This window comes from Telluria sp. GW821-FHT07G12 (genome assembly GCF_059418525.1).
The window spans coordinates 426,340-484,010 of record NZ_JBWKQA010000002.1; the positions used below are offsets into that span (position 1 = coordinate 426,340).

The window sequence follows — 57,671 nt, forward strand, 5'->3', positions numbered from 1 at the left end:
CGTTCGACCGGGCGCAGGGTCTCGAAGGTGGCGCTGACGTCGTCGGCCAGCTCGTCGTAGTCGAGCCGGTGGGTCAGGTCCAGCAGCGAGCGGCCGAGGTCGGAGGCGATCACGCTGAAGATGTCGGTCGCGCGCGGCGTGAAGCGCTTGATGCGCAATCCGCTGTCGACGAACACGGTGGCGATGTCGGTCGAGGCGATCAGGTTGTTCAGGTCGTCGTTGGCCTTGCCGGTTTCCTCGACCTTCACCTTGAGCTCGTAGTTGACGGTGATGAGTTCTTCGTTCACCGACTGCAGCTCTTCCTTGCTGGTCTCGAGTTCTTCCGTTGCCGAGCGCAGCTCTTCGTTGATCGCCTGCAGCTCCTCGTTCGAGGCGCGCAGCTCCTCGGTCGAGATCTCGGAATGCTCGATGGTCTCCTGCAGCTGCTCCTTGGTGCGCTGCAGCTCGGTCTCGAGCTGGGTCAGGACCAGGTCGTCGCGCGGGGCGCCGGCCGGCACCGGCGCGGTATCGGGCGGTATTTCCTCGAACACGACCAGGGTGAAGCTTTCCGCACTGCCTTCGTCGCTGAAGGGCGAGACCTTCATGCCGACGATCGCACTGCGTCCCTGGACCTCGACCAGGATGTGGCGGCACTCGACCGCCTCGTTGCCCTGCTGGACCTGGTACAGCGCGCTGCGCAGCTCCAGCCGCAGTTCCGGCAGGATCAGGGACAGCACGTTGCGCGAGGGCTCGCCGTCGCCCAGCGACAGGAACTGGCCGGCGCGCTTGGAGGTGTGGACCACGTTCCCTTCGCGGTCCAGCACCACCGAAGGCGGCGCGGCCTGGGCCAGCGCGCGCTGGTGGACTTCGGCATACGAGAATTGGCGGCGCGCCGGCGGCCGCTGCATGGATTCCGGCAAGCGGGCGATATGGCCCGAAAGCTGGGTGCTGGAACTCATCGCGCGGGCGGTCGGGCGGGCGCGGTAAATGCGGTTCTTCTTGTCGATCGGGACGAAGAAATCGGCCACGGCCTCCGCCGATTCAGAGCCGCCCAGGAACAGGTAGCCGCCCGGCTTCAGCGCGAAATGGAACATCTCCAGCACGCGCGCCTGGACTTCACGGTTCAGGTAGATCAGCAGATTGCGGCAGGAAACCATGTCGAGCCGCGAGAAGGGCGGGTCGCGCAGCACGTTGTGCGAGGCGAACAGGATGCGGTCGCGGATCGGCTTGCGGATGCAGTAGCGGTCGTCGTCCTTGGTGAAGTGGCGCCGCAGCCGGCTGGGGGCGATGTCGGTGATGATCGAGGCCGGATAGGCGCCGCTGCGGGCCTGGGCGATGGCGTCGTTGTCGATGTCGGAAGCGAAGACCTGGTAAGGCGGCGGGTGCGCCATCTCCGACGCGTGATCGTCCAGCAGCATCGCCAGCGAATACGCTTCCTCGCCGGTGGAGCAGGCGGCGACCCAGACCCTGACCTCGTCGGTTGCTGACTTGTCCTTGAAGAGTTCAGGAATGATCTCGCGTTCGATAGCCTCGAAGGCTTCGCGATCGCGGAAGAAGTTGGTCACGCCGATCAGCATGTCGTCGAGCAGCGCGTGGCATTCGCGCGGGTCGCTTTCGAGCAGGCTGCAGTAGTCCGGCAAGGTGTGCACGGAACGCACCTGCATGCGCCGCTCGATACGGCGCAGCACGGTGGCGCGCTTGTACTGTTTGAAGTCGTGGCCGGTGCGGTTCAGCAAGAGAAAGACCACACGCTGCAGCGCTTCCTCCGCCAGCTCGACCGTGTTCTGCTGCGGCAGCAGGGCAATCGGGCCGTCGCCGTCCCCGGACGGGGGCAGCTCGATGATGCGCGCGTTTTGCCACAGTTCGATCAGCTTCTGCGGCATGTCGGCCACCGGCAGGACGAAGTCGACGATCCCGGTGCCGATGGCCGCCTGCGGCATGCCGTCGTGTTCCGCGTCGGCCGGCAATTGTACGATCGTGACGCCGCCCTGTTCCTTGATGCGCGTGAGCCCGACCGCGCCGTCCGAGCCGGTGCCCGACATCACGATCGCCACCGCGCGCTCGCGGTGCACCTCGGCCAGGGTACGGAAGAACAGGTCGATGGCGATGTGGGCGCCGCGCGGACGCTCCAGCGGCATCAGGCCGAGCGTGCCGTCGACCATCGTCAGGTGCCGGTTGGGCGGAATCACGTACACGTGGTCGGCTTCGATGTCGACCGTCTGCACCACCTGGGTAACCGGCATGCGGGTAGCGCGCTGCAGGATCTGGTCAGCCGAGCTCTCGTGCGTCGGCGACAGGTGGAGAATCACCACGAAGGCCATGCCTGTGTTCTGCGGCATGTGTTCGAAGAAGCGCAGCAGCGCCGGCACGCCCCCCGCTGACGCACCGATTCCCACCACTGGAAACTTGAGCGTGCTCGGCACGACGTCGGGGTTGGAGGGAATGCTTGGCGAACTGTCGGTATCGTACATGGAAGGCTTCTAGCTGATTGAAGGCCCAGTGTAGTGCATTTACGCGGCGACTCGCCCAAAAACGATGAAAACTTTATATCGCAGCGGACGTCATGCAGGATACCGAAGAGCTGGACTCAGCGGCGGTTGGTCTTCATCGCTTTCTCGACTTCGCGCTTGGCGTCGCGGTCGCGCTCGGTGTCGCGCTTGTCGTGCTGCTTCTTGCCCTTGGCCAGGCCGACTTCGCATTTCACGCGGCCGCCCTTGAAGTGCAGGTTCAGCGGCACTAGCGTGTAGCCGGAACGCTCGACCTTGCCGACCAGTTTTTCGATTTCGGCCTTGTGCAGCAGCAGCTTGCGGGTACGCAGGGCTTCCGGATGGCTCCAGGCGGACGTGGCGGTGAGGGCGCTGATGTGGGCGCCGAACAGGTAGAGCTCGCCGTTGCGGACGACCACGTAGGCTTCCTTGATCTGGACACGGCCTTCGCGGATCGCCTTGATCTCCCAGCCCTGCAGGACCAGGCCGGCCTCGTAGCGGTCCTCGATGAAGTAGTCGAAAAAGGCTTTCTTATTATCAATAATACTCATGAAATAGCTAAAATGCGCGTGTCGGTTAAACTACTGTTAATCCAACATCATAACAAACGGCTGACAAATGGCAGTAGTGCACAAATCAGTTTTCTTGGGCTATAGCGCCGAGCAAATGTTCGACCTCGTTGCGAAGGTCGAGGATTATCCCAAGTTTCTCCCCTGGTGCAGCGGCGTGAAGATCATCGAGCGGACCGACGAAAACCTGACGGCTTCCCTGCAGATCAACTTCCATGGCGTGAAGCAGAGCTTTACCACCGCCAACCACAACCAGCGCCCGACCCAGATGAAGATGCATCTGGTGGACGGTCCCTTCAAGATGCTGGAAGCGGTCTGGTCCTTCAAGTCCCTGCGCGCCGACGCCTGCAAGATCGACTTCGACATGCAGTACGAGTTCTCCAGCGTCCTCCTGGAGCAGATCGTCGGGCCGGTGTTCGGCATGATCGCCAACACCATGGTCGATTCCTTCTGCAAGCGTGCCGAGCAGGTCTATGGCGTCTGACATGGACGAGCTGCAGGTATACGTGGCGTACGCCACGCCGCAGGACGAATTCATCCGGCCGATGCGCGTGGCGCCCGGCACCACCATCGGCCAGGCCATCGAAGGCAGCGGCGTGCTGGCGCGCTTCCCGGACATCAACCTGGTGACCCAGCCGGTCGGCATCTACGGCAAGAAGAAGACGCTCGACACCGTGCTGCGCGAACGCGACCGCGTCGAGATCTATCGCCCGCTGGTGGCCGATCCCAAGGATTCGCGGCGCAAGCGGGCGGCGAAGAAAGCCGCGTAGGGTGGGCACACCGTGCCCACGCCGGAGCTAGCGGTCTACAGACAGCACACGTGGGCACGGGGTGCCCACCCTACATCATCTGCAGTTGGCTAAAAGCCGCTGCGCCCGCTGCTGTTCACGTCCGCGATCCTCGTCGGACATGATCTCCTGCTCGCCTTTCTTGTTGGTCCACTCCAGCTTGCGCACCGTCTCCAGCTGCTTTTGCGCGCCGCGCGCCCAGGTGCACTGGGCGGCGCGTTCCTGCCGGCTCTTCGCGTCGGCTTCGCGCTCATCCTTTTCCCGCTTGGCGGACCGTTCGCGGTAGTCGGCTTCGCGTTTCTGCCAGTCCGGTGCTGCCGCCTGGGCCTGGCTGGCCGGTGCCGGTGCCGGTGCCGGTGCCGGTGCGTCGAGTGGCGCCAGTCCGCGCGGCGCTTTCAGGATCTTCGCGGCCGGCGTGCCCGGCGGCGGCGGACGATCCGAAAAGACGCGCGAGCCTTTCTCGTCGATCCAGCTGTACTGGGCATGGGCGAGGAGGGAAGTCAGGGCCAGGGCGCCGGCGCACAGCGGGCGCAGCCATCGAGCGTTCATGGTATTTCCTTGCGTTATCACTGCCCGATTTCGCCACGATTCCCTGTCCCTGTCAATTTTTGGAGAGGCTGAAGAAGTTTTATTCGAGTTTCTGTATAATTCGCTTTTGCGCCTATAGGAAATAAAACTATGCGTCTTCTTCAGAAAGCACTCACGTTCGATGACGTGCTGCTCGTCCCGGCCTACTCCAACATCCTCCCGGCCAACACGTCCCTGCGCACCAAGCTGACCCGGAATATCTCGCTGAACATTCCGCTGCTGTCCGCCGCGATGGACACCGTGACCGAAGCCCGTCTCGCGATCGCGATGGCACAGGAGGGTGGCATCGGCATCATCCACAAGAACCTGCGTCCCGCCGACCAGGCTCGCGAAGTGGCGCGCGTCAAGCGTTTCGAAGCCGGTGTGCTGCGCGACCCGATCACGGTGCCGCCGACGATGAAGATCCGCGACGTGATCGCGCTCCAGCACCAGCACGGCTTCAGCGGCTTCCCGGTGGTGGAAGGTTCGCAGGTGGTCGGCATCATCACCAACCGCGACCTGCGCTTCGAGGAAGACCTGGAAGCGGAAGTGCGCACCAAGATGACCCCGCGCGAAAAGCTGGTGTACGTCAATGAAGCAGCCGATACCGACGAGGCCAAGCGCCTGATGAACAAGCACCGCCTCGAGCGCGTGCTGGTGGTGAACAGCGCCTTCGAGCTGCGCGGCCTGATCACCGTGAAGGACATCCTGAAGTCGCACGAGCACCCGAACGCATCGAAGGACGCGCAGGGCAAGCTGATCGTGGGCGCGGCAGTGGGCGTGGGGGACAAGGACAAGGAACGCGTTGAACTGCTGGTGAAGGCCGGCGTGGACGTGCTGGTGGTCGACACCGCCCATGGCCACTCGCAGGGCATCCTGGACCGCGTGAAGTGGATCAAGGACACCTATCCGCAGGTCGACGTCATCGGCGGCAACATCGCCACCGCGGCGGCTGCGCGTGCGCTGGTCGAAGCCGGCGCCGATGCGGTCAAGGTCGGCATCGGCCCGGGCTCGATCTGCACCACCCGTATCGTCGCCGGCGTCGGCGTGCCGCAGATCACCGCGATCTCGAACGTGGCCGAAGCGCTGGAAGGCACGGGCGTGCCCTGCATCGCCGACGGCGGCATCCGCTACTCGGGCGACATCTCGAAAGCGCTGGCAGCCGGCGCCCACACCGTCATGATGGGCTCGATGTTCGCCGGTACCGAAGAAGCGCCGGGCGAAGTCATCCTATACCAGGGCCGCAGCTACAAGGGCTACCGCGGCATGGGCTCGCTGGGCGCGATGGCCGAAGGCTCGGCCGACCGCTACTTCCAGGAAGCCTCGAGCAAGGCCGACAAGTTCGTCCCGGAAGGCATCGAAGGCCGCGTCGCCTACAAGGGCAGCGTGCTGGCCATCATCTACCAGCTGGTCGGCGGCGTGCGCCAGTCGATGGGCTATTGCGGTTGCGGCACCATCGAAGAACTGCGCTCGAAAGCCGAATTCGTCGAGATCACCTCGGCCGGCATGCGTGAATCGCACGTGCACGACGTGCAGATCACGAAAGAAGCGCCGAACTACCGCTCCGAGTAAAAGATCCCCAAGACGCGGCTTCCGGGCCGCGTTTTTGTATTCGCCATAAGAAGACCCTATGCACTCCAAAATCCTCATTCTCGACTTCGGTTCCCAGGTTACCCAGCTGATCGCCCGCCGCGTCCGCGACGCCGGTGTGTTTTCGGAGGTTTTTCCCTACGATATCGGAGATGACTTCGTCCGCAACTATGGTGCCTCCGGCGTGATCCTGTCGGGCAGCCACAACTCGACCCTCGAAGGCGACTCGCCGCGCGCGCCGCAAGCCGTGTTCGAACTCGGCGTGCCGGTGCTGGGCATCTGCTACGGCATGCAGACCATGGCGGCCCAGCTGGGCGGCAAGGTCGAAAACGGCAAGGTCCGCGAATTCGGCTACGCCGAAGTGCGCGCCCGCGGCCATACCAAGCTCCTGAACGGCATCAACGACTTCGTCACCGACGAAGGCCACGGCATGCTGAAGGTCTGGATGAGTCACGGCGACAAGGTCCTGGAAATGCCGGAAGGTTTCAAGCTGATGGGCTCCACCGACAGCTGCCCGGTCGCTGCCATGGCCGACGAAGAGCGCCGCTTCTACGCGCTGCAGTTCCACCCGGAAGTCACCCACACCAGCCAGGGCGAAGCCATCATCGGCCGCTTCGTGCACGAGATTTGCGGCTGCAAGAGCGACTGGAACATGCCGGACTATATCGGCGAAGCCGTCGAGAAGATCCGCGCCCAGGTCGGCAGCGATGAAGTCATCCTCGGCCTGTCCGGCGGCGTCGACTCCAGCGTGGCCGCAGCCCTGATCCACCGCGCCATCGGCGACCAGCTGACCTGCGTCTTCGTCGACCACGGCCTGCTGCGTAAGGACGAGGGCAAGATGGTGATGGACATGTTTTCGAAAAACCTGGGCGTCAAGGTGCTGCGCATCGATGCCTCGGACCAGTTCATGGGCCACCTGGCCGGCGTGACCGATCCCGAGCAGAAGCGCAAGATCATCGGCCGCGAGTTCGTCGAAGTGTTCCAGGTCGAGGCCGGAAAACTGACCAACGCCAAGTGGCTGGCGCAGGGCACCATCTATCCGGACGTGATCGAGTCCGCAGGGAAGGGCAAGAAGGGCCAGACCATCAAGAGCCACCACAACGTGGGCGGCTTGCCGGAGACGCTGAACCTCAAGCTGCTGGAGCCGCTGCGCGAACTGTTCAAGGACGAGGTTCGCAAGCTGGGCGTGGCGCTGGGCCTGCCGCACGATATGGTCTATCGTCACCCATTCCCGGGTCCGGGCCTGGGCGTGCGTATCCTGGGCGAAGTGAAGCGCGAGTATGCGGATCTGCTGCGTGAAGCGGATGCGATCTTCATCGAAGAGCTGCGCAATACGCCGTTCGCTTCGCCGATGGTGCCGGGCATCGATGCCGGCAAGGCGCCGATCAACTGGTACGAGGCGACTTCGCAGGCGTTTGCCGTGTTCCTGCCGGTGAAATCGGTAGGCGTGATGGGTGATGGGCGTACGTATGAATACGTGGTGGCGCTGCGTGCGGTGCAGACCTTGGACTTCATGACGGCGCAGTGGGCGCATCTGCCGCATGATTTGCTGGGTCGGGTGTCGAACCGGATCATCAATGAGGTTCGTGGTCTGAATCGCGTGGTGTACGATATTTCGGGTAAGCCGCCGGCGACGATCGAGTGGGAGTGAGATTTCTTTTTGGAAACTCTGCTTTGATGGCATGAGGATGCTCGCTTCGGCGAGCATTTTTTCGAGCCCAAACGATACGCCGATCGCCTTCTTGAGTCCGTTCAAAATTGGTACTCGATCCGTCCGACGTTGGCCCGTCGTCGTGGAAGCTTGCAGGATACGTTAGCATCGGTATGTTAGATGCCCGCCCGGCCTGGGCAGGTGAGGGCAGCCAGGCCTCGGCCGGTGTCCAGGGCGTTGGCGGCGTACAGCGTGTCGATCTCGGCTAACCGTCTCGACGCGATCTGCCTGGCGCGGAGCCGCGTCTCACTTATCGGGCCGCCTGCCTCCGCTAGTGCGGCGCAGCCGTATCGCCCAGCACCATTTCCAGCCAGTCCAACTCCTGCTCGATCTGGATGAAGGCGTCGTCGCCGATCTCGTCCCTGGCGCGCAAGTCCTCGATCGCCCGGCGCGCGCCGTCCAGCGCCCTGGCATACAGCGCGCGTTGCTGGGCGGCGGCCTGGCCGTAGGCGGAATCGTCGTTCTTGCGCAGACTGAGCAGGGACTTGAAGCGGTCGCGCACCACCTCCGCGTCCGGCGTGTCATCGAATTCCAGGGCCGTCATCCCGGCCTGGTAGGCGCCGCGCCGGGCCATGCCGATTTCCTTCCCCACCGGGTCGCCGTCATGCAGTTCCAGCTGCCGCAGGAGGGGTTTCAGGGTCAGGCCTTGCAGCAGCAGGGTGCCGAGGGTGACGCTGAAGGCGGCGAACACCACCAGGCCGCGCTGCGGAAAATCGCCCGGCAGGGCCATCGCCGCCGCCAGAGTGACGATCCCGCGCATGCCGGCCCAGGAAATGACGAAGCCGGTGCCGGCGGTCGGACGCATCATCGGACGCGCCGGGTGGAAGCCGTGGCGCCGGTGATGCCAGCGCAGCACGCTGTTGTAGGACATGTGCCAGGCCATGCGCACCACGATCGCAGTGGCCAGCACCGCGCCGCTGACTTGGGCGTACAGGCGCAGCGTGGGCGCGTCCAGGTGGGCCACGATGGGTCGGATCTGCAGGCCGATGAAGACGAAGGCCAGGATGTTCAGGGCGAATACGGCGGCCGCCCACACGGCATTCGTGGCAAGGCGCAGGCGCGCCGGCTGCGGCTTGCGCTTGGCGCGCTTGAGCGTGACGGCGAAGCAGACCGTGGTCAGCACGGCGGACAAGCCGGCGCCTTCCGCGGCGATCCACACGCCGAACGTAAACACGAACTGCAGGATGATCGCGGTCGGGATGTGGCGCACGCGCTCTGTCACGAGCAGGGTGGCGCGCCCAAGCAGAAAGCCGGCCAGCAGGCTGCCGGCGACGCCCAACAGGAAGGCCGGGCCCAGCGCTCTCCAGCTGAATCCCCCGGTCGCCACTGCGCCCAGCGCGAGCCGGTAGATCAGCAGGGCGCTCGCGTCGTTGAGCAGGCTTTCGCCCTCCAGGATCACGATGATGCGGTGCGGGGGGCGCAGCTGCCGCAGCACCGCGGTGGCGGCCACCGCATCCGGTGGCGCGACGATCGCGCCCAGCGCAACGGCGGCGGCCCAGGGCAGGCCGGGCGCCAGGGCATGGGCGATCGCCGCCACCGCGGCGGTGGTGAGGCCGACGGCGCAGACCACCAGTCCCGCGATCGGCGCCCAGTTGTCGCGCAGGTCGCGCACCGACATGTCGTAGCCCGAATCGACGAGCACGGGAGCGACGAACAGCGCCAGCGCCAGCTCGGGCGGCAGGTTGAAGGACGGCGCGATCGGCAGCAGGGCCAGCACCGCACCGCCGAGCGCCAGGAAGACCGGGGGCGGCGCGCGCAGCCGGCGTGCGACAGCCGCCAGCACCGCCGCCGCCGCGAACAGGACCAGCAATTGTTCCAATGCCTTCACAAGCGCGCTCCCCGATGCAAGACGGGCATGCATGGTAAGGCAGGGGGGAACTGCTCGTCGGTACGGCGGCGCACACCGTCCATGGCTGCGGCGTCGCGGGCCGCTCAGGTGCGCCGGACCTCGGCGTCCGGCCTATGATTGTACCCATGCGGGCGCAGATGCGCGGCCGCAGATTGCCAGCGCCATTCCTCGCCAAACCGATCATCATCTGGCCGGCTGGCATATGGCTGATCGACCATTTGAGAGGCGCGGCAAGGGCGTGCTATTCGGCCGGCAGCGGAGTATGAGAGTCAGCCCGGCCGGAAACGATCCAGCAACCACCTGCCGGCAATGCCCGGCAGGCGATCACTGAGGTAGGCGGCCTGGAAGGGCATCATGCCTGCGGACGGGCCTTCCAGCTCGATACGCACCAGCGATCCGTTCTTCAGGTCGTTCTCGATCGACCACATAGGCATGTGCCCCCATCCCAGGCCCGCCCGCAGGAACGCGTGCTTCGCGCCGAGGTCGGCAATTCGCCAAATATTCGTTCCTTGCACACCGTAATCGACGCCATCGGTCAGGCTCGAACGGTCGGTGAGCACAAGCTGGGTTTCTTCCAGCAGTTCCCAAAACGCGATCGGGCCGCCCCGGCCGGCGAGCGGCGATCCCGGCGCCGCGACCGTCACCATTTCTTCGGCAAACAAGCGCTCGGCCGCCAGCCCGGGCGGCAGGAAGGGTAGGGTGCCGGTAATGCCCAGGCTGCAGCGTCCGTTCAGCACCAGTTCGGCGACACGGCCCAGCGCCTCGACGTGCAGCTTGAGCGGTGTCGCGGGAAAGCGCTGTTTGAAGCTGCCGAGCGCATCCGTCAGGCAGCGCTGCGGGAACATGACGTCGACGACGATCGACAACTCCGGTTCCAGGCCGGCGGAGAAGCTGTGCGCTTTGGCTTTCAGCGCGTCGGCGCCCAGTACCACGCGGCGCGCATCTGACAGCAGGTTGTGTCCGTGCGTCGTCAACTGCGGGTAGCGGCCGACCCGCTCGAACAGGGACACGCCAAGCTGCGCTTCCAGGTTGGCGATAGTCTGGCTCACGACCGACTGAGCGCGGCCGATGGCGCGGCCGGCCGCCGAGAAACTGCCCTTGTCGGACGCCGCGACGAACGTGCGTAAATGATCGAGAGAAACGCCGTCAAGCATGTATCTACCTTTTCGATGGCTGGTATCCAATAATATAGGCTTCTCAGAGAGATGGACAGCACCTAGGCTATGTCGCAAAGGAGCTATCCATGTCAAAACAGATTTTTGTGATCGGCGCTTCCGGCTTCGTCGGAAGCACACTGGCCAAGCACTTCCTGGCGGAAGGGCATACGGTAGTGGGTCTTGCGCGCACGGACGAGGTGGCAAGCACTCTGGAATCGCTGGGAGTGCAGCCGGTGCGCGGCGACCTCGACACTGCAATGGCGCCGGTCCTGGCGGCCGCCCGCGCTTCGGACGTGACCGTGTATGCCGCCCAGGTGGCCTTCGAAAGTGAAACTGCCATCGTCCAGGCCTTGTGCGACGGGCTGGCTGGCAGCGGCAAGACCCTGATCTTCCTTTCCGGCAGCGGCGTCTTCATGCAGCGCACCGGCGGCGCATGGAGCGCCGACAGCTTTGCCGAAGACGATCCGTTCGTGCCGGAACCGCTGGCGCTGTCCCGCGTCGACGCGGAGCGGATCGTCCGCGCCGCGGCCGACACTGGGTTGCGTGGCATGGTGATCCGGCCGCCCATGATCTGGGGGCTGGCCGACAAGGGGTCTGTGGCCCAGATCTATCGCTCAGTCGCGCTCACGGGTTCCGCCTGCTATATCGGCTCTGGCCTGGCAGCCTATTCGAACGTCCATGGCGCCGACCTGGCGCGCCTGTTCTCGCTCGCCATCGAAGACGGGAAGGCCGGTGCGCTTTACCACGCCGCTGCCGGTGAAATTCCCTATCGCTGGATTGCCGAAGCGGTGGCGCGCGACATGGGCGTCGCGGCGCGTAGCCTGACCATGGAGGAAGCGAATGCCGTCTTCGGACCTTTCGGGGCGCTGATCCTCTCGGCCTGCAGCCGCTCGCGCGATCCACGCACCCGCTCCGAGCTCGGCTGGCAGCCCACCCGGCTCGACCTGTTTTCCCAGATCGGCGAACCACGCCTGCGCGCGCTCGCCGTACCCCAACCACACGGAGGAACACAACCATGAACACGCATGAGAACAAGGTCGCCATCGTCACCGGCGGCAAACAAGGCATCGGCCGCGGCATCGCCAATCTGCTCGCACGGCGCGGGGCGAAGGTCGTCATCGTCAACCGCAGCAAGGCGGATGGCGCCGCCGAGGAAATCGGCAACGGCGCTTTCTCGATCGCCGCGGACGTCACCGACGACGCGGATTGGGCCAGGGTCGCGAGCGAAGTGGAAGCGCGCTTCGGCCGTGCCGACATCCTCGTCCACGCCGCCGGCATCTATCCGATGTCGACCCTCGACGCCATGAGCTCGGACGAATGGCACCGTGTGATGTCGGTGAACCTCGACGCGCACGTGGTCGGCGCGCGGCACATCGTGCCGCTGATGCGCAAGGCCGGCGGCGGCGCGATCGTGACGATCGGCTCCGACGCGGTGGGGATGGTGACGCCGCCCGGCATGGGCTTCTCTCACTACATGGCCTCGAAGATGGGGGCCATCGGCCTGGTGCGCGCGCTGGCCAGCGAACTGGCCTCGGACAACATCATCGTCAACGCCGTCCATCCTGGAATTACGGACACCGAAGGTGCGAGCGGAATGCCGAACGAGCAAAAGGCGCAGATCTACATGCAGCAGGCGATCAAGCGTCTCGGCACGCCGGCCGACATCGCCGGCCCGGTCGCTTTCCTGACCAGCGACGATGCGCGCTTCGTGACGGGACAGACGCTGGTGGTCGACGGCGGCTGGCTGCGCATCTGAGGGAGGCGAGGCCATGCGACTCTTTTACCACGCCGGCACCTGTGCCCTCGCGCCCCACATCATCCTCGAAGAAGGCGGCTTTACCGGCTTCCAGCTGGAGCAGGTCGACCAGGATCACCGCTGGTCCGGCGGCGACTTTTACGAGGTCAACCCGAAAGGCTACATTCCGGCGCTCGAACTCGACGATGGGCAGATCCTGACCGAAGGCGCGGCCATCTTGCAGCATCTCGGCGACGTCGCGCCGACGCGTGGGCTCATCGGCGCCTCCGGCTCGATCTGGCGTGCACGTCAGGTCGAACTGCTGACCTTCACGGCCACCGAGCTGCACAAGGCTTTCCCGCCGCTGTGGCGGCCGGACACGCCTGCTGCGCAACGCGAGGAAGGATGGGCTCAGCTGCGGCGCCGCCTCGGCTACGTCGAGCGCGGGCTCGAAGGGCGGGAGTATCTGGTCCAAGACCGCTTCTCGGTGGCCGACGCCTACCTGTTCACCGTCGTGCGCTGGGTCTCGCGCATCGATCTGTCGCTGGAAGAATGGCCGCGGCTCGCAGCCTACATGGCGCGCGTCGGCGCACGTCCCCTGGTCGCCCGGGCCGTCAGCCGGGAGGAGGGCTGAGCCATGGCCGGGGGGACCTTGTCGCCGCGCCTGCGCGCCGTGGACTGGCTGCTGCGCGGGCTGCTCGCCCTCGCATTCCTGGCGGCCGGCGGCATGAAGCTCGCGGGAGCGGCGCAATTCGTCGCCATGTTCGACCAGATCGGCATCGGCCAGTGGTTCCGCTTGTTCACGGGAGCATTGGAAACCGGCGGTGCGCTGCTGGTGCTCGTGCCGCGCGCCAGCTTCTGGGGAGCGGGTCTGCTCGGCTGCGTGATGGCCGGCGCCATCTTTACCCATTTCTTCGTCATCGGCGGGAATTCCCTGCCTGCCTTCATTCTGCTTGGCATGGCCGCCGCAGTGCTGTGGCTGAGCCGGACCCGCATTTCCATTTCAACAGGAGTATGACCATGACCACCGTATCGCTCACGCCCCCGGAAAACGGCGCTCCCGTCGAGGGCCTCGACGGCTTCACCCATCGCTACAGCACCGGCAATGGTGCGCGCATCCACTACGTCGTCGGCGGTGTAGGCCCCGCGGTACTGCTGCTGCACGGCTTCGCCTACACCTGGGAAGACTGGCGCCGCATCCTGGCGCCGCTGGCCGCCGCCGGCTTCACCGTCATCGCCCCCGACCTGCGCGGCATGGGGTATTCGGAAAAGACGAAAGACGGCTACTCCAAGGCCAACGTGGCCGAGGACAATCGCGCAATCGTCCAAGAACTCGGTCTCGACCAAGTCAATGTGGTCGGCGGCGACATCGGTGCGATGGTGGCCTACGCCTATGCCTCGCGCCATCCGGACGAGGTGCGGCGCTTGGTGTTTGGCGAAGCATTCATTCCCGGCTTCGGGCTCGAAGACCACACCAACACCTCGACCGGCGGCTTCTGGCATTTCGGCTTCCACGGCGCGGTCGACATCGCCACCATGCTGGTCGAGGGCAAGGAAGAACAATATCTGATGCCCTTCTACAAAATGATGTCCACCCACGGCGACGTCGAAAAACGGATGCGCGAGCGCTTCATCCCCTTCTTCACGGCGCCGGGCGGTATTCGCGGCGGCTTCGAGCACTACGGCACGCTTGTCGAGGACGTGAAGGAGAACCGCGCGCAGTTCACCGGCAAGCTGCCGATGCCGGTGCTGGTGCTGGCGGGCGACAAGGACGGCGCTCTGGACGGCATTGTCGACAGCGTGCGGCGCGTCAGCGACCGGATCGAGAGCGACGCCGTTCCCGGCGCCGGCCACACCTTCGCCGAGGACAACCCCGAGTGGGTAGTCGAACGGCTGTCCCGTTTCTTCAAATAGGAGGCCGACTCATGCCGCATTTCGATATTCTTGTCATGACGATGATGGCGCCGCGTCCGGGCCAGGAAGCGCCGGCCATCTCCGCCGTCGGAGACCTGCTGAGCTGGGCTTGCGTGCAGCCCGGCTTCGTCTGGGTCGACGTGCTCGCCGACCCGAACAAACCCGGCGGGTTCTGGCTTGCGGAGCGCTGGGCATCGCGCGAACTGCGCGATGCCGCGCGGCTCGACCCGGCCGGCGCGAAGTTGCTCGGGAAACTGGAAGCCTTGCTGGACCGGGACGACGTGGCTGCTTACGTCCCTATCGACCTGTATCCGCATCACGCAGCGCCGGACGCCCAAAAGCTTGGCGCGGTGGTGCGCTCCGCCAGCGGTGCGCAATTGACGCCTATGCCGCCGGACGGCGCTCCGGCAGTCATCATCGGCCGCTTCCATTTGAAACCGGGCACCTATGACCGCTTTCTGGCGGCCGAGCGCCGCCACAACGATTCGCTGAACGGGACCGGCGTCATCGCGCTTGAAATCGCGCGTCATTCCGACAATCCGAATCGCGTCTGCCACTACGAGGTCTGGCGCACGCCGGAGAGCCATACGGCCTACGCGGACAGCTTCGAGCGGCAGCGCTTCGTAGCCGACGCAGCGCCGCTGCTGGTCGAGCCCGAGCCGTCGGAGGAACTAAGCCTGCTCGCGCGTTTTGTGCCGATGAACGCACGGGATCCGGCGCCGGCGGGACTGCTCGTGCCGCCAGTCGACCGCGCGACGCTGTCGCCGGAGGCGCGCAAGGCCATCGAGTCAGCGCCGCCGGTCGCCTTCTTCGACACCATCGGTCATGCCCAGGTCGCGCTCCGGCCGCTGATCGATCTGATGCTGGCGCTGATGGCGAAGAACATCGCTCTCGCGCAGCGGCACCGCATGCTCGCCGCGCTGCTCGTGCTGGTGACCTGCGAAGTCACCTACGAATGGAACCGGCAGCTCGAACCGGCGCTCGCCGCAGGCATCACCCAGGAGGAAATCGACGCCATCGTCACGGGCTGGCGCGGATCCCTTCTGTTCAAGGGCAGCGACAGGCTGGTTCTGCGTGCGACCGCGGAAATCCTGGCGCTCGGCCGCATCCTGCCGCGCACCTTCGCCAAGTTGGTGAGCGATCTCGGCGCCCCATCCGCCGTCGAACTCCTGCTCAACGTAGGCCACTTCCGTTCGATGGGACAGCTGATCCTGTCGGTCCAGCTGCCGGCGGAACCGAGTCCGGAGGAGGCGGATGACCGGCGCTGACGGCGCGGCTTTACGGTGCGGCGGGGCTGATGGCAAAGACCTGTACCTGGGCCGTGGCCTTTGGGGTCGGCCAGATCTTCGACTGCAGCCCGGTGGCTACCGCCACCTTCTGGCCGGCGCCGGCGTCATAGGTAATAACGCCGCCGCTGACAGCGCCGCCGAGCGCGCGCTTCCACAGCAGCTTGCCGGTGGCGCTGTCCAGCACGTAGAAGTTGCCACCCATGTCGCCGAAGAACACCACCTGGCCGGCCGTCGGGGTGACGCCGCCGATGATCGGATTCGCAGCCTTGAAGCGCCAGCGTTGCTTGCCCGAGACAGCGTCGACCGAGTTCAGCCAGCCTGCCCATTTGCTCTTCGGGTCGGGCTTGCCGAATCCGTCGCGGGACGAACCGGACCAGGGCTGGGACTTCGATACCGACTTGATCTTGTCGTCGTCGTCCACCCGGACCGTGGAGCACCAGTCGACCTGGCCGCTGATCACTGCGTCGTGCGCGGCATCGTAGGCCGGCCCGTTCCATTCCGAGCCGCCCTGGGTGCCGGGACAGAAGCGCGTGCCCTTGGGCGAGAGCGCGGCGGCGGTGTTGAACTGGGTCGTCATCGGCATCCGGTACAGGCGCTTGCCGCTGGTGCGCTCGAAAGCGTACAGGAAGCCATCCTTGGGCGTCAGCGCCATGATCTCCGTGCCGTTGCGCGACTTGAACAGGGCCGGCGCGGAGGACACGTCGTAATCGTGGAAGTCTTCGGGAACGATGGAGAAATGGCGCTTGTAGGCGCCGGTCCGGGCGTCCAGTACCACTACCGAGCCGGCGTACAGGTTGGCGCCCTTGCGCAAGCCCTTGGCGAAGTCCGGCGCAGGGTTGCCGCCCGGGACGTAGAGCTCGCCGCTGCCGGGATCGATGGTATAGCTGGTCCAGGTGGCGCCGCCGGTGATCTCGACACCGCGCGCGTTCTGCCAGGTGGCGGCCGGCGGCGGGCCGTTGCCCTGCGGTCCGCGGGCCGGGTCGTCGTCCGATTTCGGCACCAGGTAATACTCCCACACGATCTTGCCGGTCGCGCCGTCGAGAGCGTACATCCGGCCCTTGACGCCGCGGTTGTCGCCACCGGCGTTGCCGATGAAGACCAGACCATTCCAGGCGACCGGCGCGGCCGGTACGGTTTCACCCTTCTCAGGGTCGGCGATCCGGGTCTGCCACAGGCGGCTGCCGCTCTTCTCGTCGTAGGCGTAGACATTGCCGTCCGAACCGCCGCGAAACACGCGGCCTGCCTCGATCGCCACGCCACGCTGCACCCGCAGCGGGCTGCTCTTGAATTCCTCGTGGACGCGCCAGTTGTGCTTGCAGGTGTCAGGATCGATGGAAAAGGTATCGTGTTCGGTGGTAGCGAACAGGGCGCCGTCGACCTGCACCAGGCCGGACTGGAAGCCGGTGTCCTCGCCGGTGTCGTAGGTGCAGACGAGCTGCATGGTGGCGGCGGTGGCCGGGGTGATCTGGGTCAGCGGCGCGTAGCGGTCCGAGGAAACGGTCCGGTTATAGCTGGGCCAGTCGGCAGGGCCGGCCGCCAGCAGTACAGCAGGGCTGGCGGCCAGCGCCGCCAGGCCGAAGAACTTGGAAATCCTGCGCATGACCACCTCGCTTGATGACGTAGTTGCAACGAGTGTAGCAAACGCGGCTGGCTTGCACTGTTCAAGCAGTGGAATTCACTGTCCCATTTTTATACGGCGTATCAGCGCTGCCCAGCGATGTTGAAGCCGCCGTCGGCAAGAACGCTCTGCCCCGTCACGAAGCGCGCGCCATCGCTGGCTAGCCAGACCGCGACGTCACCGACGTCCGATGGCGCGCCGATGCGTTTCAGCGGGGTGTATGCCGCCACCGCATCCAGCATCTCCTGCGGCATGCCATCGGTCATGGGCGTCGCGATCAAGCCCGGGCTGACGTTGTTGATGCGTATGCCTTCGGCGCCTACTTCCACAGCCAGCGCGCGCACCATGGCGTCCAGCGCCGCCTTGCTTGCCGCGTAGATCGAGAGGCCGGCGGTACCGCCGGTCGCTGCGATCGACGAGGTATTGACGATCGCGCCGCCGTTGCCGAGGGCGCGCATGGCCTGGATCTGGTACTTCACCAGCATCCAGACACCCTTGGTATTGGTAGCGAAAACGGTGTCGAACTCCGCCGACGTCAGCGATTCGATCGGCCCGTACGACGTGATTCCTGCGTTGTTGAACGCGGCATCGAGCCTGCCGAAGCGGTCCACGGCGGCCTTGACAAGGGCGGCGACGTCTTCCTCCCGGCTCACGTCGGTCGGCACGGCGAGGGCGCGGCCGTTATTGGCCTGGATCTCGGCCTGGACGGCCTCCAATACGGCGCGGCGGCGTCCCGCCAGCACGACCGCTGCGCCATGGCGCGCGAACGCGAGCGCGGCTGCGCGGCCGATGCCCGAGCCAGCGCCCGTCACCAGGGCGACCTTGCCCGACAAGTTGAACGATGGATCGAATGTTTGCATGAAGCTGTCCTTTCAAATGGGAACTTCATGGTAGGTGTGAGGCGCCGGTTCAACAATCACCTATAATTCGCATGGCTTGATGAATGGGATTCAACAAACATGCGCGGGAACGAATATGGTGAATTACTGGCTTTTGTCGAAGTCGCGCGGCTGCGCAGCTTCCGCCAGGCATCCGCCAAAATGCGGCTGACGCCGTCTGCCCTCAGCCATACGGTCCGCGCGCTGGAACGGCGCTTGCAGGTGAAACTCCTGAACCGGACCACGCGCAGCGTCTCGCTTACCGAAGCCGGCAGCCTGCTGCTCGAGCGCATCTCACCCGCCTTCTCGGAGGTATCGTCAGCGGTGCTGGCGGTGCAGGCCCTGCAGGGCAGGCCGGCCGGGACAGTGCGCCTGAATGTGCCGAGCGTGGGCGCCTACATGGTCCTGACGCCGCTGCTCGCCGGCTTCGGCTCCCGCTATCCCGACATCCGGCTCGAGGTTACCATCGAAGACGGCCTGGTCGACATCGTCGACGGCGGTTTCGACGTTGGCATCCGGCCGGGCGAGCGCCTGCATCGCGACATGGTGGCGCTGCGCCTGACGCCGGCGTTGAAAACGGCCGTGGTGTGCGCGCCGGACTACCTGGCGTCGCGCTCGGCGCCGTGCACGCCGCAGGATCTCGAAACGCATGCCTGCCTGATGTATCGCTGGCGCGGTAGCCGGCAAGTCTACCCTTGGCCCTTGCGGCGCGGCAGCGAGGCGGTCGACATCGAGATCGATGGCGCCGTCTCCAGTAACGATATCGGCTTTCTGCTGTCTGCCTGCCTTGCCGGCGCCGGCATCGCCTGCGTGGCGAAGAGCCTGGTCGAGCCCTACCTTGCCAGCGGCGCGCTGCTCAGTCTGCTGGAAGACTGGTGCGGGACCACCCCCGGCCTCTTTCTCTACTTCCATGGCCGGCCGACGTCGGCTGCGGTGCGCGCCTTCATCGACTTTGTGCGCGAGCACGCCGACGCTTAGCGGTCCATCCACCGGGATACGACCCCTCCAAGAGCATCTGGAGCCCAGTGCAGCCTCCATTTAAGGTGGTCAACGCGGCGAACTGCAGGCGTGGACAGCGCAGTCAGTCCGCTTGGTTGAATTCAACTGCCGTCAGTTTTAGTTCTTCCGCTAGTCTGTCCATGAAGCGTAAGCTGACTTCAAACTCTTCGTCCGTATAGGCGTCGAGAAATGCGGCGGTCCTGCTGGCGTGGGCGTCGTAGATGCTGTCCACCCGCGCGATGGCGTCCGGCTCAGCCCTAAGGATCCAGCGACGTCGGTCGGCCTGGTCCTGCTCGCGGCTCAGGAAACCGATGTCAACCAGTTTGTCGATGATTACACTGAGCGACGCCGGAGTAAGACCCGTTTCTCTCGCCAAGGCGACGGCCGTGAGCGGACCAAGGTGACGTACCAGTTGAAAACATTCCAACTGGGTTGCATTGAAACCGAGGCGGCGGGCAGCCGCTTCCTGAAACAGCACCGTGCGTGCGCCGAAGCGTTGTGCGACGACGGCATAGCGAGCGAATCGTTCCTTTGACATTTTGTTCCTGAATGATTAATCTATCTAACAGTTAGTTTATCTAACTATTGGTTGCGAGCTGCGCCTTTGTAAGAGACAGGGGCCAGCTCCAACGACAGGGCAACAGTGTCGCACATTCACGAAGGAGTGTTTCTTATGAGCTTGCAGGGAAAAACCGCTATTGTCACTGGTGCCGCTACCGGTATCGGCGCCGCCATCGCCACCGCGCTTTCCGCTGCGGGGGCAACGGTTATCGGCGCAGACATCGCATGGAAGGAAGGCAGTCCGACCCCAGGCATCGACCAAGTCCACTGCGACGTTGCCGATCCCGTCAGTGTGCAGTCCTGTTTCGACCGCATCGCTGCGCAGCATGGTCGTATCGACATCCTCATCAACAATGCTGCATTGGCGGCTGCGATCGAGCCCAAGCCGTTCGAGCAAATTTTGCCCGAGGAGTGGACGCGGGTGCTGACGACGAATACGCTCAGCCAGTTCTTGTGCTGCAAGGCCGCCGTGCCCCACATGCGCGGAAAAAAATGGGGCCGCATCGTCAATCTGACATCAGGCACCGTTTTCGTCGGCACGCCATGGATGCTGCATTACACTGCAAGCAAAGGTGCGATCGTCGCGATGACCCGTTCCTTGGCCAAGGAAGTGGGTGCTGACGGCATTACCGTCAACGCCATTGCGCCCGGCCTCACGATGACCGAAGGGGTTCGTAATAACCGGGCCTACTCCAACGAGATGCTGGCAAGTGTGATTGCTTCACGCGCGATTCCACGCGAAGAACGGTCTGAAGACCTGGTCGGCAGCTGCCTGTTCCTCGCCAGCGACGCCTCCGACTTTGTCACAGGTCAGATCCTCGTCGTCGATGGCGGCGCCACGTTCCATTGAACGGAGCACTCATGGGTATGCAACTCAACCACACCATCGTCTGGTGCTCGGACCGCAGCAGGTCCGCGCGCTTTATGACGGATATGTTAGGCCTTCCGGCGGCAGTCCACTTCGGTCACTTCAACGTCGTGGCGCTTGACAACGGCGTCGCTCTCGATTTCGCCGACTCGACTGGACCCATCCAGAAACAGCACTACGCCTTCCTGGTCGGCGAAGACGATTTCGATGCGATCTTCGCACGTATCCAGCAGAAAAATGTTCCGTACTGGGCCGACCCTATGCGTACTCGCCCGAATGCAATCAATCGGGACGACGGCGGGCGAGGCGTCTACTTCGCCGATCCGGATGACCACTTGTTAGAGTTAATCACCCGTCCTTATGGTGGCGGATAAACGGGTAACTTTCTCGGAACGTCTGACGTCAGCTTTCGACGATCTGTATGCAGACTCGGCTTGAAATGGTATCGCTCATGGTATTGCTGAGAGAGAGCTTGCGACTTCCTCTGTGATTCATTAGCTTAGCTATTGATGATCGAGTGGGAATAAGACCTCTGTAGTAAGTCCGATCCGTGATCCCTGCAAACCCGCTTCGGCGGGTTTGTCGTTTTCCGCGCGCCCTCGGACTACGTAGTATGCCGCCTGTCCCTCCAACAAATTTTTGTTTAGACTCTCGCCAATATTTCATGAAGAACAGCGAAACGGGATCATAAGAATGCGGAGGATCACGGGATGGACCCGGGTGCGCACCTGGTGCGGCGCGCTGCTGGCGATCGCGCTGAGCGCCGCGGCTTGCGCCCAGGGTCAGCGCCCGACCCTGGCGGATTACAACCACGCCGCCTGGACCGCGAGCGACGGCGCGCCGGTGCATGTCGAGCGCATCGCCCAGACGACCGATGGATGGCTGTGGCTGGGCACACCGAACGGACTGTACCGCTTCGATGGGGTGCGTTTCCATCCCTTCGTCGCGGCCAACGGCGAGCGCCTGCTGAGCCACCGGATCTGGGAGTTGTCGGCCCAGCCCAACGGCGACCTGTACATCGGTTACGAGGCGCCCGGCCTGAGCGTGCTCCATCCGGACGGCCGGCTCGAGCATCTTGCGCCGGCAACCAAGGATGGCCCTGTCAGCAAGACCAACGATGTGCTGCGCGACAGCGAAGGCGCGCTCTGGGTCGGCACGTCCTATGGCCTGCGGCATTTGCGCCAGGGCCGCTGGACCAGGATCGGCGCGGCGCAAGGCTGCCCCGATGCGCCGCTGACGATCGCGTTCGACCGCAGCGAAGAGTTATGGGCGACCAATGGCCGCCGGCTGTTCCGCTACGACCGGGCCGGCGGCCGCTGCATCGCCGTCAGCGTGGCGGCGCCGAACGCCGATCCTTCCGAAAAGATGGTCGGCTTCAGGACCTCGCCGGATGGGCGTTTCTGGGTCGCGTCGGACAGCCACCTCGCGCTCGTATCGACGCCCGGTCCCGACGCTGTAGTACGGCCGGGCCACCTCGGCGGTGGCTCGGGCAGCAGTGCCATCTTCGACCGTGCCGGCAACCTGTGGGCGGTGCGCTGCCCGTCCGGCGTCTGCCTCGCCGCCTACGCCGGTATGGACCCGGCCAACTACATCGACGTGGCGGAAGCGACCACCAGCCGGCTCGACCAGCCCGGCCAACTGGGTTCGCTGGCCCCGCAGGTCATCGTCGGCGACCGCGAAGGAGACATCTGGCTCGGCACGCCGACCGGCATCGAGCGCTTCCGCCGCAACATCCTGCGGCCCGTACGGCTGCCGGCCATCAAAGGCGATTTTCACGTCGCGCCCGAGGCCGACGGCAGCGTGTTGCTGGTCGCGCCCCAGGAAATGCGGGCCTGGCGCTACGATCCGGGTTCAAACCGTCTCGCGGATGTGCCGGGCAAGTATCGGGGCGCCACGCTGGCGCCGGACGGCGCGATCGTGCTCCTCAGGGAGGACGGCATCAGCATACGTCGTGCCGGTGTCGAGACCAACATCGGCTTGCCGGGGCCGCTGCCGGTTCGCGCCTGGGCGCGCAGCGACGGTGAACGCGTCTGGCTCGGCGGTTTCAACGTGCCGGTCCAGCTCTGGGACGGCCACGCATGGAAGCCGCTTGACGGTCCGCCCGGGGCCGACTACGTGTTCAGCGCACCCGGCAAGCAAGGCCAGATGTGGCGCGGGCTCGCGGATGGACGCCTGGTGCTGTTCGAGGGAGGAAGAGTCAAGACCATTCACGACCAGGCCGCGCTGGGCGGGATCGGCGAGGTGACCAGCGTGTCGACGGCGCCCGAACTGGTCGTCGGCGGCGAGGCGGGTGTGGCCGTGTTGCACGAAGGGCGATTCCGGCGCCTGCGCGCGCCGCGCGAGGATGTGCTGCGCCGTGTCACCGGCTTCTTCGTCGCCGCCGACGGCACCCGCTGGCTGAACGGCGGCACCGGCCTGCTGCGTGTCGAGGAGGGCGACTGGCGCCGGGCCGTGGACGGCGGCGCGCCGCTGCGCTATACCTTGCTGGACGCGCGCGACGGCTACACGGGCACCGCCGCCGGCGTGGCCTCCTTGCGGATGGTGAGCGGCCGCCTGTGGGTGACGACCACCGACGGCATCGTCGAGGCCGACCCGTCGCGGCGCGAGCGCAATCCGCTGGCGCCGCAACCGGCGCTGCTGGCGGTGACCGGGGACGACGTATCCTACCCCTTGACGCAGACGCCGCTGGTCAAGGCCGGCACCACGCGCCTGCGCTTCGACTTCACCGCGCCCGCGCTGAGCCAGCCCGAACGCATCATGTTCAGCTACCGGCTCGATGGCGTGGATGCCACCTGGCAGACCGGCGCCGAACGCAGCGCCACCTATACGGAACTGGCGCCCGGCGACTACCGCTTCCGGGTGCGCGCCATGAACGAGGATGGCGTGTGGAGCGAAGGCGAACGAACACTCGATGTTCACGTGGCGCCGACCCTGGTGCAGACCGTCTGGTTCAAGCTGGTCTGCGTGCTGGCCGGCTTGCTGCTGGTCTGGCTCGGCTACCGCTTGCGCCTGCGCTTCCTGATGCGGAGCCTGACCGAGCGCCTGAGCGCGCAGATGGAAGAGCGGGAGCGCATCGCGCGCGACCTGCACGATACGGTGCTGCAGACTTTCCAGGGTTTCGTGATGAAGGTGACGGCGATGCTGCCCGAGTCCGAATCCGCGCTGGGGGACAAGCTGAGGCTCAGCGTGCGCGACGCCAGGATCGCCATCGAGGAAGGTCGCGACAAGGTCACGGCCCTGCGCGCCGGCACGCGGCCCGATGCATCCTTGCCCGACTACCTGCGCATGGCGGGGGAACAGGAAGCCGCGCCGGGCCAGCACTTCACGCTACGCTGCGAGGGACGGGCGCGGACCTTGCATCCGATCGTCGAGCAGGAATTGTGTGCGATCGGCCGTGAAGCCTTGCGCAACGCCTTCCATCATGCGCAGGCAAGGCAGCACGAAGCGATCGTCGAGTACGGCGCGTCGGCCCTGGTGCTGACCGTGCGGGACGACGGCCGCGGCATCGATGCCGGCGCCCGCGAAAAGACCGGCCACTGGGGCCTGTGCGGCATCGAAGAGCGCGCCCGACTGATTCATGCGGACGCCCGCCTGCACACGACGCCCGGTGTCGGCACCGCGTGGCGGATCGAAATCAAGGCGGCGCTGGCGTATGCGGATGCCGGGCCGCGCTTCCGCTGGCCCTGGCGGCGCTAAGCTTCAGACGCGCTGAGGGTCAGGAGCGCTGGACGTCGGATCCGGCCCGCGGCTCCTGCTGGGCCGGCGCCGGCCGCGCGGCCGCCTGGCCCACGCCCTGGCGCAGTATCGACAATGGCTGGGACCCGGTGCGCGACATCGGCAGGCGCCGCGTGCCGAGCGCGAAGTCGCTGGGCCGGTTCAAGCCGGTCGCCACCACCGTCACCCGCATGGCCTCGCCCAGCGACTCGTCATACACCGCGCCGAACTTGATGATGGCGTCGTCGCCGGTCTGGGCGCAGATGGCATTCATCACCTCCTTGGTCTCGCGCAGTTTCAGCGTTTCCTCGGAGGCCGCGATGTTGACCAGCACCCCGCGCGCGGCGCGCAGGTTGGGGCCGTCGAGCAGCGGGCAGGCGATCGCTTCTTCGGCGGCCTTGACGGCGCGGTCCTCGCCGCTGTGCTGGGCGGTGCCCATCATCGCCATGCCGGTCTGGCGCATCACGGTGCGGACGTCCTCGAAGTCGACGTTGACCATCCCGGGCACGGCGATGATGTCGGCGATCCCGGTGACCGCCTTGCTCAAGACGTCGTCGGCGGCGGCGAAGGCCTGCTTTTGCGTGATGTCGGCGCCCAGCACTTCCTCGAGGCGGCTGTTGAGGACGATGACCAGCGAGTCGACGCAGCGCGCCAGTGTCGCGATGCCTTCCTCGGCTACGCGCATGCGCCGCGGGCCTTCGAATTCGAAGGGCTTCGATACCACCGCGACGGTCAGGATGCCCAGCTCGCGCGCCACTTCGGCGACCACGGGCGTGGCGCCAGTGCCGGTGCCGCCGCCCATGCCGGCAGTGAGGAAGACCATGTCGGCGCCCTTGAGCGCATCGGCGATGACAGTACGGTCGCGCATGGCGCTTTCACGCCCGGCCATCGGGTCGCTGCCGGCGCCAAGGCCGCTCTCGCCGAGCTGTATGCGTTTTTCGGTGCCGGTGGTCGACAGCGCCTGCGCGTCCGTATTGGCGCAGATGAATTCGAAGTCGGCCAGTCCGGAGGACGCCATGTGGGAGACGGCGTTGCCGCCGGCACCGCCTACGCCGACGATCTTGATGACCGTCTTGTGTTGGGGATTGTTTGATTCGGACAAGGGAGACTCCATTCGAAAAGATGCTGCCTGTTGCTGAGCCCATAAGACTACTTGCTGCAGCGCGCACGCGAAAGTTCACAAAAGTTACATTCGCAAGCATTTGTAATAACAGGTGCGTTCACGCGAAAAGAGTGGATTCGGAACGCCGTGTGTTCCGGACAGCGGAATGATTGCCGGCTTACAATGTCCGATGAATTCATTACAAGGAGATCGCCGCGTGAATGCAGTGGAAAAAGCCAGCGCTTTCGTGGGAAAGACTTTTGCGTTCTGGGTCCTGCTGATGGCCGGCTTCGGATTTTTCGCGCCGCAGCTGTTTGTCGGCTATAAGTCCTGGATCACGCCGCTGCTGGGCATCGTCATGTTCGGCATGGGACTGACCTTGTCGGCGGCGGATTTCCGCGAGGTGCTGCGGCGGCCGCGGGACGTCGCCATCGGCGTGGTGGGGCATTACCTCATCATGCCCGGCATCGCCTGGCTTCTGGCGATCGCGCTGCGCCTGCCGCCGGACATCGCGGTCGGCGTGATACTGGTCGGCTGCTGCCCGAGCGGCACCGCGTCCAACGTCATGACTTTCCTGGCCAAGGGCGACGTCGCGCTCGGGGTTTCGATCGGCGCGGTGTCCACCCTGATCGCGCCGCTGGCCACGCCGGCCCTGGTGTCGCTGCTGGCCGGCACCTGGATGGACATCAACGCGGAATCCCTCTTCACGGACATCGTGAAGGTCCTGATCGTGCCCATCGTGCTGGGCATCGTCGTCAAGACCCTGTTCCGCCGGCAGGCGGCAGCCAGCGTCAAGGCCTTGCCGCTGGTATCGACGATCGCGATCGTGTTGATCATCGCGATCATCGTCGGCCTGAACCAGCCGAAGATCCTGGCCAACGGCCTGCTGATCCTGGCGGCGGTCGTCCTGCACAATCTGCTCGGCTTCGCGCTGGGCTATCTGTTTGCCAGGATCTTCGGCATGAGCCTCGCCAAGCGCAAGGCGGTGATGCTGGAAACCGGCATGCAGAATTCCGGCCTTGGCGCCGCGCTGGCGGCTGCCCATTTCAGTCCCCTGGCGGCCGTGCCGAGCGCGCTGTTCAGCGTATGGCACAACCTGTCGGGATCGGCGCTTGCCACCTGGTTTGCGGGGAGGGTGGAGCGCGAGCCGGATTGATTTCTCGAGGTTGCCGGTAAACTTTTTGTAACATATACTGATTGCGCTAACATTCCATAGTGAAAGGGAGTTTGATGGCGCATCGATCTCGTTACGCAGCATTGTTCCTGACGGCCGCTTTGTGCTCGGGCGCTGCCGCCGCAGCCGACTACCGCAACCCCGTACTGCCCGGCTTCCACCCCGACCCCAGCATCTGCCGCGACGGCAGCGACTACTACCTCGCCACCAGCACCTTCGAGTACTTCCCCGGTGTGCCGATCTTCCACAGCAAGGACCTGGTGCACTGGAAGCTGGCGGGGCATGCCCTGAGCAGGCCAAGCCAGCTGCCGCTCGCCGGCCAGAAAAGCTCGGGCGGGATCTTCGCGCCGACGCTGCGCTGCTCCAACGGCCACTTCACCATGATCACCACCAATGTGGGCGCCGGCGGGAACTTCATCGTCCACGCGACCAATCCCGCCGGACCCTGGTCCGAGCCGGTGTGGGTGAAAGTGGAGGGCATCGACCCCTCGCTGTTCTTCGACGACGACGGCAAGGTCTATGTGACGCACGAAGAGGGCGGCGAGCATGGCGGCATCGGCCAGGTCGAAATCGACATCGCCACCGGCCAGACCAAGGGCGAACACAAGCGGATCTGGAACGGCACCGGCGGCATCTGGCCGGAAGGGCCGCACCTCTACAAGATCAACGGCTGGTACTACCTGCTGCATGCGGAGGGCGGCACCTCCTACGGACACGCCATCATCCTGGCGCGCTCGAAGTCGCCCTGGGGGCCTTTCGAAGGGGCGCCGAACAACCCGGTCCTGACCCACCGCGACCGTCCCAATGAGCCGCTGCAGGCGCTGGGGCATGCCGACCTGGTGCAGACGCCCGAAGGCAAGTGGTTCATGGTGATGCTGGGCGTGCGCCCGCGCCAGTTCAAGCACCACATCGGCCGCGAGACCATGCTGGCCCCGGTCGAATGGACGGAGGATGGCTGGCTGCAGGTCAACGGCGGCGCGCCGCTGACGGAAACGATGTCCGCGGCGGGACTGCCGGCGCCGCATCCATGGCCTGCGCAGCCGGCACGCGAGGACTTCAAGGCCGCCACGCTGGGCCCGGACTGGATTTTCCTGCGCGGCCCGGCCAGCGATCTGTGGTCGCTGAGCGAGCGCCCGGGCTATTTGCGCCTGAAGGGGACCACGCTGTCGCTGGCCGACATCGGCACGCCGGCGTTCGTGGGCCGGCGCCAGGAAAACCTGGACATGCGCGCGTCCGCGCTGCTGGACTTCACGCCGCGCGCGAAGGGGCAGGAGGCCGGCCTGGCGCTGCGCATGAACGAGAACAACCATTACCAGCTGCTGGTCGCCGGGGCCGACAAGGGCCGCGTCATCCGCCTGGTCACGCGCGTCAAGGGCGTGACGACCATCGTGCGCGAGGAAGCGCTCAAGGCCGGCAGGGTCGAGCTGATCGTCCGCGCCTCGCCTGAGCGCTACGTGTTCGGCTACCGCGCCGGCGGCCGCGAGGTGCTCGATTTCGGCAGTGCGCCGACCAGCGCCCTGAGTTCCGAGGAAGCCGGCGGATTCACCGGCGTGGCCGTCGGCCTGGTGGCGCATACCTCCGCGCCCGGCCCGATGCCGCCCGCGGATGTCGACTGGTTCGACTACCAATAAACACATAACAGAGAAAAACGGAGACACCCACACATGCGTACCACCTACCGCAAGCTCGCCCTGGCCGCCGCCCTAGCCGCAGCCTTCCCACTGTACGCCGCCGCCGCGCCGGCCACGCCCCCGGAACCCGCCCAGAAGCCCTGGCTGGACCGCTCCCTTAGCGCGGATCAGCGCGCCCAGCTGGCCGTGAAAGCCATGACCCAGCAGGAGAAGCTGCGCTGGGTGCTGGGCTGGTTCGGCAACGATTTTGCCAACAAGACCAAGAAGCACCCGGATGCGCTGCCGCAGTCGGCCGGCTTCATCCCGGGTACGCCGCGCCTCGGCCTGCCGTCCTTGTTCGAGGCCGACGCCGGCCTGGGCGTCGCCTCGCAGGCCGGACCCAATGTGCGCGAGCGGACCTCGCTCCCTTCCGGCCTCGCCACCGCGTCGAGCTGGGACCCGAAGGTGGCCTACGCCGGCGGCGCCATGATCGGCGCCGAGGCGCGCGCCTCGGGCTTCAACGTGATGCTGGCGGGTGGCGTGAACCTGATGCGCGATCCGCGCAATGGCCGCAACTTCGAATACGCGGGCGAGGATCCGCTGCTGGCGGGCGTCATGGTCGGCAATGCGGTCAAGGGCATCGAATCGAACCATATCGTTTCGACGGTCAAGCACTACGCGCTGAACGACCAGGAAACCGGCCGCAACGAACTCGATGCACGCATCGACAAGACGGCCTTCCGCATGTCCGACCTGCTGGCGATGGAGCTGGCGCTGGGGCAATCGGACGCCGGCTCGGTGATGTGCTCCTATAACCGCGTCAACGGGCCCTATGCCTGCGAAAACGACTGGCTGCTGAACCAGGTGCTGAAGCGCGACTGGGGCTTCCGCGGTTTCGTGATGTCCGACTGGGGCGCCACCCACAGCACCGTGGCCGCCGCCAACAATGGCCTGGACCAGCAGTCCGGCCATGAATTCGACAAGTCGACCTACTTCGGCGGCGCGCTCGAAGAAGCCGTGAAGACCGGCGCCGTGCCGCAGGCGCGCCTGGACGACATGGTCTACCGTATCGTGCGCACCATGTTCGCCAAGGGCGTGGTCGACAACCCGGTGAAGGAGGGCGGCGCGATCGACTTCAAGGCCCACGCTGCGGTCAGCCGCACGACGGCGGAAGAAGGCATGGTGCTGCTCAAGAACGAGGGGCGCGTGCTGCCGCTGGCGAGGAGCGTGCGCACGATTGCCCTCATCGGCGGCCACGCGGACGTGGGCGTGCTGGCCGGCGGCGGTTCCTCGCTGGTCTACCCGGTGGGCGGCAATGCGGTCAAGGGCCTGAAGCCGGATACCTGGCCGGGCCCGGTGGTCTACCACCCGTCCTCGCCGCTGCGTGCGATCCAGGCGCAGGCGCCGAACGCGAAGCTGGTGTATGACGACGGCACGGATCCGGCGCGTGCGGCGCGCGTCGCCAGCCAGGCCGATGTCGCCCTGGTGTTCGCGACCCAGTGGACCGGCGAATCCGTCGACGCCGAATCGCTGGCGCTGCCGGACCGCCAGGACGAGCTGGTCGCCTCCGTGGCCGGCGCGAATGCGCGCACCGTGGTGGTGTTAGAGACCGGCGGTCCGGTCGCCATGCCCTGGCTGGCCAAGGTGCCGGCCGTGCTGGAAGCCTGGTACCCGGGCACCAGCGGCGGCGAAGCGATCGCCAACGTGCTGTTCGGCGCGGTGAACCCGTCCGGCCACCTGCCGGCCACCTTCCCGGCCTCGGAGCAGCAGCTGCCGCGCCCGACCGTGGACGGCGATCCGAAGAATCCGGAGCTGCAGTTCGCCGTCGATTACAAGGAAGGCGCGGCGGTCGGCTACAAGTGGTTCGACCTCAAGGGCCACAAGCCGCTGTTCCCCTTCGGGCATGGCCTGTCCTATACCACTTTCGCGTATTCGGGCCTGTCCGGCCAGGTGCGCGACGGTCGCCTGCACGTGCGCTTCAAGGTAACGAACACCGGCAGCGTCGCCGGCAAGGACGTGCCCCAGTTGTATGTGTCGCCGCTGTCCGTCAAGTGGGAGGCGCCGAAGCGCCTGGCCGGCTGGGACAAGGTGGCGCTGCAGCCTGGTGAATCGAAGGAAGTCGAGCTGGCGGTGGAGCCGCGCGTGCTGGGCAGTTTCGACGAGAAGTCGCGCAGCTGGCGTATTGCCGGGGGCAAGGTCCGCCTGACCCTGGCCGAGGATGCTGCCGGCACCAATGGCAGCAGCGTGACAGTGGATCTGCCGGCCAGCACGCTGGACGCGCGCGGCGCCAGGAAGGCGCGATGAGCCGGGCGGCGCGGTTCGCCGCGCTGCTGCTGGTCCTGGGCGGGTGGGGCGGTGCTGCATTAGCGGCATCGGGGCCGCCTGCGGACGCCTTCGTCGCCGTCAAGGGGACGCAGTTGGTGCGCAAGGGCCAGCCTTATTATGTGGCCGGCGCCAATCTCTGGTACGGCGGCTACCTCGGCGCCCCCACCGGGGTCGGCCAGCGCGCGCGCCTGCTGCAGGAGCTCGACCGGCTGAAGGCGCTCGGCATCAACAACCTGCGCGTGCTCGCGGTATCGGAAAAGACCGCGATGCGCAGCGCGGTCAGCCCGGCCACCACCTCGGCGCCGGGGCAGTACGATGAAGAGCTGCTGCAGGGCCTGGATTTCCTGCTGGCCGAACTGGGCAAGCGCGACATGACGGCGGTGCTCTACCTGAACAACTTCTGGCAGTGGTCGGGCGGCATGACCCAGTACCTGAACTGGTTCACCGGCAGCCCGGCCCACGATCCGAACGAGAGCAAGGATTACGAGCGCTTCATGGCCGAGAACGCGCGCTTCTACGGCAACGCCAGGGTTCAGGCCGCGTACCGCCGGGTGATTGCGCATCTGGTCGGGCGCACCAACACGGTCAGCGGCAAGCCTTACCGCGAGGACCCGGCCATCATGGCCTGGCAGCTGGCGAACGAGCCGCGTCCCGGCAATGGCAAGGCCACGGCGGCCGAGAAGAAGGCCTACGTCAAATGGATCGCGGACACCGCGCATTACCTCCGTTCGCTCGACGCCCGGCACATGGTCAGCAGCGGCAGCGAAGGCCTGGCAGGGTCTGCGGAGGACGGCCAGCTTTACCTCGACGCGCACGCAAGCAAAGACATCGCCTATCTGACTTATCACCTGTGGCCGACCAACTGGAGCTGGTTCGATCCGAAACGACCGGACCAGACCTGGGACGGCATGATGGACAAGAGCCTGCGCTACCTGAACGTCCACATCGACTACGCGAAGACCCTGGGCAAGCCCATCGTGCTCGAGGAATTCGGCCTGAACCGCGATGGCGGCGCCTTCGACAGGACATCGTCGACCGGCGCGCGCGACCGCTTCTACGGCGCCGTGTTCGGGCTGGTGGAACAGCGCGCGGCTGCGGGCGACCCCATCGCCGGCTGGAACTTCTGGGCCTGGGGCGGGGCAGGGCGGGCGGCCAACACCGATTACTGGTGGCGTCCGGGGAACGACTTCGTCGGCGATCCGCCGCAGGAAGAGCAGGGCCTGTACTCGGTGTTCGACAGCGACGCCAGTACGCTCCAGGTGATCGGGCAGTCGGCGCAGCGCCTGCATGCGCTGGCAGGGAGCAAGCAGGCGGCGGCTCTGGAACTGGACAGCCTGTACCGGGACCACATGGTGCTGCCGCGGCATAAGGCGATCGTCTCGGGCCGCGCGGCGCCGGGTCAGCGCATCACGGTGAGCGGCTTCGGCGGCGCCTGGCAAAGCACTGCGGGCCAAGACGGACACTTCAGCGTGGCCCTGCCGGACTTCGCACCGGGACGGACCGACGCCCTTACCGTCGCAGGCGCCGGCGGCCAGCAGCTGAGGCTCGCCGACGTCGTCACCGGCGACGTCTACCTGTGCTCCGGCCAGTCCAACATGCAGCTGCCGGTCATGCGCGCGTTGAACTGGGACGTGGTGATCGCCAACTCGGCCAACCCGGACCTGCGCATGGCAACGGTGGCGGTGGATCCGGCGCCGGCGCCGCGCGAGCGGCTGGCGAAGCCTGTCTCGTGGGAGGCTGCGTCGCCGCAGACCATCGCCAACTGGTCCGCCACCTGTTATTTCTTCGGCCAGGACTTGCAGCAAAAGGTGCACGTGCCCGTCGGCCTGGTGCATGCGTCGCTGGGCGGCTCCAACATCACCGCCTGGCTCTCGCCCCAGGCGTCGCTGCCGGGCTACGCCAGGCAGCAGGACCTGTTGAAGATTTATTCGGCCGATCCGTCCAGGGCGAACATCGCCTTCGGCCAGGAGGTCGAGCAGTGGTGGCAGGCGACCGGCGGGCCCGGAAGGCCCTGGGACACCACGCCCGCCGAGCTGGCACGATGGCGCGCCGTGCCCGACGTGGCGAAGAATTGGGAAAAGTGGGGCGTGCCGGAACTGTCGGCCTATGACGGCAGCGTGTGGTACGGGGCCTCGGTCCGCTTGAATGCGGCGCAGGCCAAGCAGGCCGCCACGCTCGAACTCGGCCTGATCGACGACATCGACGTCAGCTGGGTGAACGGCAAGCCGGTCGGCATGACGGCGGGCGCCGGCACGCCGCGCGCCTATCCGCTGCCTGCGGGCGCCCTCAAGGCCGGCGACAACACGATCGTCGCCAATATCGTCGATCTGTGGAGCTTCGGCGGCATGTTTGGCGATCAGCCGCGCCGGCTCCGCCTTGGCGATGGCAGTATCGTCGCGCTCACCGACTGGCACTGGCAGATTGCGCCGGCGGCGCAGAAGTACCCGCCGCGCGCGCCGTGGGATGCGATGTCCGGGGTGAGCGTGCTGCACAACGGGATGATCGCCCCGCTCGGCAGCTTCGCGTTCAGCGGCGCGCTGTGGTACCAGGGGGAGACAAATGTCGGCACGCCTTACCAGGACTTGCTGACCCGCCTGTTCAAGGACTGGCGCGGGCAGTTCGGCAAGGACATGCTGTTCGCGGTCGTCCAGCTGGCGAACTACGGCGTGCGCATGGCGCAACCCGCCGAATCCGCAACGGCACGCCTGCGCGAGGACCAGCGCCTGGCGGTGGCCGCCGACCCCAAGGCCGTGCTGGTGACGGCAGTCGATGCCGGCGAGCCTGGCGACATCCATCCCGCCAACAAGCAGCTGGTCGGGCAGCGCCTGGCGCGTGCGGTCGCGGTGCGGCTGTATGGCCAGGCCGGCGCCGCCTCGGGGCCGATGATCAGGTCCGCGGTGGCGGACGGCAGCCGCATCGTTCTCGATTTCGACAACGTCGAGGGGACGCTGCTGGCCTATGGATCGAACCGGCCGATCGGCTTCGAAGCATGCGGGCCCTCCGCCTGCCATTGGGTGGACGCGCAGGTTGCGGGATCCCGCATCCTGCTGCCCGACGACGGCAGCGTGAGCAAGGTCCGCTTCTGCTGGGCCGACGCGCCTACCTGCACGCTGTACGACAGCAAATCGGGCTTGCCCGCCTTCCCCTTCGAACAGTCGATAAAGCGCTGAAACAAGGCGCTGAAAAAAGAACCGCCGCCGGGGCCTTGCGGGCCGCGGCGGCCGTGCCTGCCGATACGGCCGAAGCCGTATCGAATCACCTCACATCAGAACGAGTACTGCGCCACCACCGTGTAGCGCGGACCGCTCATGAACACTTGGCGAGTGAAGTTGCCCGCGTGCTGCTCCATGATCTGGCGCGTGTACGAGTTGGTCAGGTTGGTGGCTTCCAGGCCGACGCGGAACTTGTCCGTGAAGTCGTAGAAGATCGACGCGTCCAGCTGGCCGTACGGCGCCTGGTACAGCGGCAGGCCGAATGCCTGGTCGCTGGTCGTGGTCGGGATCAGGAACTTGTCGGCCGGTGCATTCGGGTTGGTGTTCAAACCGTTGTTGCCGCGGCTGCCCCACTGGTTCACGCCCAACAGGTAGCGCGAGCGCCAGTTGTACGCCATGCGCATCGACAGGCCGTGCTGTTCGTACATGACCGCGAGGTTGATCGTGTGACGCGACAGACCCTGCAGCGGGGTATTGCCGAACACGCGGCCATCGGTGTCGCAGCCGTTGATGTACAGGTTGTAGTTCGCCGAGGCGTCGCTACCCTGGCACCACGCGTCGAACACCGGATTGTTCAGCGTGCGGCGGCTCGACACGTAGGTCCAGCTTGCCTGGGTGCCGATACCCTTCAGCCAGTCGGGAACGAAATCGTAGTACTGCTGGTGCGCGATTTCGAAGCCGCGGGCGAAGCCCTTGGCGCCGTTGACCGGACCGGTGACGGTGAAGTTCTGCGGCTTGCCATTCACGTCGTTGGCCGTGTAGGTATAGGCCTGGGTCGTGATGATGTCCTTGATGTCCTTGTTGAAGGCCGAGAAGGTCAGGGAGCCGGCTTTCGCGAAGTACCATTCCGCGGTCAGGTCGACGTTGGTCGAGGTGGTCGGCTTCAGGTAGGCGTTGCCGTCGCTGGTGCCGGTCAGGCTGGTGCCGTCGAAACGCACGCCGGTCGTATTGCCTGCAGCGTCCTTGGTGGTCGTCGACAGGTTCTGCGCGTTCAGCGTCGTCTGCACCTGCAGCTGGCCGAAGTCCGGACGCGACATCGCCTTGGCGAGGGCGAAGCGGAACTGCAGCTGGTCGTTGTACTTCATCCGCAGGTTCAGGCTCGGCAGCCAGTTGTGGTAGGAGTTCTCGGCCGCCATGCGCTGCGCGAACGCGGCGATGTTGACCAGCTTGTCCTGACCCTGTACAGGCGTGCCGTCCGTGGGCAGATTCACCGTCGGCGGCGTGTACGAGACATAGCCGCTGCCGGTGTTGTTGGTCTTCACGTAGCGCAGGCCGATGTTGCCGTCGATCGGGTATTTCAGATTGTCCCAGCCGAAGCGCAGCTGGGCATAGGCGGCGCGGGTCTTCTCGCTCTGCGTGTTGGTGGCGGCCGGATCGGCGAAGCTCGCGGGCTTCCACGGATCGCAGCTCGAACCCTGTTCCTTGCACAGCACGTCATGGTAGGCGTGGATCTTGGACCACTGCTCGGGGAAGCCGCGCACCGTGGCCTCATCGGCGAACAGCATCGGCGGGATGTTGTATTTGCCGTCGAAGAAGTTGTCGATCGTCTGCAGCGAAGCGCCGCCGGCGAAACGCGGATCGTTGAGGCGGGCGACGTGGGGGATCTGCCAGCCTTCCATCCACGGGAAGGTAATCGCCTGCCAGTTGTAGAACTTCTGCGCCTTGTTGTTCTCGCCGTCGCGATTGGCCATGCGCACGCCGAAGCGGATGTCGCGCAGCACCGGGTCGTCGAAGGAGAACTTGACGTCCGACTTCCACGCCTTCTGGGTCGCGGTGGCGCGGTCCAGGGCTTCCTGGGTGTAAGCCCAGTAGTAGTTGCTGGGGTCGGCCATGTAGGCGGGCGAACCCAGGGTGATCAGCGGGACCTTGCCGGTCATGTCCAGCGTCTGGTTCGGCATGATGAAGCCGGTCGAGACGTCGGCGTCGAATCCTTCGGTGGTCGAGCGCACATGCTGGAAATCGTTGGTCCAGGTCAGGCTCGGGGTGACGCGCCACTGCACGTTCAGCGCGGTGTCGGCGGTGGTGTTATAGCGCGAGTTGATGCGCTGCGAGCTGTTGAACGGCGAACCTTTATAGGTCGGATTCGAGATCGTACCGCTCTGGAACACGCCGTTGCTGTCGAAGACCGAGTCCGCGCTCGGCACCTGCTGGTACCACTTGTCCTCGGACGAGGCGACCACGTGCTCGTCCAGGTCTTCCTTGTAGCGGGTGCGGAAGTAGGTCAGGCCGGCCGTCAGGTCCTTGACCGGGCGCCACTGGAAGGCGGCGTAGTCGCCGCGGCGGACGCGGTCGAAGTCCTGCGAGCGGTAGCCCACGCCCAGCGGAATCCATTGCGTCTTGGCGCGGTCGTAGAGTTTCGGATCGGTCGAATTCACGTGCGGCCAGTACGGGTCGACGCCGACGCCGTCCGACCGGGTCGGGCTCTTAGTGTGGGCGAGATCGACCAGGGCGCCGAATTCGCCGAACGGGGTGTTCCAGCGGTTCGACAGCAGCAGGGTGCCGCTCGGGGAAGGCGCGCCCTTGAGCAGCGTCGAATAGGTTTCCGTCGCACCCAGCACGCCCTTGAAGCCCTTGTAGTCGAAGGGCATGGCCGTGCGCAGGTTGACCAGGCCGGCAATCGCGCCTTCGACCTGTTCGGCGGACGGGTTCTTGTAGACGTCGACGCCGGCCATCAGCTCGGGCGGCACGTCGGCGAAGCCGAGCGAACGGCCGCCGCCGGCCGCGAACGCGTCGCGGCCGTTCAACTCCGAACGCACATAGGTCAGGCCGCGCACCGACACGCCGGAGCCTTCGACGGATTGGCGGTTCGGATCGCCCGCCATGTTACGGTCGATGGTGACGCCGGCGATACGCTGCAGCACCTCGGTGACCGAACGGTCGGGCAGCTTGCCGATGTCTTCGGCGACGATCGAATCGACGACTTCGTCGGAATCCTGCTTGAGTTTTTGTGCGGACTGCAGAGCGGCGCGCTGGCCGCTCACCACCACGACGTTGGGGTTCTTGCCCTGCGCCTGCTCGGTGCCGGTGGTATCCGCCGTCTGGGCCCATGCCGCACTGGTATACAGCACGACAACCTGTGCGACCGCCGTGGCGATCGCGGTTTTCTGGAACTTGCTCACTATGTCTCCTGATATATGTTTTTTATCTAGCAGGTTGCACTACCCAGTGCAGCGTTTAGTGACTAACACTGGTTGTTATACGCTACCATATAAGTTAGTTGGAAAGCCTATCACACGATAACTTTTGTGATTTCACAACACTCTTGGCCAGGAAATGCACTCAAAAAGTGCAGGTGCGGATCATCATTGACATCGGTTTTCCTATAGAGCCGAAATCGGTTTCAGGTTTTTGAAACAGCTGTGCCACTTCTTGAGGCGCAGCGCCTGGCAGCGCACCAGAACAGCTCATGCGGTTTTTCTTATTCTGGCCGGACCGTGCCGGTGGACTAAACAGTCGGCTCGAAAACTGGTGTTAGCGTGAACATTTGTCTTGCAATATTTCATATTGCTGGCTTAGGATATTTGCAGAGCCTGCCAGCAGTGCCGGCGCCGGCCAGTCCCGGACACTCACATCGGAGGAATTTTGAGACACAGGAAACTCGTGTTGGGGCTGGCCCTTGTTCATGTTGCGATGGCCGCCCGGGCCGCGGGCGCCGCCGAGCTGCCGCGCATCGTCGAGCGCGACGGCCGCCATGCGCTGATGGTCGACGGCGCGCCTTTCCTGGTGCTGGGCGGCCAGGCGCACAACTCCAGCAACTACCCGGGCGCACTGCCCAAGGTCTGGGCCGCGCTGAAGGACGCGCAGGCCAACACGCTGGAGATTCCGGTGGCTTGGGAGCAGATCGAAGCGCGCGAGGGCAGCTTCGACTTCCGCTACGTCGACACCCTGGTCGCCGAAGCGCGCCGCAACAAGCTGCGGCTGGTGCTGCTGTGGTTCGGCACCTGGAAGAACACCGGGCCGTCCTATGCGCCTGAGTGGGTCAAGCTGGACAACCGGCGCTTCCCGCGCATGCTCGACAAGGACGGCAAACCCAGTTACTGCCTGTCGCCGTTCGGCGACGCCACGCTGGCGGCCGATAAAAAGGCCTTCGTGGCGCTGATGGCGCACCTGCGCAAGATCGACGCCGAAAAGCGGACCGTGATCATGGTGCAGGTCGAGAACGAAGTCGGTACCTACGGACTGGTGCGCGACTACGCGCCCCGCGCCCAGGCCGCGTTCGCGCAGCCGGTGCCGGCGGCGGTGCTGGCGCGCCAGCAGCCCGCGCCGGGGCGCAAGGCAGCCGGCAGCTGGGAAGAGGTGTACGGCGATTACGCCGAGCAGTACTTCCACACCTGGGCCATCGCCAGCTATATCGAGGAGATCGCGAAAGCCGGACGCGCCGTCTACGACCTGCCGATGTACGTCAACAATGCCCTGCGCGACCCCGGTACGCCGCCCGCGCCCGCGGCACCTTGGAAGAGTGACTTCGCCAGCGGCGGCCCGACCTGGGACACGATAGGCATCTACAAGGCGGCCGCCCCGCACATCGACTTTGCCGCGCCGGACATCTACATGCCGGAGTCGGTCAAGGTCAGCGCCAACCTGGAGCGCTACCAGCGGCCGGACAATGCGCTGATGGTGCCGGAAATGGGCAACGCCGCCGGCTATGCGCGCTACGTCTACCAGATCCTGGGCCGTGGCGCGCTGGGCGTGGCGCCCTTCGGCATCGACTACGCCAGCTACAGCAACTACCCGCTGGGCTCGAAACACACCGACCGCCGCATGGTCGAGCCCTTCGCGGCCGTGTACCGGGCCTTCGCGCCCATGCAGCGGCAATGGGCGCGCTGGGCCTTCGAAGGCCGCACCCACGGGGTCGCGGAAGGCGACGACCGTGCGCCGCAGAGCGTGGCGCTGGACGGGTGGCAGGCCACGGTCTCCTTCCGCGAATTCCAGTTCGGCGAACGTAGCTGGATGAAGGCCGACGATTATCCCGAGGGCACCGCCACCCCCGGCGGCGGCGTCGCCATCGCCCAGACCGGCCCCGACGAATTCGTGCTGGTGGGGCAGCAGGCGCGCGTCAAATTGTCCGGCGGCCCCGGCAAGGCCGGGAAGATGACGGCGTATGCGCGCGTCGAGGAAGGGCGTTTCGACGCCGCCGGCACTTGGATCATGGAACGCAACTGGAACGGCGACCAGACCGACTACGGCCTGAACCTGCCGGCCACGCCGACCGTCCTGAGGGTCAGGATGGGAACGGTCAAACAATAAAACATACCGAAATCAGGAGACGAAACACATGCACATGACGAAAGTCGCGGCAGCAGTGCTGCTGCTGTCCGCGGGCGCCCAGGCGCTGGCCGGCAGCTACCAGAAGACCGCCACCGGCATCGAGGTGAAACCCGACCGGGGCGCCGCGAAACTGGTCCGCCTGAATCTGATGAGCGACAACATCATCCAGGTGCTGAAGCTCGACGCGCCCTCGAAGACGCTCACGCCCTCGCTGATGACGGTGGCCGCGCCCTGCGCCTGCGCCTTCGACGTCACCGCATCGCGGCTCGGCAAGGACCAGGCGGTGCTGCTGAAGGCCGGCAGGATCTCCGCCGCGGTCTCGCTGAAGGATGGCCGGGTGTCCTTCTTCGACGCTGCCGGCAAGCCTATCCTGGTGCAGGCCGCCGAGAGCATCAAGCCGGTCACGGTGGGCGGCAAGCCCTACCTGGCGGTCAAGGAAGGCTTCAATCACGGCACCGGCGACGCTTTCTACGGCCTGGGCCAGCACCAGAACGCGCAGATGAACTACAACGGCGAAGACGTGCTGCTGGCCCAGCACAACATGATCGCCTCGGTGCCCTTCGTGGTCTCGGACAAGAACTACGGGCTGCTGTGGGATAACAACGGCATCAGCCGCTTCGGCGACCCCACGCCCTATGCGTGGATGTCGCGCGATCTGACGCTGCGTGACGACCAGGGGAAGAAGGGCGGCCTGACGGCGCGCTACTACAGCGGCGACAAGCTGCTGCTCACGCGCCGCGAGAAGGACATCGCCTACCAGTACCTGAAGGACGTGGCCGAGAACTGGCCGAAGGAACTGCCGCCGCTCAAGGACATCAAGGATGCGCGCGTGGTCTGGGACGGCACGATGGAGAGCGACAAGCCGGGCGTGCACAAGATGCAGCTGTATTCGTCCGACTACGCCACGCTGTCCGTCGACGGCAAGCAGGTGATGGACGTCTGGCGCCAGGGCTGGAACCCGTGGTACCACAATTTCGAGCTTCGTTTTGAAAAGAACAAGCCGGTCAGGATGCACCTGGAGTGGAAGACCACCAGCGGCATGGTAGCGATCACCCACAACAATCCGCTGCCGGCGCCGGAACGTCATTCGTTGACCATGTCCTCGGAAATCGCGGAGGCGGTCAACTACTACGTGATCAGCGCCGACAACATGGACCGCGTGATCGCCGGCTACCGCCAGCTGACCGGCCAGCAGCCAATGATGCCGAAGTGGGCCTATGGCTTCTGGCAGTCGCGCCAGCGTTACGAGACCCAGCAGCAGCTGCTGGACACGGTGGCGGAATACCGCAAGCGCGGCTGGCCGCTGGATAACATCGTGCAGGACTGGTTCTACTGGCCCGAGAACGGCTGGGGCTCGCACGACTTCGACAAGGCCCGCTTCCCGGATCCGAAGGGCATGGTCGGCGCCGTCCACAAGCAGCACGCGCGCATCATGATCTCCATCTGGGGCAAGTTCTACGCGAATACCGACAACTACAAGGAGCTCGCGGCCAAGGGCCACATGTGGACGAAGAACGTGGAGAACGGGGACCTCGACTGGGTCGGGCCGGGCTACAAGAACAGCCACTACGATCCCTACACGAAGGAAGCGCGCGACATCTACTACCGCCAGATCAGGAAGCTGGTCAAGCTGGGCTTCGACGCCTGGTGGATGGACAATACCGAGCCGGACATCCTGTCGAACACCCGCCCGGAAGACTTCAAGAAGCTGATCGGGCCCACCGTCTACGGCGCCGGCGAAGTCACCTTCAACCCCTACAGCCTGGTGCATTCGGGCGGCATGGCCGAGGGCCTGCGCCGCGACCAGCCGGACACCCGCCAGTTCATCCTGTCGCGCTCGGGCTTCGCCGGCATCCAGCGCAATTCGGTGGCGGTGTGGAGCGGGGACACGGTCAGCCGCTGGAACAACCTGTACGACCAGATCGCCTCGGGCGTCAACTTCTCAATGTCGGGCATCCCGAACTGGACCCACGACATCGGCGGTTATGCGCAGGAGACGCGTTACCAGGTCGGCGACGTCGGTTCGGCCCAGGAAAACCGCAGCACCGGCAGCAAGGGCGCGAACCCGGAAGATATGAAGGAATGGCGCGAGCTGAATCTGCGCTGGTTCCAGTTCGGCGCCTTCTCGCCGCTGTTCCGTTCGCACGGCGAAGTGGTCAAGCGCGAGATCTACAACCTGTCTCTAGGGGACGACGCGATGCGCGACGCCATGGTCTGGTACCTGAAGCTGCGCTACCGCCTGATGCCCTATATTTACACGATGGCGTCCGACACCCATTTCAATTCCGGCACCATGATGCGCGGCCTGGTGATGGACTTCCCGCACGACGACAAGGTCAAGAACATCAAGGACCAGTACATGTTCGGCCCCAGCCTGATGGTGGCCCCGGTGACGAGCTACGGCGCGCGTGAGCGCCAGGTCTACCTGCCGGCGGGTGCCGACTGGGTCGACTTCCATACCGGCGAGCGTTACCAGGGCGGCGCCGGCGTGACCGTGCAGGCGCCCCTGAACCGGATCCCGCTGTTCGTGAAGGCCGGCGCGGTGTTGACCACCGGCCCGGTGACCCAGTACGTGGACGAGAAGCCGGACGCGCCCATCCTGCTGCAGGTCGTTGCCGGCGCGAGCGGCGAAACCAGTCTGTACGAGGACGACGGCGTGACCAACGCCTACGCGCGCGGCGAGTACAGCCGGATTCCGGTGCGCTACGACGACAGCACGGGTACGGTGACGATCGGCGAGCGCGCCGGCCAGTACAAGGGCATGCCGCTCAAGCGCGAGTTCCGCGTGCGCCTGCTGCGCCCGGGCGCGGCGCCTGCCGCCGACCTGGATGCCTTCGACAAGGCCGTCAGCTACGACGGCAAACCGGTCGCGGTGACGCTGTGATGGGCCGGCGGACCTTCCTGGCCGCGCTGCTGCTGTCGGCCCTGGCCGGCGGCCAGGCGCTGGCCGGCACGTTCATCGCTCCAGACCACAAGAACCTGCAGTACACCGGCCGCATCGACTTTTCGACCCCCGCGGCGCCCAGCCTGTCCTGGCCAAACAGCTCGATCGCCGGCAACTTCACCGGCAGCTCGCTGGCCCTGACGCTCGACGACCAGTACGGGAAGAACTACTTCAACGTCTTCATCGACGGGGTCGAGACTGCGCCCTATATCATCGAGGCCGCGCAAGGCAGCAAGCGCTACCTGGTCGCGCAGGGGCTGGAGCCGGGCCGGCACAGCTTCCTGGTCACCAAGCGCAGCGAAGGGGAGGAGGGCGCGACCGTGCTGCGCGGCCTGGAGCTGGACGAGGGCGCCACCCTGCTGCCGCCGCCACCGCGGCCACGGCACCGGATCGAGTTCTTCGGCGACTCGATCACCAGCGGCGCGGGCAACGAAGCGCCGCTGAACGGCCGCGACGACCTGGTGCGAGAGAAGAACAGCTACATGACCTACGCGTCGATCGCGGCCCGCAAGCTGGATGCGGAAGTGCATCTGACTTCGCAAAGCGGGATCGGCCTGATGATCAGCTGGTTCCCGTTCACCATGCCCGACTTCTACGACCAGCTCAGCGCTGTGGGCAATAACGACACTCGCTGGGATTTCTCGCGCTGGACGCCGGAGGTGGTGGTGATCAACCTGCTGCAGAACGACAGCTGGCTGATCGGCCGCGACCACAAACTGCAGCCGGAGCCGGATGAAGACCAGCGCATCGAGGCCTACCGCGGTTTCGTGAAGCGCATCCGCCAGCTTTACCCGAATGCTTATATCGTGTGCGCGCTGGGCAGCATGGAAGCGACCAGGGCCGGCTCGCCCTGGCCGGGCTATGTGAAGACGGCCGTCGAGCGCATGCGCAGGCAGGACGGCGAACAGCGTATCGACACCCTGTTCTTCGACTTCACCGGCTACGGCCAGCACCCGCGGGTGCGGCAGCACCAGGATAACGCCGCCAAGCTGGCCAGCTTCATCAGGGAGCGGATGGGCTGGTGAGCCAGCGTGCCCGGTAGCCCTCGGCCAGCTGGGTCTCGCCGCGCTCCGTCAGGAAGGCATAGGCGCGTGCGCAAGCCGGCTTGACCGCATCGGGGTCGAGCTCCATTGCCCGGTCCAGCAGGGCCAGGCCTTCGTATTCGCCCTTGTCGAGACGCAGGCAGCCTTCCAGATAGAGGCCCACCGGCTTGCCCGGATGGGCGGCGTTGAAATCGGCGAAGGCCTGGCGCAGGTCGGTATCGGGCTCGAGGTCCATGGCCAGGCGCAGCATCTCGAGCTCGCGCTCGGCGTCGCGTTCCGGCATCTCCCTCAGCTCGGCCAGGCGGGCGCGCTGGGCCTGGGTTTCCGCGTGGCGTTCGGCCCAGCCCTGGGCGACGCCGGCGGCCCATCCATCCTGCAGTTCCTGGCGCAGCGCGGGAAGGGCGGCGCCGAACCAGGCCTGGCTGGCGGTATTGCCGTCGACCGAAGGCGGCAATGCCTGCAGGATGTCGGGGTCCTTCGACAGTGCCGACAGGCGCGCGCGCAGGGTCGGATGGGTGTCGGTGACGTCGCCCTCGCGGTCGAGGGCTTCGCTCAGCCAGCGCGTGCGGTTCTCGTCGCCGGCGCCGGTGAGGGCCAGGGAGGCCCAGGCGTGCATCAGGTCCTTCGGCGGCGCCGGTTCGTCGCCGACCCGGCGGTAGGTCGCCTGCAGGTATTCCTGGTAATGCGGCGCGGCCAGGTTGACGCGCTTGAGCGCATGCGCGGCGCTGCGCGCACCGACCAGTTCGGCGGAGGCGGCGTCCGCCTTGTATTCGTCGGCGCGGGCCAGCACATAGGTGTAGGCATTGAAGTAGGGCGCATACCAGCGCACCAGCGGCACCACCAGCTTCGCGAGCCAGCCCTGGAAGTGGTCGAGATAGGCCTGCAGCGTCGCCCAGGTGTGGCGCAGGCGGTAGATGAAGGCCGAGAAGCGGCCATGCGAGCCGGCCAGGTGGCCATACTCGTGCGCCACGACCGCCATCGCCTCGTCCGGCGCCAGGCATTCCAGCAGCGGCAGGCCAAGCAGCAGGTAGTTGCGGGGCCAGCCGACCAGGCCGAAGGCGGGCCGCTGCACCACCGCGGCATTCATGTCGTTCACCACCAGCACATGGTGGAAACGCGGGCCGGACATCTTGCGGCGCATGTCGTCCAGGGCCTCGAACAGGGCGGGTGCCTGCTCGCGCGTGATCTCGCGGCCGTCAGGGGCCGGCAGCCGTACGAACAGCGCCTGCACCGCCGACTTCAGGGTGAACCACAGGGGAATCGCCAGCAGGAACAGGAGCTTGCCCAGCTTGAGCAGCAGGATCAGCGCCGCGCCACCGGTGAAGGCCAGGGCGCCGGCGATGCCCACCAGCGCGACCAGGCCGAAGCCGATGGTCGCCAGCACCACGGCGAGGATGCCGAAACCCAGCAGCGCAAGCAGCGCCACCTTGACCCGGTACTGCCCGGGTGCGGCGGCGCTTTCCTGCTCGAGGCGGGCGACGATGTTCTTGAATTGGTCGATTTCCACTTAGGCTCCCGGAATGCGTATGGCTGACCAGCGATCGTATCTCCCCTAGCCGTCCGGGCGCAATCGGCGAGCGTTGCGAAAACGATACTCCTCAAGGAGCGGATCGGCCGGGCCCGATGATCCGGAATTCGCCGGCCAGGTGCATCATGCTCATCAGGTAGAGCATGCCGTCGAAGTAGCGCTGTTCGCCGGCCGGCATCGGGGTGTTCCACAGCTCTCTGAGGAAGGCGTCCGGCATCTGGCCCGGCGCCGCCGCCAGCGCGCCGACGGCGGCGCCGGCCAGCATGCCCACCGAATGCCGGGTCGACAGCGGGCGGCCGTCCAGCGTGTAGCGGTCGGCGAAGGACTGCAGCCCCTGCGTGTGCAGGAAAGCCTGCAGGCGGTCGCTCAGCTGCCGTTCGCGCTGGTCCTTGCCCCACCAGCTGTAGTCCACCGACCAGTTGCTGATGGTGCGCCAGCTGTCGTAGGCGAAGGAACCCGGGCTGCCGTCCCAGCCCGGCAGCGGCTTGCCGTCGAAGTCTGCGCGGTCCGGCCCCAGCCCGGTGACAGGGTGCGAGACCTTCACGAAATAGTTGCGGCTGACTTCGGCGGCGCGCGCCCAGAAGGCGCGGTCCTCGGCCGGTCCCCAGCGCGCCCACAGCTCGTAGAAGGCCGGCAGGTGGTAGGACGGGTCGCTGCCGGGGACGTTCGTCTCGGGCACGAAGCGCACCATGTGGCTGGCCTCGTCGACCATCGGGCCGACCGTGACCTGGCGCGGCGCGTGGGGCGGGCGCCGGGGCGGCCAGGGTTTGCCCTGTTGGGCGGCGAGCGCCTGTTCGCTGCGGTTGTTGGGGCTCGGCCAGGGCTGGTCGGGCTCGACGAAGGGAGGGTCCTGCGGATGGATGCGGAGGGGCGTGGTGCCGCTCGCCATCGGGTGGTGGCGCATGGTGCGCAGGATCTTGTCGGCTTCCGCCCGGTAGTCGTAGATGCCCTTGCCGTTGCCCCAGCGGTTCGCGGCGAAATACAGCGCCATGACGTAGTATTCCTCGCCATCCGGCGCGGCGCCGGTGGCGCGCGGGCTGCCGTCGGTATTCATCGACCAGGCGAAGTAGCCGTGCGAGGGATTGGCCGGGTCGGTGGTCAGCATATGCGTCTTCGACCAGTTCCAGAGCGCGTCGAACTCGCGCTTCTTCCCCAGCTGGACCGCGATCATCATCCCGTAGCTCATGCCTTCGCTGCGGGCGTCGTTGTTGGCCCAGTCGGTGATGTAGGCCAGCGGACCGTCGGCGTTGGCGCCGGTCTCGAAATACACGCGTTCTTCCTGGCCGTCGCCATGGAAGAACTGCTGGAAGGCGCGTTCTATCCTGCGGTGGGTTTCTTCGGGTTTGATGCCGAGGCGTTCGGCGAACAGGTTGGGGTAGCGCTGCGAGGCGTAGGCGCCGGCCGCGGCATAAGAGGGCATGCTGCAGGCCAGCGCGGCGGCCACGGTCGTGGCGAGGAGAGTTTTCCTTATCATCTCAGGCCGCCTTCACGGACGCCGTCGCCGCTGCAGCCTGGCTCGCGACATAAACGCCATGCTCCGGCATCTTCGCCACCGCCTGCGCAATCAGGTCGCGCAAGCCGGCAAAGTGGCCGTGCACCACGCGGATATCGACGCGGTCGACCTGTGGATCGTAGCGCTTCGGCACCACGCCGAGGCCCATCATCATGGCCACCCAGGAGGGCTCGGCGAAGCCGGCGCGATCGAGGATCGCCACCCGGCCGGTCTCGCGGAACAGCTCGATCTGGTGGCGCAGCGAGTCGGGAATCTTCATGTTGGCGCAGTAGTGCCAGAACGCCGAGTCGTCGCGCGTCGTCAGCTTGTAGTGCAGGACGATGAAGTCGCGCACCGATTCGTAGCGCCCGCCCATCACGCGGTTGAATTCGTCGGCCAGCTCCGGGCGGCAGTCCCGGTCCGGGAACAGTTCGAGCAGCTTGCCCACCGCCGTTTCGATCAGGTTGATGCTGGTCGATTCGAGCGGCTCGACGAAGCCAGCCGACAGGCCGATCGCGACCACGTTCTTGACCCAGGACTTGCGCCGCCGCCCGGTGACGAAACGCAGCTGGCGCGGCTCGTCCAGCGCGGCGCCGTCGAGCGAATCGAGCAGCACCTGCCGCGCCTTCTCGTCGCTGGTGAAGGCATTGCTGTACACGTGGCCGTTGCCGGTGCGGTGCTGCAGCGGGATGCGCCAGATCCAGCCGGCTTCCTTCGCGGTGGAGCGGGTGTAGGGCGTCAGTTGCGGCGCGCTGGCGCAGGGCACGGCCAGCGCGCTGTTGCAGGGCAGGTACTCGCTCCAGTCCTCGTAGCCCGCCTTCAGTGCGCCTTCGATCAGCAGGCCGCGGAAGCCCGAGCAGTCGACGAACAGGTCGCCTTCGATACGGCGGCCGTCGCGCAGTTTCACGGCGGTGACGAAGCCGCTTTCCGGATGCTGCTCGACCTCGACGATCATGCCTTCGATGCGCCGGGTGCCGCGCGCCATGGCATAGTCGCGCAGGTAGTTGGCATACAGGCCGGCGTCGAAATGGAAGCCGTAGGAATAGGCGTCAGTCAGGCCGGGCGTGTCCTCGTTCGGCGGTACGAACTTGCCATGGCGCGCCATGACCGCGGCCATGGCCCAATTCTCCAGGTCCGGCATCTGCTTGAATTCGCGCGCCAGGCGCAGCCAGTGCATGTGCGGGGTGAAGCCGGCCAGCGGCGGGCCGAAATCGCCGAAGCCGTGGAAGAAGCGCTTGCCCACCTGGCCCCAGTCCTTGAACTCGATGCCCAGCTTGAAGCTCGCCTTGGTCTTCCTGACGAAGTCGGCGCGGTCCAGGCCCAGCGCGTCGTTGTAGATGCGGATCGTCGGCAGGGTGGCTTCGCCGACCCCGATGGTGCCGATTTCCGGCGATTCCACGACCGTCACTTCGCAGGGGTGGGTGGGGTCGCCCGCGAGGCGCTGCGCCAGCGGGGCCGCCGTCATCCAGCCTGCGGTGCCGCCGCCTACGATGACGATTCTGCGGACCGCGCCGCCGTGCGTGTCATTGCTGTTCATCCGGTCTCCTGTCCTTGTTCTCGCGCGCATGGGCGCGTCCTTTTGACACGAGTGTAGAGCAGGCGGCGGCTAGCGGGCAACAGAAATGTTTGCGTATAACAAACTGTGGTATCGGCGCTCCGACCTCAGTGCTCGAGCGATTGCAGCGCGGCCGCCACGTACACCAGAGGCGCGTTCCAGTTGATCGCGACTTCGTTGCTGGCATAGCTGCACATGTCGTCGAGCCAGGACAGCGCCGGCAGCGCCGACGGATAGGCGGTGCGGCAGCCGGCGAGGTCCTGCTGGCCCGGATTCGGGCCGCCGACCAGCATGCCCGGGAACGGCGCCGCGATGCCGTCGGCTTCGGAGGGCCGGTGATGCGGATGCAGCGGCGAGCGCGCGCCGAAGCCGGTCACGAAGGACACCCCGGGGCCATTGCGGCCGAGGACATAGTCGAGCGCCGACTGGGCCGCGTTCAGATAGTCCGGCCGCGGGGCTAGCCGATACGCCGCCACCAGCATCATCGCCTGGTTCAGGATCACGGCGTTGCTGCCCCAGACCAGCTCATTGCGCAGCATGGTGACGCGGTAGGGCGAGGCCTTCCAGCGCGCCGCCAGGGTTTCCGCCACGGCCAGCAGCTGTGTGCGGGCCGGGCCGGCGTCGACGCCCTTCGGCAGATGCTTGCGGTGCTCGAGCAGCGAGATCCAGCCCAGCATACCGACGTTCGCCCAGCCAGGCGCGGTCTCTGCGGGCGTGGCGGTGTAGGCGGCGCGCGTCCGATAAGCGTCCTTGCCGGTGGCGATCAGCAGTTCGGTGGCGGCCCAGGCGAATTCGTCGTCCACGTTCTTGTCGCCGTAGGCGCCGGTCAGGATGTCGGCCGGCTGCTCGTACAGCAGCTGTGGGTGCGCCTCGGCCCAGCGCCAGGCCGCTTCGGCCGCCGCCAGGTAACGCGCCGAGCGGCCCGGCTGGCGATCGTCGAAGGGCGCCAGCACGCGGCTCGCGACCGCCATCACGGCCGCGAAGTCGAGCGTCGCCGCGGTGGTCTTCTGCACCACGTAGCGCGGGGTGGTGGCTTGATCCGGCATGACGAAGGGATCGAAGACCTTGTTGGTCAGCTTGTGATAGACCCCGCCGTCGTCGGGGTCCTGCATGCTGATCATCCACTCCAGGTTCCACAGCGCTTCGTTGAGGATGTCGGGCAGGCCGTTGCCGGATTCGGGCAAGTTCAGCGGCAGCTTGTTGAACCAGGCCGGAAAGTGCTCGTAGGCCGCGAGCAGGGTATAGGTGCTGATACCGGAATTGACGATGTACTTGTTGTAGTCGCCGGCGTCGTACCAACCTTTCGGGCTGGAGATCACGGCGCCGGCAGGCCGCTTGCCGGAGGCGGCGGAGGGGTGGACCAGCACGTGGGTATCCGGATGGCCGAGCGGCCGCGCGTAGGGACCGGCCACCGCGGGCGCGAGGGCGATGCCCGCGCGGTTCAGGGTATAGCTGCGGATGGCGGCGATGTCGAGCTCGCGATACACGTCTGGACCGACGGCGAAGGGCGCCGAGTCGGGCAGGCCGGCCACGCGGATGCGGTAGCGGCCCGGGGTGCGCAGCGCAGAGAATTCGGCGACCCTTACGCTTTCGCCGGACGCATCCCAGGTGGCGGCCCCTTGCAGCCTGCCGTCGAGGACAGTCTTGCCGCTGGCGGCGTCGACCACGCTGAAGCGGGCCTCGGCGCCGCCAGGCGCCACCGCCAGTTTTTGCGCCGCCGGCAGGAAGCCGAGCTGATTCAGCTTGATGCCGGCTTCAAACGCGGCGGACGCCTGGGAGGCGCCGGCCAGCATCAGAACGGCGGCAATTCGGGGTGCAAGATGGGCCATGCTGTCTCCTGATTGAAATCGATTTCATGTTACAGTGGCAACTCGGGCGAGGTCAACGCTTACACAGCTGAACATGAAAACAACGAGACGCAGCTTCATGGTGTCCATGGGGCTGGCCATGGCATTTCCGGGACTGGCGCAGGCCAGGGTGCAAGCGACCACGCGCGGCGCGTGGCAGGACCTGTCGCTATGGTACGAGCACGCCGCCGGGCCGTGGCTGGAGGCACTGCCGGTCGGGAACGGGCGCCTGGGCGCCATGTGTTTCGGACGCGTCGCCCAGGAACGCATCCAGCTCAACGAGGACACGCTGTATGCCGGCGGGCCCTACGATCCCAACAATCCCGCCTCGCTGGCCGCGCTGCCGCGGGTGCGCGCCTTGATCGACCAGGGCAAGCATGCCGAAGCGGCGGACCTGATTTCCTCGTCGATGATGGCCGTACCGGCGACGCAGATGCCGTATGGCGCGGCCGGCGACCTGCTGCTGGATTTCGAGGGATTGTCCGGTGCGAGCGCCTATCGCCGCTGGCTGGATCTCGATACCGCCATCGCCAGCACGCGCTTCAGCGACGGCAAAGTCCAGCACCGGCGCGAAGTGTTCGCCAGCGCGCCGGACCAGGTGATCGCGATCCGCCTGAGCGCCAGCAGCGGCACGATGAATTTCGACCTGGGCTATCGCCACCCGCGCGTAACCGAGTACGGCGGCACGCGGGCGCCTGGCGCCGCACCCGTCTCCTGGGATCATCGCGAATCCCCGCAAGCGGAGCAGCGCCCGGCCAGCCTGTCGCTGCGGGCAGACGGCGGCGATGCACTCCTGATCGAAGGCCGCAATATCGCCGAAGCCGGGATTCCCGCCGCGCTGCGCTACGCGGTGCGGATCAAGGCGCTGGGGGACGGCGTCATCACGGCACGCGGCGACCGCATCGAAGTGCGCGGCGCCGGCGCGGTCACGCTGTTGATCGCGTCGGCCACCAGTTATGTGAATTTCGCCGACGTCAGCGGCGACCCGGTGGCCGCCGTGCGTGCGCGCAGCGAAGCGGCTGCGGCGAAGCCGTATGCGCAGCTGCGCAAGGCGCACGTGGAGGCGCACCGGGCCCTGTTCCGCCGCCTCTCGCTACGCATCGGGCCCAGGCAGGATGCCGCACCTCCCACCGACCGGCGTATCGCCATGGCCGAAAAGCAGCCCGACCCGGCGCTGGCCGCGCTCTACCTGCAGTACGGCCGCTATCTGCTGCTGTCGTCCTCGCGTCCGGGCAGCCAGCCGGCCAACCTGCAGGGCCTGTGGAACGAGGGTGTGAATCCGCCCTGGGGCGGAAAGTACACGATCAACATCAACACCCAGATGAACTACTGGCCGGCGCAGGCCGCGAACCTGGGCGAGTGCGTGGAACCCGTGCTGCGCATGGTGGAAGACCTGGCCGTGACCGGCGCCGTCACCGCCCGCAAGTGCTACGGCGCGCGCGGCTGGGTGGCGCACCACAACACCGACCTGTGGCGGGCCGCGGCGCCCATCGACGGTCCCTTGTGGGGCATGTGGCCCTGCGGCGGCGCCTGGCTGTGCCAGACCCTGTGGGACCATTATGACTACCACCGCGACGAGGCCTGGCTGCGCCGCATCTACCCGCTGCTGAAAGGCGCCTCGCTGTTCTTCGTCGACACGCTGGTGGAAGATCCGCAGGGGAGGGGCCTGGTGACCTCGCCGTCGATCTCGCCGGAACACGAGCACCATCCGGGCGTGGCCACCTGCGCCGGCCCCGCCATGGACCGCCAGATCGTGCGCGACCTGTTCGGCTGGACGCTGCAGGCGCATGCGCTGCTCGCGGACGGCGATGCCGCCTTCGCCGGCCAATTGCAGGCGATGCGCGCGCGCCTCGCGCCCGACCGCATCGGCGCCCAGGGCCAGTTGCAGGAATGGCTGGAAGACTGGGATGCGCAGGCGCCCGAGCAGCAGCATCGCCACGTCTCTCACCTGTACGGCGTCTATCCGAGCGAACAAATCAATGTGCGCGATACGCCGGCACTGATCGCGGCATCGAAAGTCACGCTGAATACGCGCGGCGACAAATCCACCGGCTGGGCGACCGCGTGGCGGCTCGCCTTGTGGACCCGCATGGGCGAAGGCGAGCGCGCCCACGCCATCCTGCTCGGATTGCTGGGCCCGGAGCGTACCTATCCGAACATGTTCGATGCACACCCGCCGTTCCAGATCGACGGCAACTTCGGCGGTGCGGCGGCAATCCTGGAAATGCTGGTGCAGTCCTGGGGCGGGGAGATCCGGCTGCTGGCGGCCTTGCCGCGCGCCTGGCCGGAGGGGGCGCTGCATGGGGTGCGTGCGCGCGGCGGGGTGGAACTGGATATCGAGTGGGCGCAGGGGCGGCTCAGGCAGGTGCAAGCGCGTGGGCGGCCGGGGCAGCTGGTCAAGGTCCGTTATGGGCAGCGCTTGGTCGAGCTGAGGCTTGACGCCATGGGGCGTGCGGCGATGGTCCCTGCATCCTGATGGTATCCCGTGCCGGACCCCAGGCGGTATAAACGAGGCCTGCGTCGAGGCGTCCAGCCAGGGTATTCGCAAGCATGTCCGGCGCTGCGCTCTTCAGCGTCCCATCCTCGAAATACGATACCGCTTCACCCACCTGGTCGAGGCAGCTGACCGCCAGATTCAGGGTCGCCGCGATGCCAGGGTGGAGCAGGGCGTCGGCAAAGTCCGCACGTATCGTCCGTTCCAGCAGGTCCAGGTCCAGGTGGGCGAAGCGGAGCGCGCCCTGGAATTCGTTGGGGACATTGGTGGGATCCTGGATGCCGGCATAAGGCTTGCCCGGCAATTCGCGGGACAGCGGTCCGGCGCCGTGGCGCGTGAGGTAGGCGCGGGTCACATAGGTAATATCCATTGCCCCGATGCCGGCTTCCGCGGCGACGTCGAGCGCATTGCGGACGCCGGTATGCGAGCGCGTCACGTAAGGAAACGCGCCGCGTTCCTGGTCGAGCAGCAGGCCTTGTGCGCCCTCGAAGACGACCTGCGCATAGTCCGCGAGCATGGCCGGCCGCGCGGGCTGCGCCGCCCGGCGAAACTGCATCGCCGTGTGTGTGTAGCGCTGCATGGCGGCGTCGCTGGCGAGCCACTCGGCGGCGTCGGAGGCGAGGGCCGGGATGCCCAGCTCGGACAGGCGCCTCGGCACATAGTCATCCCTGATTGCGGCCAGCCGGTGCAGCAGATAGCCGGCGCCATGGCGCAAGTCGGCGACGGTCAGCGAAAAATCGGGGTCGAGATTGCGTTCGACGGTCTCGCCGAATCCCATGCCGCAACTGCCGTGGCGGCCGTCGCCGCGGTGGCGTTCGACGATCTGGTTGATCAGGATGTCGTAGAGAGTCGATACGGGCGCCCGGTCGTCGACGAAGACCGGCGGCAGCGTCGGCAGGCCGGCCGCCTCCAGGCTTGCGGCCTCCTTGAAGAACATCGCCGGGTTGCACACGAAATGACGCGACAGGAAGGTCGCGGCGCCGGCCAGGGCGCCGCTGCCCATGTGCGAGAACACGTGACGTGCGCCGCCCGGCGTGGTGACGGTGTGGCCCGCCTGCGCGCCGCCATTGAAGCGCACCACGATGCCGTCTTGTCCGGCAGCGGCGACGTGGTAGTCGGTCATCAGGCCTTTTCCTTCGTCGCCGTAGTTGGCGCCGATGACGGCTTTGGCGGTTCGCTTCATGATGCGCCCTCAGAAACGTACCAGCCCGAGGAGGTTCTGGATCCGCCTTGCCGGCAGGGTGCCCAGCGCGTGCGCCACCACGACCGAGGTGTCGCCGCTCCAGCTTTTCGCCACCGTGTCGCGGTCCCGTCCCTCGTTGACTTCGATTGCCGACACCACGACTTCGGCCAGTTTGCGGTAATCCTTCAGCCGCAGCACGCGCTGGCCGAGCAGGGCATTCCACTTCTTGACGACCCGCGACAGATTCCCGCGGGCGTAATTGCCTTCTTCGACAATGACGTGGAAGACGTGGTAGGTGCGCGAGACCAGGGTCAGTAACTCGCGGGACGTCAAGTCGCGCTGCAGGGTATCGCCGAAGATCGCCGCAGCGTGGGCGGCCAGCAGTTCCTCGGGCGGCTCCTCGTCGCCAACGGTGAACAGATAGCCCTTCTTGTTGCGTTTTTCGAAGCAGTCGATCTGCGTGTGCTGCGCCGCGAAATACCAGGGCAGGTGATAGCCTTCGTGGTTGTTGCCGCCGCCGCCTTTCTCGAGCCAGATCATCTTGAGCTGGTCGGCGATGCGGATATCGGCTTCGAACTGCGTGATTTGCAGCGGCGCGTCGTCGTGATACGAATCGCCGATGCCGCAGGCCAGGATGTGTGGATCCGATACCGGCTTGCGTCGCAGGATTTCCTCGACCAGCGTGCCCAGGCCTTCGCGCGCCATCGAGTCGGCAATGATGCCCATGGAGCCGGTCACGTCCAGCCCGATGATGATCGCATTCGAGTTCGGATTGGCCAGCGAGTCGCGCGACTCCCGGATCACCCCATAAGGATTCAGGGCGGGGTGCATGCCCGACGACGTGAAGATTTCCTCGGTTCGTTTGCCAATCGTTGCCGCCGACGCCCGCTTCCAGTCGTCTGCATCCCAGCGCATTCCACCCATGATGTTCTCCTTAACCGTAGATATCGCTTTGTGTGAGCGGCAGTACGGCGAAGCGACGTGCGCCGAAGCTGTCATGAAGGATCTGGGTTCGCCAGGTCCGGTATTCTTCGATGGGATTGTCCGATGCAGGCAGCCGCAGCCAGTCGATCATGGCTTTGTTGGCGGCACTTTCTCGCGCCAGACGGGTGCCGGTGACGTCACCCAGCAGCTCGCGGCCAATCGCGCGCACCAGTTCCAGATCCGTGCGGACGCCGGCACGCCTGCTGTCGAGGAGGTCGTGCGGCCCCCATTCGATGGTGCCTGCGGGCGCCGCGACCATGGGCTCGCCGGCCCGCGCTGCGTACCACCAGCCGCCCAGAATGGCGATGCTGTGATCCTGCGGCGACATGAAGCAGGTGTCCGGCGACAAGGCGTTGTGCGTGAGCCCCGCGTAGTCGAGATAGCAGCACAGGTTCAACAGCGAACTGACGACCCAGGCGACGTGGCGCGGATCCATGCGCCCGCTAAAGTGCTCGAGCACGTCGCGCAGCAGCAGGAGGTCGGGCGCTTTGCGCATGACGATGACATACGCGCTCGCAGTCTGGAACGCGCCGGCGAAAGGGAAGGCCGGCAGATGGCGGGAAATCTGCTCGCGCATGCGGTCGTCGGCATAGGTGAAGCCCTTGATCGCGCGCTCGGCACCGTGGACCAGGTCGGCATGTGCGCGATCGATCTCGAATGCGACCACGCCGTTCGCCACGTACATGCTGCCCAGTTCGAAGCGGTGGCGGCGCACATAATTGATCTCGTAGGATTTGCCGTCGACCGCGCTGAGCCGCACGGTCCCGCGGCCAGGCCAATCGCCGAGTCCGAACATTTCCTCCGCCTTGTCGACCATGCGCTGGATGTGCTGGAACACGGCATGCGCGCTGGGATCGCCACTGCGGTCCGGATGCCACTTCATCGCAAGTGCGCGATAGGCCTTCTTGACCTCGTCGGGACTGCCCTTGAACAAGCGCTCGGGCCTGTCTTCGGGAATCGCCAGCAGTGCGTCGGCAGAATAGCTTGTGAAGTCGGGGTTCATGCTTGTCTCTCCATCGATGCCTCCAGCTTACCATGTTTATCGTAAAATGCAATAAACAACTAACAAGGCCCATTGTGATTCTTTATTGCAACTGCGACGACGTATCGTATGATCCTCACGTTAATCGCAGCTGACGACAATCATGAAACATTACGAAGATCCGCTGGCCTTGGTCGATGTCACGCTCTTCACCATCCAGGACGGGCGACTCTCGCTGTTGCTCGCTACCCGCAAGAACGAGGAGGAGCCATATTTCGGTGCGCTGGCGCTGCCTGGCGGTGTCATTCATACGGACGAGGACGACGATGCGCAGGACGCGGCCCGGCGTGTGGTCCGCACCAAGCTCGGCATCGATCCGCCTTACCTGGAGCAGCTGTATACCTTCTCCGGCCGGCTGCGCGATCCGCGGCGCTGGTCGCTGTCGGTCGCCTATTACTCCCTGGTGCCCGAACAGGTGCTGGAAGAGACGAGTGTCGAAGGACTGGAGTTCGTGCCCGTAGAGTGCATTCCCGACCTGCCTTTCGACCACAACGAGATCGCCGCGATGGCGATCCGGCGGCTGCGCAACAAGTCGACCTATTCCTCGCTGCTGACCTTCCTGCTGCCGCCGGAATTCACGATTCCCGAACTGCACGCGGTGTACGAACAGGTGACCGGCTCGACGACCAACATCGCGGCATTCCGCAAGAAGGTGCTGGACGAGGGCATCATCGAGTCGACGGGGCAGCGGCGCAAGGGCGGGCAGCACCGGGCACCTGACCTGTACCGGCGCAAGGAGGCTGGGCTGCAGGAGTTGAAGCGGACGATCTGAGAAGGCGGATGACAGCGCGCTGATCCGGGCGCCACGGCAACCTTCTCCCTCACCGGCGGTCGAAGCATCGAAAAGCATCAAGCTTTCCGGAGCCAGGCTGGCGCGGGTCAAGCCGCTGCCAGCGGCACGCTATGTCGTGTTTCACTGCGCCGACCCGATGGACGGCTCCGATGTGCAGGCGCCGCAATCGACCTATTACGAGAGCATCGACCTGACGGAGGCCGTCCATCCCCAATCGATACTGGCCTACGCGCTCAACGACGAAGCCCTGCCGGTCAAGAACGGCGCGCCGCTGCGGCTGCGCGTCGAGCGCCAGCTCGGCTACAAGCAGGCCAAGTACCTGATGCGGATCGATCTCGTGGAGCGCCTCGATACGATCCGCGGGGGTGGTGGCGGCTATTGGGAGGATCAGGGCTACGAGTGGTACGCGGGCATCTAGCCGCCGGCCAGCCGGCTACAGCAGGAAGGCGGGTCCGCCGTTGCCGGGCAGGGACGTCCTGGCGTCGGTCTCGTCCTTGAGCTGAACGCCGGTCAGCTGTCGCCTGCGCGCCTCGTCGAGCAGCCAGTGCAGCTTGCCGGCCGCCTCTTCGACACTTAATGCCGCCGGCCTCACGTTCGACATGCAGTTGCGGCGCTCGTCGGTCAGGCCCACGCGCGGCGCCCAGCTGATGTACAGCCCCATGCTGTCGGGGGAGCTCAGGCCCGGCCGCTCGCCGATCAGGACGACGACAATCTTCGCACCCAGCAGTTCGCCGATCTCGTCGCCGACAGCTACGCGGCCCTGCTGGACGATCGTCAGCGGCGCCACGGTCCATGCCGAAGTATCCAGCCGCGCCCGCAACGCCTGCAGCATGGGCGCGGCGTTCTGCATCATCGCGAGGGCCGACAGGCCATCCACGATCACGAGCGCGAGATCGCAATGCGGGGCTTGCGTGCCGCCGCCGCGCAAGGCGCACAGGGCCTCGCGCGAGGGCGCATCGAGCCGGCGTCCGAGATCGGGCCGCTGCAGATACACGTTGCGGTTTTCCGCGGCGCTGTGCAGCACCAGCGGGGCTTGCGCTGAAGGCCACGCCTGCGCCAGCGCCGCGCTCAAAGCAGCGGTATCGAGCGCCTCGTGCACGGCGTCGCGCGCCCGTGCATGGGCCAGCTGGAAGTCGAGCTGGGCGCGGGTGAGCTGGCTGATGCCTGTGCGTCCAAGCGCGATGCGGGCGGCCGTGAACCGGCGCAAGGTCTGCCAGGGATCCGGAATGATCTCGTCCATGTCCTCTCCTTCAGCGCAGCTGCAACGCGGCCTGAAAAGCCAGGGGCACCGAGCGGCCCAGCGCGGCCGGCCCATCGCCGCTGAAGATGCCCATCTCGCGTAGCCAGGCATCGAATTCCGGCGCCGGCCGCAAGCCTAGCACGCGGCGCGCGTACAGGGCATCGTGGAAGGACGTCGTCTGGTAGTTCAGCATGATGTCGTCGGCGCCGGGCACGCCCATCACGTAGGTGCAGCCGGCCGCGCCCAGCATCGTCAGCAGCACGTCCATGTCGTCCTGGTCCGCTTCGGCGTGGTTGGTGTAGCAGACGTCGACGCCCATCGGCAGGCCGAGCAGCTTGGCGCAGAAGTGGTCTTCCAGGCCGGCGCGGATGATCTGCTTGCCGTCGTACAGGTACTCCGGGCCGATGAAGCCGACCACCGAATTCACCAGCAGGGGCTTGAAGGCGCGGGCGACCGCGTAGGCGCGCGCCTCGCAGGTCTGCTGGTCGAGGCCGTGGTTGGCGTTGCTGGAGAGCGCGCTGCCCTGGCCGGTTTCGAAGTACATCACGTTGTCGCCCAGCGTG

Annotated in this window: 43 protein-coding genes (2 of these 43 only partly in view); 24 read left to right on the forward strand and 19 right to left on the reverse strand. The window is 66.1% G+C overall.

What is annotated here, in order from left to right; all coding sequences use genetic code 11:
* Together AC07PE_RS10140 and smpB are read right to left on the reverse strand one after the other, a co-directional pair.
* Nucleotides 1-2,450, reverse strand: the 5' portion of a protein-coding gene (locus tag AC07PE_RS10140) for a CheR family methyltransferase (protein ID WP_498763792.1). The gene continues 1,684 nt to the left of window position 1, outside the view; the window shows 2,450 of its 4,134 coding nt (coding positions 1-2,450); its start codon is at nucleotides 2,448-2,450; its stop codon lies off the left edge, out of view.
* A 116-nt stretch (nucleotides 2,451-2,566) separates the two neighbouring features.
* Nucleotides 2,567-3,016, reverse strand: a complete 450-nt coding sequence (smpB, locus tag AC07PE_RS10145; protein WP_379770113.1) for an SsrA-binding protein SmpB — start codon at nucleotides 3,014-3,016, stop codon at nucleotides 2,567-2,569.
* Between the two features lie 67 nt (nucleotides 3,017-3,083).
* Between smpB and AC07PE_RS10150 the strand changes: the two genes are divergently transcribed.
* Both AC07PE_RS10150 and AC07PE_RS10155 read left to right on the forward strand, forming a co-directional pair.
* Nucleotides 3,084-3,518: a type II toxin-antitoxin system RatA family toxin gene (locus AC07PE_RS10150; RefSeq protein ID WP_498763795.1), complete on the forward strand. Its 435-nt coding sequence runs from the start codon at nucleotides 3,084-3,086 to the stop codon at nucleotides 3,516-3,518.
* A gap of 1 nt (nucleotide 3,519) precedes the next feature.
* Nucleotides 3,520-3,804, forward strand: coding sequence for an RnfH family protein (locus AC07PE_RS10155; protein ID WP_498763797.1), 285 nt, complete (start codon nucleotides 3,520-3,522; stop codon nucleotides 3,802-3,804).
* A gap of 75 nt (nucleotides 3,805-3,879) precedes the next feature.
* On the opposite strand, the gene AC07PE_RS10160 is transcribed toward AC07PE_RS10155, so the two are convergent.
* Nucleotides 3,880-4,371 carry a DUF4124 domain-containing protein gene (locus tag AC07PE_RS10160; protein WP_498763799.1) on the reverse strand — a complete coding sequence of 164 codons (492 nt, stop codon included), beginning with the start codon at nucleotides 4,369-4,371 and terminating at the stop codon, nucleotides 3,880-3,882.
* A gap of 129 nt (nucleotides 4,372-4,500) precedes the next feature.
* On the opposite strand from AC07PE_RS10160, the gene guaB reads away from it, so the two are divergent.
* Nucleotides 4,501-5,961, forward strand: coding sequence for an IMP dehydrogenase (gene guaB, locus AC07PE_RS10165; RefSeq protein WP_498763801.1), 1,461 nt, complete (start codon nucleotides 4,501-4,503; stop codon nucleotides 5,959-5,961).
* A gap of 58 nt (nucleotides 5,962-6,019) precedes the next feature.
* Complete coding sequence (guaA, locus tag AC07PE_RS10170) at nucleotides 6,020-7,630, forward strand: glutamine-hydrolyzing GMP synthase (RefSeq protein ID WP_498763803.1); 1,611 nt, start codon at nucleotides 6,020-6,022, stop codon at nucleotides 7,628-7,630.
* Nucleotides 7,631-7,961: 331 nt separating this feature from the next.
* Here guaA and AC07PE_RS10175 read toward each other — a convergent pair whose 3' ends face one another.
* Complete coding sequence (locus AC07PE_RS10175; protein WP_498763805.1) at nucleotides 7,962-9,518, reverse strand: cation:proton antiporter; 1,557 nt, start codon at nucleotides 9,516-9,518, stop codon at nucleotides 7,962-7,964.
* Between the two features lie 290 nt (nucleotides 9,519-9,808).
* The gene (locus tag AC07PE_RS10180; protein WP_498763807.1) at nucleotides 9,809-10,693 is read right to left on the reverse strand and encodes a LysR family transcriptional regulator; all 885 of its coding nucleotides are present in this window, start codon (nucleotides 10,691-10,693) and stop codon (nucleotides 9,809-9,811) included.
* 89 nt (nucleotides 10,694-10,782) lie between these two features.
* On the opposite strand from AC07PE_RS10180, the gene AC07PE_RS10185 reads away from it, so the two are divergent.
* From AC07PE_RS10185 to AC07PE_RS10210, 6 genes are read left to right on the forward strand one after another with little or no spacing between them, the layout of a single operon-like run.
* Nucleotides 10,783-11,715 (forward strand): NAD-dependent epimerase/dehydratase family protein, encoded by a 933-nt coding sequence (locus AC07PE_RS10185; RefSeq protein WP_498763809.1) that lies wholly within the window; start codon nucleotides 10,783-10,785, stop codon nucleotides 11,713-11,715.
* The gene (locus AC07PE_RS10190; RefSeq protein ID WP_498763811.1) at nucleotides 11,712-12,452 is read left to right on the forward strand and encodes an SDR family NAD(P)-dependent oxidoreductase; all 741 of its coding nucleotides are present in this window, start codon (nucleotides 11,712-11,714) and stop codon (nucleotides 12,450-12,452) included. Before AC07PE_RS10185 ends, AC07PE_RS10190 begins: the two co-directional genes overlap by 4 nt.
* Nucleotides 12,453-12,465: 13 nt before the next feature.
* Nucleotides 12,466-13,065: a glutathione transferase GstA gene (gene gstA / locus AC07PE_RS10195; RefSeq protein ID WP_498763813.1), complete on the forward strand. Its 600-nt coding sequence runs from the start codon at nucleotides 12,466-12,468 to the stop codon at nucleotides 13,063-13,065.
* Nucleotides 13,066-13,068: 3 nt separating this feature from the next.
* Complete coding sequence (locus tag AC07PE_RS10200) at nucleotides 13,069-13,449, forward strand: DoxX family protein (RefSeq protein ID WP_498763815.1); 381 nt, start codon at nucleotides 13,069-13,071, stop codon at nucleotides 13,447-13,449.
* A gap of 2 nt (nucleotides 13,450-13,451) precedes the next feature.
* Nucleotides 13,452-14,345 (forward strand): alpha/beta fold hydrolase, encoded by an 894-nt coding sequence (locus AC07PE_RS10205; protein WP_498763817.1) that lies wholly within the window; start codon nucleotides 13,452-13,454, stop codon nucleotides 14,343-14,345.
* 11 nt (nucleotides 14,346-14,356) lie between these two features.
* Entirely contained in the window at nucleotides 14,357-15,613 is a 1,257-nt protein-coding gene (locus AC07PE_RS10210; protein ID WP_498763819.1) for an antibiotic biosynthesis monooxygenase, read from the forward strand.
* Nucleotides 15,614-15,623: 10 nt separating this feature from the next.
* Here the strand turns inward: AC07PE_RS10210 and AC07PE_RS10215 are convergent, their stop codons facing one another.
* Together AC07PE_RS10215 and AC07PE_RS10220 are read right to left on the reverse strand one after the other, a co-directional pair.
* Nucleotides 15,624-17,234, reverse strand: a complete 1,611-nt coding sequence (locus AC07PE_RS10215; RefSeq protein WP_498763821.1) for a pyrroloquinoline quinone-dependent dehydrogenase — start codon at nucleotides 17,232-17,234, stop codon at nucleotides 15,624-15,626.
* 101 nt (nucleotides 17,235-17,335) lie between these two features.
* Nucleotides 17,336-18,112 carry an SDR family NAD(P)-dependent oxidoreductase gene (locus tag AC07PE_RS10220; protein ID WP_498763823.1) on the reverse strand — a complete coding sequence of 259 codons (777 nt, stop codon included), beginning with the start codon at nucleotides 18,110-18,112 and terminating at the stop codon, nucleotides 17,336-17,338.
* 99 nt (nucleotides 18,113-18,211) lie between these two features.
* Between AC07PE_RS10220 and AC07PE_RS10225 the strand changes: the two genes are divergently transcribed.
* Entirely contained in the window at nucleotides 18,212-19,108 is an 897-nt protein-coding gene (locus AC07PE_RS10225) for a LysR substrate-binding domain-containing protein (RefSeq protein WP_498763825.1), read from the forward strand.
* A gap of 103 nt (nucleotides 19,109-19,211) precedes the next feature.
* On the opposite strand, the gene AC07PE_RS10230 is transcribed toward AC07PE_RS10225, so the two are convergent.
* A complete protein-coding gene (locus tag AC07PE_RS10230; RefSeq protein WP_498763827.1) occupies nucleotides 19,212-19,667 on the reverse strand; it encodes a MarR family winged helix-turn-helix transcriptional regulator in 456 nt (151 codons plus the stop codon).
* A gap of 135 nt (nucleotides 19,668-19,802) precedes the next feature.
* Here AC07PE_RS10230 and AC07PE_RS10235 point away from each other — a divergent pair, with 135 nt between their 5' ends.
* From AC07PE_RS10235 to AC07PE_RS10245, 3 genes are all read left to right on the forward strand, one after another.
* Nucleotides 19,803-20,540 carry an SDR family NAD(P)-dependent oxidoreductase gene (locus AC07PE_RS10235; protein ID WP_498763829.1) on the forward strand — a complete coding sequence of 246 codons (738 nt, stop codon included), beginning with the start codon at nucleotides 19,803-19,805 and terminating at the stop codon, nucleotides 20,538-20,540.
* Between the two features lie 11 nt (nucleotides 20,541-20,551).
* Nucleotides 20,552-20,932 carry a VOC family protein gene (locus tag AC07PE_RS10240; protein WP_498763831.1) on the forward strand — a complete coding sequence of 127 codons (381 nt, stop codon included), beginning with the start codon at nucleotides 20,552-20,554 and terminating at the stop codon, nucleotides 20,930-20,932.
* Between the two features lie 319 nt (nucleotides 20,933-21,251).
* Entirely contained in the window at nucleotides 21,252-24,254 is a 3,003-nt protein-coding gene (locus tag AC07PE_RS10245) for a sensor histidine kinase (RefSeq protein WP_498763833.1), read from the forward strand.
* 19 nt (nucleotides 24,255-24,273) lie between these two features.
* Here the strand turns inward: AC07PE_RS10245 and ftsZ are convergent, their stop codons facing one another.
* A complete protein-coding gene (gene ftsZ / locus AC07PE_RS10250; protein WP_498763835.1) occupies nucleotides 24,274-25,374 on the reverse strand; it encodes a cell division protein FtsZ in 1,101 nt (366 codons plus the stop codon).
* Nucleotides 25,375-25,591: 217 nt separating this feature from the next.
* Here ftsZ and AC07PE_RS10255 point away from each other — a divergent pair, with 217 nt between their 5' ends.
* The 4 genes from AC07PE_RS10255 to AC07PE_RS10270 all read left to right on the forward strand — a co-directional run bounded on the left by AC07PE_RS10255 (nucleotide 25,592) and on the right by AC07PE_RS10270 (nucleotide 33,653).
* On the forward strand, nucleotides 25,592-26,530 hold the full coding sequence (locus tag AC07PE_RS10255) for a bile acid:sodium symporter family protein (protein ID WP_498763837.1): 939 nt from the start codon (nucleotides 25,592-25,594) through the stop codon (nucleotides 26,528-26,530).
* Nucleotides 26,531-26,604: 74 nt separating this feature from the next.
* Nucleotides 26,605-28,179 (forward strand): glycoside hydrolase family 43 protein, encoded by a 1,575-nt coding sequence (locus AC07PE_RS10260; protein ID WP_498763839.1) that lies wholly within the window; start codon nucleotides 26,605-26,607, stop codon nucleotides 28,177-28,179.
* 33 nt (nucleotides 28,180-28,212) lie between these two features.
* Nucleotides 28,213-30,462, forward strand: a complete 2,250-nt coding sequence (locus AC07PE_RS10265; RefSeq protein ID WP_498763841.1) for a glycoside hydrolase family 3 C-terminal domain-containing protein — start codon at nucleotides 28,213-28,215, stop codon at nucleotides 30,460-30,462.
* Nucleotides 30,459-33,653 (forward strand): sialate O-acetylesterase, encoded by a 3,195-nt coding sequence (locus AC07PE_RS10270; RefSeq protein WP_498763843.1) that lies wholly within the window; start codon nucleotides 30,459-30,461, stop codon nucleotides 33,651-33,653. Before AC07PE_RS10265 ends, AC07PE_RS10270 begins: the two co-directional genes overlap by 4 nt.
* A gap of 95 nt (nucleotides 33,654-33,748) precedes the next feature.
* Here AC07PE_RS10270 and AC07PE_RS10275 read toward each other — a convergent pair whose 3' ends face one another.
* A complete protein-coding gene (locus tag AC07PE_RS10275; RefSeq protein WP_498763845.1) occupies nucleotides 33,749-36,814 on the reverse strand; it encodes a TonB-dependent receptor in 3,066 nt (1,021 codons plus the stop codon).
* A 511-nt stretch (nucleotides 36,815-37,325) separates the two neighbouring features.
* Here AC07PE_RS10275 and AC07PE_RS10280 point away from each other — a divergent pair.
* The 3 genes from AC07PE_RS10280 to AC07PE_RS10290 are packed head-to-tail and all read left to right on the forward strand — an operon-like array spanning nucleotide 37,326 to nucleotide 42,932.
* A complete protein-coding gene (locus AC07PE_RS10280; RefSeq protein ID WP_498763847.1) occupies nucleotides 37,326-38,942 on the forward strand; it encodes a GH35 family beta-galactosidase in 1,617 nt (538 codons plus the stop codon).
* Nucleotides 38,943-38,970: 28 nt separating this feature from the next.
* Complete coding sequence (locus AC07PE_RS10285) at nucleotides 38,971-41,847, forward strand: TIM-barrel domain-containing protein (protein WP_498763849.1); 2,877 nt, start codon at nucleotides 38,971-38,973, stop codon at nucleotides 41,845-41,847.
* Nucleotides 41,847-42,932, forward strand: coding sequence for an SGNH/GDSL hydrolase family protein (locus tag AC07PE_RS10290; RefSeq protein WP_498763851.1), 1,086 nt, complete (start codon nucleotides 41,847-41,849; stop codon nucleotides 42,930-42,932). Before AC07PE_RS10285 ends, AC07PE_RS10290 begins: the two co-directional genes overlap by 1 nt.
* Here the strand turns inward: AC07PE_RS10290 and AC07PE_RS10295 are convergent.
* The 4 genes from AC07PE_RS10295 to AC07PE_RS10310 all read right to left on the reverse strand — a co-directional run bounded on the left by AC07PE_RS10295 (nucleotide 42,910) and on the right by AC07PE_RS10310 (nucleotide 49,354).
* On the reverse strand, nucleotides 42,910-44,457 hold the full coding sequence (locus AC07PE_RS10295) for a M48 family metallopeptidase (protein WP_498763853.1): 1,548 nt from the start codon (nucleotides 44,455-44,457) through the stop codon (nucleotides 42,910-42,912). The two genes, AC07PE_RS10290 and AC07PE_RS10295, sit on opposite strands and share 23 nt — an antisense overlap.
* A 91-nt stretch (nucleotides 44,458-44,548) precedes the next feature.
* On the reverse strand, nucleotides 44,549-45,952 hold the full coding sequence (locus AC07PE_RS10300) for a family 8 glycosyl hydrolase (RefSeq protein WP_498763855.1): 1,404 nt from the start codon (nucleotides 45,950-45,952) through the stop codon (nucleotides 44,549-44,551).
* 1 nt (nucleotide 45,953) lies between these two features.
* Nucleotides 45,954-47,507, reverse strand: a complete 1,554-nt coding sequence (locus AC07PE_RS10305; protein ID WP_498763857.1) for a tryptophan halogenase family protein — start codon at nucleotides 47,505-47,507, stop codon at nucleotides 45,954-45,956.
* A 125-nt stretch (nucleotides 47,508-47,632) separates the two neighbouring features.
* A complete protein-coding gene (locus tag AC07PE_RS10310; protein WP_498763859.1) occupies nucleotides 47,633-49,354 on the reverse strand; it encodes a glycoside hydrolase family 9 protein in 1,722 nt (573 codons plus the stop codon).
* Between the two features lie 73 nt (nucleotides 49,355-49,427).
* Here AC07PE_RS10310 and AC07PE_RS10315 point away from each other — a divergent pair, with 73 nt between their 5' ends.
* Nucleotides 49,428-51,848 (forward strand): glycoside hydrolase family 95 protein, encoded by a 2,421-nt coding sequence (locus tag AC07PE_RS10315; RefSeq protein WP_498763861.1) that lies wholly within the window; start codon nucleotides 49,428-49,430, stop codon nucleotides 51,846-51,848.
* On the opposite strand, the gene AC07PE_RS10320 is transcribed toward AC07PE_RS10315, so the two are convergent.
* The 3 genes from AC07PE_RS10320 to AC07PE_RS10330 are packed head-to-tail and all read right to left on the reverse strand — an operon-like array spanning nucleotide 51,769 to nucleotide 55,036.
* Nucleotides 51,769-53,049 carry an adenylosuccinate synthetase gene (locus AC07PE_RS10320; RefSeq protein ID WP_498763863.1) on the reverse strand — a complete coding sequence of 427 codons (1,281 nt, stop codon included), beginning with the start codon at nucleotides 53,047-53,049 and terminating at the stop codon, nucleotides 51,769-51,771. The genes AC07PE_RS10315 and AC07PE_RS10320 overlap by 80 nt on opposite strands.
* Nucleotides 53,050-53,058: 9 nt before the next feature.
* Nucleotides 53,059-53,973: a hypothetical protein gene (locus AC07PE_RS10325; protein ID WP_498763865.1), complete on the reverse strand. Its 915-nt coding sequence runs from the start codon at nucleotides 53,971-53,973 to the stop codon at nucleotides 53,059-53,061.
* Nucleotides 53,974-53,983: 10 nt separating this feature from the next.
* Nucleotides 53,984-55,036, reverse strand: a complete 1,053-nt coding sequence (locus tag AC07PE_RS10330) for a DnaJ domain-containing protein (RefSeq protein WP_498763867.1) — start codon at nucleotides 55,034-55,036, stop codon at nucleotides 53,984-53,986.
* Nucleotides 55,037-55,178: 142 nt separating this feature from the next.
* Between AC07PE_RS10330 and AC07PE_RS10335 the strand changes: the two genes are divergently transcribed.
* A complete protein-coding gene (locus AC07PE_RS10335) occupies nucleotides 55,179-55,847 on the forward strand; it encodes an NUDIX hydrolase (protein ID WP_498763869.1) in 669 nt (222 codons plus the stop codon).
* 97 nt (nucleotides 55,848-55,944) lie between these two features.
* Nucleotides 55,945-56,286 carry a molybdopterin-dependent oxidoreductase gene (locus AC07PE_RS10340; RefSeq protein WP_498764758.1) on the forward strand — a complete coding sequence of 114 codons (342 nt, stop codon included), beginning with the start codon at nucleotides 55,945-55,947 and terminating at the stop codon, nucleotides 56,284-56,286.
* 15 nt (nucleotides 56,287-56,301) lie between these two features.
* Here the strand turns inward: AC07PE_RS10340 and eutC are convergent, their stop codons facing one another.
* Together eutC and AC07PE_RS10350 are read right to left on the reverse strand one after the other, a co-directional pair.
* Nucleotides 56,302-57,108, reverse strand: a complete 807-nt coding sequence (eutC, locus tag AC07PE_RS10345) for an ethanolamine ammonia-lyase subunit EutC (protein ID WP_498763871.1) — start codon at nucleotides 57,106-57,108, stop codon at nucleotides 56,302-56,304.
* A 10-nt stretch (nucleotides 57,109-57,118) separates the two neighbouring features.
* Nucleotides 57,119-57,671, reverse strand: partial view of an ethanolamine ammonia-lyase subunit EutB gene (locus AC07PE_RS10350; protein WP_498763873.1) — the 3' end only. Its footprint extends 836 nt past the window's final position; 553 of the gene's 1,389 nt are visible here — the last part of the coding sequence; its start codon lies beyond the right edge, outside the window — the gene reads right to left on this strand; it ends in the stop codon at nucleotides 57,119-57,121.

Coding starts and splice junctions, on each gene's coding strand:
- AC07PE_RS10320 (WP_498763863.1), bottom strand. CDS start 53,049: ATGAAGCGAACCGCCAAAGCCGTCATCGGCGCCAACTACGGCGACGAA.
- AC07PE_RS10315 (WP_498763861.1), top strand. CDS start 49,428: ATGAAAACAACGAGACGCAGCTTCATGGTGTCCATGGGGCTGGCCATG.
- AC07PE_RS10310 (WP_498763859.1), bottom strand. CDS start 49,354: ATGGCCCATCTTGCACCCCGAATTGCCGCCGTTCTGATGCTGGCCGGC.
- AC07PE_RS10280 (WP_498763847.1), top strand. CDS start 37,326: ATGGCCGCCCGGGCCGCGGGCGCCGCCGAGCTGCCGCGCATCGTCGAG.
- AC07PE_RS10190 (WP_498763811.1), top strand. CDS start 11,712: ATGAACACGCATGAGAACAAGGTCGCCATCGTCACCGGCGGCAAACAA.
- AC07PE_RS10265 (WP_498763841.1), top strand. CDS start 28,213: ATGCGTACCACCTACCGCAAGCTCGCCCTGGCCGCCGCCCTAGCCGCA.
- AC07PE_RS10300 (WP_498763855.1), bottom strand. CDS start 45,952: ATGATAAGGAAAACTCTCCTCGCCACGACCGTGGCCGCCGCGCTGGCC.
- AC07PE_RS10240 (WP_498763831.1), top strand. CDS start 20,552: ATGGGTATGCAACTCAACCACACCATCGTCTGGTGCTCGGACCGCAGC.
- gstA (WP_498763813.1), top strand. CDS start 12,466: ATGCGACTCTTTTACCACGCCGGCACCTGTGCCCTCGCGCCCCACATC.
- AC07PE_RS10215 (WP_498763821.1), bottom strand. CDS start 17,234: ATGCGCAGGATTTCCAAGTTCTTCGGCCTGGCGGCGCTGGCCGCCAGC.
- AC07PE_RS10285 (WP_498763849.1), top strand. CDS start 38,971: ATGCACATGACGAAAGTCGCGGCAGCAGTGCTGCTGCTGTCCGCGGGC.
- AC07PE_RS10335 (WP_498763869.1), top strand. CDS start 55,179: ATGAAACATTACGAAGATCCGCTGGCCTTGGTCGATGTCACGCTCTTC.
- AC07PE_RS10270 (WP_498763843.1), top strand. CDS start 30,459: ATGAGCCGGGCGGCGCGGTTCGCCGCGCTGCTGCTGGTCCTGGGCGGG.
- AC07PE_RS10210 (WP_498763819.1), top strand. CDS start 14,357: ATGCCGCATTTCGATATTCTTGTCATGACGATGATGGCGCCGCGTCCG.
- smpB (WP_379770113.1), bottom strand. CDS start 3,016: ATGAGTATTATTGATAATAAGAAAGCCTTTTTCGACTACTTCATCGAG.
- AC07PE_RS10200 (WP_498763815.1), top strand. CDS start 13,069: ATGGCCGGGGGGACCTTGTCGCCGCGCCTGCGCGCCGTGGACTGGCTG.
- AC07PE_RS10155 (WP_498763797.1), top strand. CDS start 3,520: ATGGACGAGCTGCAGGTATACGTGGCGTACGCCACGCCGCAGGACGAA.
- AC07PE_RS10330 (WP_498763867.1), bottom strand. CDS start 55,036: ATGAACCCCGACTTCACAAGCTATTCTGCCGACGCACTGCTGGCGATT.
- AC07PE_RS10290 (WP_498763851.1), top strand. CDS start 41,847: ATGGGCCGGCGGACCTTCCTGGCCGCGCTGCTGCTGTCGGCCCTGGCC.
- eutC (WP_498763871.1), bottom strand. CDS start 57,108: ATGGACGAGATCATTCCGGATCCCTGGCAGACCTTGCGCCGGTTCACG.
- guaB (WP_498763801.1), top strand. CDS start 4,501: ATGCGTCTTCTTCAGAAAGCACTCACGTTCGATGACGTGCTGCTCGTC.
- AC07PE_RS10235 (WP_498763829.1), top strand. CDS start 19,803: ATGAGCTTGCAGGGAAAAACCGCTATTGTCACTGGTGCCGCTACCGGT.
- AC07PE_RS10160 (WP_498763799.1), bottom strand. CDS start 4,371: ATGAACGCTCGATGGCTGCGCCCGCTGTGCGCCGGCGCCCTGGCCCTG.
- AC07PE_RS10325 (WP_498763865.1), bottom strand. CDS start 53,973: ATGGGTGGAATGCGCTGGGATGCAGACGACTGGAAGCGGGCGTCGGCG.
- AC07PE_RS10305 (WP_498763857.1), bottom strand. CDS start 47,507: ATGAACAGCAATGACACGCACGGCGGCGCGGTCCGCAGAATCGTCATC.
- guaA (WP_498763803.1), top strand. CDS start 6,020: ATGCACTCCAAAATCCTCATTCTCGACTTCGGTTCCCAGGTTACCCAG.
- AC07PE_RS10225 (WP_498763825.1), top strand. CDS start 18,212: ATGCGCGGGAACGAATATGGTGAATTACTGGCTTTTGTCGAAGTCGCG.
- AC07PE_RS10180 (WP_498763807.1), bottom strand. CDS start 10,693: ATGCTTGACGGCGTTTCTCTCGATCATTTACGCACGTTCGTCGCGGCG.
- AC07PE_RS10245 (WP_498763833.1), top strand. CDS start 21,252: ATGCGGAGGATCACGGGATGGACCCGGGTGCGCACCTGGTGCGGCGCG.
- AC07PE_RS10220 (WP_498763823.1), bottom strand. CDS start 18,112: ATGCAAACATTCGATCCATCGTTCAACTTGTCGGGCAAGGTCGCCCTG.
- AC07PE_RS10185 (WP_498763809.1), top strand. CDS start 10,783: ATGTCAAAACAGATTTTTGTGATCGGCGCTTCCGGCTTCGTCGGAAGC.
- AC07PE_RS10205 (WP_498763817.1), top strand. CDS start 13,452: ATGACCACCGTATCGCTCACGCCCCCGGAAAACGGCGCTCCCGTCGAG.
- AC07PE_RS10230 (WP_498763827.1), bottom strand. CDS start 19,667: ATGTCAAAGGAACGATTCGCTCGCTATGCCGTCGTCGCACAACGCTTC.
- AC07PE_RS10260 (WP_498763839.1), top strand. CDS start 26,605: ATGGCGCATCGATCTCGTTACGCAGCATTGTTCCTGACGGCCGCTTTG.
- AC07PE_RS10150 (WP_498763795.1), top strand. CDS start 3,084: ATGGCAGTAGTGCACAAATCAGTTTTCTTGGGCTATAGCGCCGAGCAA.